Below are 55482 nucleotides of genomic sequence, written 5' to 3'. Positions count from 1 at the left end.
GGGAGGACGATGCTACCTGCGTCGTGCCGAGGTCGTCGCTCAGCACCAAACCTGGGAAGTCGATGATCGAATCCAGGATGTGGGTCGCGCCGCCCTTGAGGAGGCGTTCCCGGCTGTGCACGCCGGTCATCAGGCCGGCCACGATCGAGGCGCCGGCTCGACGGCCGGACAGCATGTCGCTCTCCGAGTCGCCTACGACCGCCACGTTGCGCACGTCCTCTACCCCCAGGCGGAGAACGGCGTGCAGCACCATGTCGGGCCAGGGGCGGCCGCGGCCGCCGGCGTCTTCGGGGGAGATGGCCAGGTCGATCTTGTCGTGCCAGCCGAGCACGCCCAGGATGCGGCCCAGTGTGGTGCGGCTGAAGCCGGTGATCAAGGCGAGCTTGATACCGGTGCCGCGCAGCTTGTCGAGGACTTCTATGACTCCGGGCATGGGGACGAGACCTGCCCGCTCCAGTGCGCCCTCGTAGGAACGCTCGAACGTCAGGTTGGCCGCTTGCGCCTGGGCCTCGTTGCCGGGGAAGATCCCGCGGAAGACATCGATCTTGGGACACCCCCGGGACCGGTGCACGTGAACCATGGCACGTGCGTACGCACCGGTCCCGGGCACTATGCCCTGGGTGGCGATCGCCTCGGCGAAGGCGCGCTCGACCATGGCAATGTCACCGACCGTGGTGCCCGCAAGGTCCAGGCACACCAGCTTGATGGGGACGATGTCACTCATCGCCTCGCCGGTCGGTTAGTTCTCGCTGCCGGTCGCCTCGGTCCAGAGATCGAGCTCTGCGCGGTCGGCCTGCACCTTGCGCCAGATCAGCAGCCCCCCAAGGGCGATCAGCGCCAGAACAAGCAGCTTCTTCACGGTGTGACCCCACTTCTTCGACGGCCTCACCTGCCGGGGTGAGACCCAACGGTTGAAAAGCAGCCTAGCAAGGGATGGCTGCGGTCCCTGTGTTGCGCACGACCAGATGTGCGGAATGTGCGAAGAGCAAGTGTTCAAGCCCCACCCACCATACCTGCCCCATCCCACGCGACGTCCTAACGGAAATTACTCAAAGTGACGATGTGTTTCGCGCCCCAGGTTTAGAGCGGACATATGGGTATATATCGGACAAAGGCGAGATTATGACTTGTGGCGGGTGAGCGTGCTGCTCGGGGTTTTCGGTGGCGGTGAAGAAAGCTCTGAGCGAACAAGGCGCCGGAGGTGCGGGTTCATCCGTACCTCGAATATGAGCCGGGATCGCTCCCTTAGGAGATCGTGATGAGCGTCGCCACCAGGCTCGGCGCCTGTGTCCTGGGGCTGGCCGTTGTGTTCGGCGGCGCCTTGGCCGCGGGCCGCGCGGTCGGTCCCACGCCCGCAGAGGTCCCGGCGCACGTCGCGGACCACCCGGCCGTCGCGCTGGCGAAGGAACTGGCGGAAGGCGGCGGCGACGGGAACGGCAACAGGGACGGCGACGAGAGCAGTGTCGGGCATGGCGGCCATCACGGCGGCTCCACGCAGCAGGCCAAGGGCAACACCCCTATGGGACTGCAGGTGTCGCAGAACGGTTACACCCTTAATCCGCTCACCACGGCCGTCACCGGCCAGCCCATGGACTTCAGGTTCACGGTGATCGGGCCCGACTACAAGCCGGTCACTGACTACCAGGTCGAGCACGACAAGAAGATGCACTTCATCGTCGCCTCGCGCGACCTGACGAGCTTCCAGCACGTGCACCCGGAGATGGCCCCCGACGGCACGTGGTCAGTCAAGCTGACGCTCCCCAAGGCGGGCGCGTACCGGGCATTCGCCGACTTCGTTGCCAAGGGCGGGGAGAAGCTGACGCTCGGCGTGGACCTGCAGGCCGCGGGTGACTTCCAGCCCGAGCCGCTCCCGCACGTCAGCCGTACGGCGACGGTCGACGACTACACGGTGAACCTCGCCGGCAACCTGGTCCCCGGCCAGGCCGGCAAGCTCACCCTCACGGTCAACAAGGGCGGCGAGCCGGTCACGGATCTGCAGCCCTACCTCGGTGCGTACGGCCACATGGTCGCACTCCGCGCCGGCGACCTCGCCTACCTGCACGTGCATCCCGAAGACGGCAAGAAAGCCGGACCGGAGATCGTCTTCTACGCCGAGGTGCCGAGCGCCGGCGATTACCGGCTGTTCCTGGACTTCCAGCACGACGACAAGGTCCGTACGGCGAGTTTCACGGTCCCGGCAACCCTGGCCGACGGCCACGTCCCGTCGGCCGACCACGACCACACGCACTGAACGCACCCGCACTGAATGCCTCGCCCGGTTCAGGTGAGCGCCTGGCCGGCGGCCGGCGCCATCCGTGTCAGGTATGCCCATCTGGCGGCCGGCGCCATCGCGGCGCCCGCCGCCATGAATACCGTGCCGAGCAGCAGCCACCCGAGCGTCCCGCCGCCGAGCACCAGCGCGGTGAGCGCCACCGGCCCGCACATCCTGGCCACGGCGACGCCGGTGCCGAAGAAGCCTTGGTACTGGCCCTGCCGGTCATCCGGGGCGAGCCCGAAGCTGATCTCCCACGCCCCGGCGGCGAGCAGCATCTCGCCCACGACCAGCAGCGCCGCCGCCACCAGCAGGAACACCCACCCGTACGTGCTGAGCGCGAACACCACGCAGGCCGCGAGCATCACCAGCCCGGCCTGCCGGACCGACGAGGACGCGTCCCGCAGGCCCTTGACCCGGCGCGCCAGCCGCACCTGGAAGAGCAGCACGCTGCCGGTGTTGATGAGGAGCAGCGCCGCGACCACCCAGGACGGCGCGGAGGTGCGCTCGGCGATCCAGAGCGGCACGACCACGCTCAGCAACGGCATGTAGAAGAGCATCACCGCGTTGATCAGCGTGATCACGGCATAGGGACGGTCCCTGAGCACGGCCAGCTTCGGCCCGGCGGAGGTGGCGAGCGGCACTGGCCGCACGGCAGGAAGCCTGAGCAGCAGTGCCGCGGCCACGAGGAAGCTCACGGCGTCGAGCGCGAACAACGTCAGGTACGCGGACGGAGTGCCGAGCCACAACGCGAGCCCGCCGAGACCGGCCCCGACGGCCAGGCCACCGTTCAGCGTGGCCTGCAGGGCCGCCCGCACCACGGTACGTTCGCCAGGCTCCACCACCCCGGCGAGCAGGGCCTGGCGGGCGGCGGACAGGCCCGTCTGCGCCGTCCCGTACAGGCAGGCCACGAGCACGAACGGCGCGAACGACCGGACGAACATGAACGAGACCACCGCGGCGGCCGTCGCGACCGCCAGCAGCACGGCGATGCCGCGCGCGCCGCGCCGGTCGGCGAGGTGGCCGAGCGGGACGCCGGCGATTGAGCCGACGGCCCAGCCCAGCGTGAGACCGAGGCCGATCTCGGCAGGCGGCAGGCCGACGATCCTGGCGAAGTAGAACGCGGAGGTGACGAGGTAGGCGCCGTCGCCGACGGAGTTCGCGAACTGGGCCTGAGCCAGGATGCGCCGTTCGTTCAGGGCCCGTCCGCTCAGGGCCCGTCCGCTCAGGGCCCGTCCGCTCAGGGCCCGTCCGCTCACGGTCGCTCCCACACGCCTTGCCGAGGGGGCGATCACTTGTACGACTCCGGCGTCATCCGCGCGGCGACGCCCATCCGGTTCCAGGCGTTGATGGTGGCCACGGCCACCACGAGCGCGGCCAGCTCTTGCTGGGTGAAGTGCGCGGCGGCCTGCTCCCAGACCTCGTCCGTGACATCGGCGGTGGACAGCCTGGTGGCCGCCTCGGTGAAGGCGAGCGCGGCCCGTTCCTGGCTGGTGAAGAAGGGCGCCTCGCGCCACACCGCCACCGCGTGCAGGCGGGCGTCGCTCTCCCCTGCCCGCTTGGCGTCCGAGCTGTGCATGTCCACGCAGTAAACGCAGCCGTTGATCTGGCTGGCGCGCAGGCGTACCAGCTCCAGGAGAGGCTTGGCCAGGGTGCTCGCGGCGACGAACCTGTCCAGCCCGGCCATCGCCTTGTACGCCTCACCGGCCAGTGATCCGAGATCCATGCGCTCTGTCATGCACCCATCTTCAAGCGCAACTTGTCCCGAGATAAGCTCCAATCCTCAGCAAACTGATTGGGCCAAGATGGACCTCCACGTCACCCTCCAAGGCCGCGGTGACCTGGCCGCACAGGTCTACCGCCAATTGCTCGACGCCATACTCGACGGCCGGCTGCGCTCAGGCGAACGCCTGCCACCGACGCGGGAGCTGGCCCGCCGGCTGGAGATCTCCAGGAACACGGTCGCGCTCGCCTACGACCGCCTCGTCGCCGACGGGTTCCTAGTGGGCAGGGCGGGCGCGGGCACGTTCGTGTCGGCCGAGCCGGTCCGCGGAAGGGCCGCGCCCAAGGGCGTCGTCCGGCCGCGGGCGATCTGGCGGGAGCTCGGCCCGCCCGCACACACGCCGGACGCCCCGTACGATTTCCGCGTCGGGGCGCCCGACCCCCGCCTGTTCCCCATGGAGACCTGGCGGAGGCTGGTGACCCGCGAGTTGCGGGTCGGCGCCGCCACTTACGGCGACCCGTCCGGATACGAGCCGCTAAGAGACGCTATTTCGCGACATATCGGCATCAGTCGCTCAGTACACGCCGCCGCCGGCGACGTGCTGATCACGAACGGCGCACAGCAGGCGCTGGACCTCATCGGCCGCGTCCTCATCGAGCCAGGCGCCTGCGTGGCCGTCGAAGAGCCCGGCTACCCGCCCGCCCGCCTGCTGTTCCGCTCACTCGGCGCCCGCGTGGCCGGCGTCCCGGTCGACGCCGAGGGCATCGACGTCCAGGCCATCCCGAACGTCGCCCGCATCGTGTACGTCACCCCGTCCCACCAGTTCCCCCTGGGCACGCCCATGTCGATGGCCCGCCGCGCCGCCCTCCTGGCCTGGGCCGAGCGCCGCCGGGCGGTGGTGATCGAGGACGACTACGACAGCGAGTTCCGCTTCGGCGAGCGGCCACTCGAACCCCTCCAGAGCCTCGACCGGGCCGGCCGCGTGATCTACGTGGGCTCGTTCTCCAAGACCCTGCTCCCCATGCTCAGGCTCGGCTTCCTCGTCGCGCCCGCCTCGCTCGCCCCGGCCCTGCGGACGGCGAGGCAGCTGTCCGACTGGCACGGGGAGCTGCCGACCCAGGCGGCCCTGGCCCGCTTCATCGACGAGGGGCTGCTGGCCAGGCACATCAGGAAGGCCACGCGCGAGTATGCCGCCAGACACGCCATGATCGCGGAAATGCTCGAGAAGGACGACCGCCTGCGCCCGGTCCCGTCCACCGCGGGCCTGCACCTGTGCGCCCGCCTCGCGCCGGGCGTGTCCGTACGCCCCGCGCCCGGCCTGGCGTTGGAGCGGCTGGAGTCGTACTGCGGCGAGCCCCCGGCGCAGGCAGGCCTGGTCCTGGGCTACGGCGCGATCGGCAGGGACCGCATCCCCGAAGGGCTGCGCCTGCTGAAGCGGTCCCTACGGATGCCGGCGGCTCCAGAAGCGCCGGTTCCGTTCTCCTGACATGTCCGGGTCGTCGGGCGCCGACGGCTGCTGCACGATCACGACCGTGGTCCGCGCGTGCCGGGCGCAGTACATGCTGGTGGACGGCAGGAAGATCCGGCTGAGCAGCCCGCGCCGCCCCCGGCCGAGCACCAGCAGATCGCCCTCCCGCGCCAGGTCCACGAGGTGGTAGCCGGGATCGCCGACCCGGGCGACCACGGCCGTCCTGAGATCGTCGGGCACCCCGCCCGCCACGTCGTCGAACGCCGCACCGACCACTTCGGCGCAGCGTGCCTCCTCACCCAGCCTGACGGCATGCTGCACGGGCAGGGCCTCGGGGAAGGGATGCACGGGCGCGCGGCTGACGTGCACGGCGATCAGGGCCATCCGGTGCAGCCTGGCCGCCCCGATGGCCCAGGCCAGCGCCCAACGCGAGGCCGGGGACTCGTCCACCCCCACGATCAGCCTCGCACCGCCGGGCAGATCCTGCTCCACGGTGCCTCCTGAAAAGAAGTACGACCATAGTGCCCCTTCCAGCCGGTTACCGCGAGGTGGCACTTTGCGAACCGTGGAGCCCCTCGTACGATGCGGGGGTGGACCGAGGGTGGGTGCAACCCCGTCCCGCCCTCGACCGGCGGTTGGACGGGGCGCTGACGCACAGGCTCACTACGCTCGTGGCCACGACGGGCTACGGGAAATCCATTGCGCTGGCCGGGTGGAGCCAGGCCGTCGGGGCGGTGCTCCACCGGCTCGGCCCTGCCGACCGCGACGTGCCCACGCTGGCCGGAGCCGTGGCCACGGCACTCTCGGAGGCGGTGCCCGGGTTGCCCGCCGACCTCATCACGACGGCGCAGGCGCCGCTCGACCCCAACGCCGACGAGCTGTCCAGGGCCGCGGCGCTGGCGGGCGCGCTCGCCGAGGCACTGTCGAGGCGGCTGCGGCAGGCGCTGGCCCTGGTCTTCGACGGGGTCGAGGCGATCGCGGGCGCGCCGGGGGCCGTACGTTACGTGGAGACGCTGGTCCGGGCCGCGCCCCGGCACCTGCACCTGGTGACCGCGTCGCGGGCGCCGCTGCCGTTCCCGACCGCGCGGCTGCGCCAGGACCACGAGGTGCTCGATCTCGACGCGACCGATCTGGCGCTCACCGCGGAGGAGACCGCCGCCTGGGCCCGTGAACGGCTGGGGGAGCCGGGCGCCGCCGTGGCGGCCACGCTGCACGACGCCTGCGGCGGCTGGCCGGCCGCCGTGCGGGCCGCGCTCGACACGCTGGCCAGGGAAGATCCCGCCACGTGGCCGCGCACCGCCGCCGCCCTGGCAGGAACCTCCGCCACCCTCGAACGTCTGACGCTCGACGCGTTCAATGACCTGCCCGCCGCCATGCGCGAGCTGCTGCGTGCCGCAACCGTTCTGCCCGTGCTCACCGGCGATCTCGCCGCGGCGCTCGGCGCGCCGCCCGGCACGCTCGACTCGCTGACCAGCCGTGGCCTGTTCCTGGAGGCCGACCAGGACGGCCACCGCCTGACCCAGACCAGCGCGCACGTCCTGTCCCGGCATGCCCCGCTGGACCGGCACGAGGCCCACGACGTGGCCACGGTCGCCGCCCGCTGGTACGTCGAGCACGACCAGCCCGAGCTCGCCCTGCGTGCCGCCGTCGCCACCGCGCACCCCGGCCTGGCCGCCTCGCTCCTCGACGCCTACGGCCTGCGCCTGGCCGAACGCGGCGACGTGCCGGCCGCGCTCGACCTGTTACCCGAGCCTGCCCGCCGCTCTCCCCAGATGCTCAAGCTGGCGGGCATCGCCGAGCAGAATCGCGGCCGCTGGAACGAGGCCCGCGACCTGCTCGCCCAGGCCGCCGAAGGCCCGGCGTTCGACGCGTTCGTGGCCAGGCGGCTCGCCTTCATCGACCACCGGCGCGGCGCTTACGACGCGGCGATCGCCATGTACTCCAGGGGCCACGAGCACGGCTTCCCGCCCGCCGACGCCGCCATGTGCGCCGCCTCCGCCGCCTCCGTGCTGTGGATGAAAGGCGATCGGGCAGGCTGCGCCGACCTCGCCGACAAGGCGATGGAGCAGGCCAGTGCGCTGGGTGACCCGGCCGCCCTGGCGATGGCGCACACGGTGCTGGCCATGCTCGCCTCCCTCGACGGCGACCGTCGCGCCAACGACGCCCACTACGTGCGGGCCCTGGAGTATGCCGAGCGCGCAGGCGACGTCGTCCAGCTCATCCGCATCCATGCCAACCGTGCCTCCCGCTATCTGGACGAGGGCGCCTACGCCGAGGCGCTGGCCGAGACGGATCTCGCCGGCCGGCTGGTGGACCTTTTGTCGTTCGCCCCGTTCGCCACGCTCAACGCCTGCAACCGGGCCGAGGCGCTGATCGGGCTCGGCCGCCTGGAGGAGGCCGCCACCGAAGCCGCCACCGCGGTGGCAGGGTGGGAGGCCGTGGGCTCCAAGCTGATCACCTACGGGCTGCTCCACGTGGCCAAGGTCCACGCGCTCCGTGGCGACCGCACGGCGGCGGCCACGACCTACCGGCGGATCATCGCCGAGGCCCCGCCCGGCGACGTGCAGGTGCGGTCCAACGCGCTCAACGAGCTGGCCGAGCTGCTCGCCGCGGACGACCCCGACGAGGCCGTCCGCATCGCCGACCAGGCGCTGGAGCATGCCGAGGGCATCGCGGGAGTCGGCGCGCTGGTCGCGGCGGCCCGCGTGGCACTGGCCGCAGGGCGGCCCGCCCGCGCGAGGGAGCTGCTGGAGGAGATCGAGCCCGTCGCGGTCCGGCGCAGGGACCACGCCGCCCAGGCCGCCATCGCGGAGCTGCGCGCCGTCTTCGCCGGCGATCCCAAGCTCGCCGACGAGGCGGTGCGCAAGTGGACGATGCTCGGCGACCCGATCGGGCAGGCCCGGGCCGAGCTGGTCCGGGCGACGCTGGCCGACCCGGCGACCGGCCGGGACACCGCCATGACGGTACGCGAGCGCATGCACGCCATCGGCTGCCGGGCACTGGACGACCGGATCGACGCGCTCATCGCCCGCGCCGTGCCCGAGCCCGGGGCCAGGGTCGTCGTCGAGACCATGGGAACGTTCCGCGTCCTGCTGAGCGGCGTGCCCGTCGCGCGCACCGCCTGGCAGTCCCGTAAGGCCCGCGACCTGCTGAAGATCCTGGCCGGCCGCCGGGGGAGCGGGATCAGCAGGGAACGCCTGGTGGAGATCCTCTGGCCGGAGCAGGAGGACGAGGCGGTCGGGCTGCGGCGGTTGAACGTCATGGTGTCGACCTTGCGGGCCGTGCTCGACCCCGAGCGGGAACGCCCTCCCGACGACATCGTGGTGTCCGAAGAAGGCGCGCTACGCCTGGATCTGTCGCACGTTGACCTCGATGTCGACAAATTTCTGGACCTGGTGGCCGTGGCCACCAGACTCGACCAGGCCGGCCACACCGCCGAGGCGCTGGCGCGCTGGGCGGCCGCCGAGAGCGCGTACGGCGGCGAGTTCTGCGAGGAGGACCCGTACGCGGACTGGGCGGTCGGGCTGCGCGAGCAGGCCAGGCTCGGATACGTGCAGGCCGCGGCCAGGCTCGCCACCGCCAGGACCGGCGAGCGCCGCTACGACGAGGCCGCGCGTTACTGGCTGCGGCTGCTCGAGCGCGACCGCTACGACGAGCGTGCCCACCTGGGCCTGGTACGGGTGCTCGATCTGGCGGGCCGCCGCGGAGACGCCCGCAGGCGTTACCACCTCTACGCGGAACGGATGCGCGAGCTGGAGGTCGAGCCCGCCCCGTACCCCACCTGAACCAGACCTGAACCGGCCGGAGAGATGGTGCTCCATGTGAGAACGGTCATCGTCCGGCTGGTCGAGCCCGAACAATCAGGCGGCCGGCTCCTTGGGCTGCTCGAAGAGGTCGGGTGCGAGCCGGTGCCGTTCAACGGGCCCGAAGCGCTGCTGGACCTCCTGCGCGAAGCCGCCGGACTCGACGGCGATCCGGCCTGAACCTCCCGCGAATGTCGCTCCCGCACCATGGGCGGCGGAGAGGAGGCGCGATGAGCGAGCAGCTGGGGAGCGGATGGCCGTTCGTCGGGCGAGGGGGGCCACTCGCGACCGTAAGGGAGGCGCTGCGGTCGGGAGTCGGCGTGATGATCGCCGGTGAGGCAGGGGTCGGCAAGAGCAGGCTGGCGGCGCAGGCACTGGCCGGGCAGGCGAACTACACAGTCGTGCGCGCGCTGGGCACCGTGACCGCGTCGATGATCCCGTTCGGCGCGTTCGCGCACGTGCTGACGGGGCCGCCGGAGGGCGGGGAGAACCTGCTGCGCTGGGCCGCCCGCCGCCTGCACGCCGGAGCTCGCATGGGCGAGCTGGTGGTCAGCGTGGACGACGCACACCGGCTCGACCAGGCCTCGGCGGCGCTGGTGCGCTACCTCGCCGAGAACGGTGAGGCGAAATTGCTGGTCACGGTGCGCAGCGGCGAACCGCAGCCGGCCCCCGTCGCCGCGTTGTGGAAGGACGAGCTGATCACCAGGATCGAGCTGCCGCCGCTGACCAGGGAGGAGGTCGGGCAGGTGCTGGCGGGCGCGCTCGGCGGCGAGGTGACCGCGGCGACCGTACGGCATCTGGCCAGGGTCAGCGGGGGCAATGTGCTCTACCTGCGCGAGGTCGTGCACGCGGGCCGCACTTCCGGATGCCTGGCCGAGCGGGACGGACAGTGGCGCTGGCGGGGCGAGCTGTCGGTCACCACGCGGCTGCGCGAGCTGGTGAGCGAGCGCATCGGCCACCTCGACGAGGACGAACGCGAGGTGCTCGAGCTGGTCGCGTTCGGCGAGCCGCTGGGCGCCGGGCTGCTGGCGGAGCTGACCTCGGCCGGGGCGGTCGAGCGGGTCGAGGATCGGGGCCTGGTCGTGACCGAGGGCGAGGGGCGGCGCGAGCTCCTGCGGCTCGCTCACCCCCTCTACGGCGAGGTCGTACGCGTCGGCTGCGGCACCTTACGGGCCCGGCGCCGGCGGCGCATGCTGGCCGAAGCGCTGGAGGCCACGGGGCTGCGACGGCGCGAGGACCAGCTGCGGGCGGCCGTGTGGCGGCTGGACAGCGGCTCGGCCGCCGAGCCGGAGATGCTGATGGCGGCCGCGCGGCTGGCCTGGGCCCGCCAGGACCCCCGGCTGGCGGCGCGGCTGGCCAGAGCGGCGATGGACGCCGGGGCGGGCGTGGCGGCGCTGGCGCTGCTCGGCGAGGTCCTCATGGTGCTCGGCGACACGGACGCGGCGGTGGAGTCGCTGCGGCAGGCGGCTCGGGACGCGGTCACCGAGGGCGATCGCGCCCAGCACGCCGCCAGCCTGGGGATCAACTTGGCGTGGGCGGGCGCGGACGCCGAGGCGTGCCGGGTGCTGGACCGGGCCGCGGAGACGCTGAGCGAGCCGGCCTGGCGGCAGGAGATCTGCACCTACCGCGGTGTGGCCGATTTCCTCGCCGGCCGCCTGACCGGGGCCGCCGGGTGGCTGGCGCGGGCACTCGGGTGCACGCCGGGGACCGTGCGCGGCGCTGCACACGCGGCCTGCCTGGGGGCGTGGGTGGACGCGTACTCGGGGCGCTACGAGCACAGCCTGGCGGTGGCCGAGAGGCTGCGGGCGGGCATGGCCGGCTGGGCGGACGAAGCGCCGCACGCGCTGCCGACGCTCCTGGACGCGCGGTGCGCCGCGCAGGTGTACAGCGGGCGGCTGGAGGCGGCCGCGCGTACGGCCGAGGAGGGCATGGGGCTGCACGCCGGCGAGCTGTCGGTGACCGGGTTCGGTGCCTACCGTGCGCTTGTCAGCAGGCTGAGCGGGGATGCGGCAGGGGCGGCCAGGTGGTGCAGGGACGACGCCGCCCGGCTGCCGACGCGCACGCCCTATCTGGGCAGATGCCTGGGCGAGCTGGCCCACGCGCTGGCGTTGCTCGGGCGGACGGAGCAGGCTCGCGCCACGCTCACGGAGGCGGAGGAGATGGCGGCACGCTGGCCGTTCACCCGGCTGCCCGTGCTGCAGGCCGCGGTCTGGGTGACGGCGGCGGAGGGCGATCTGGAGGAGGCGGTGCGCCTGTCCATCGTGGCCGCCGATCTGGCGGAGCGGCACGAGCAGGCCGGCCCGTTGATGCTCGCGCTGCACGATCTGGTGCGGCTCGGCGCGCCTGGACCGGCCGCGGACCGGCTGTCGGCACTGGCGCAACGCGTGGACGGACCACTGGCCGGCCTCCTCGCCAGGCACGCGCGGGCTGTCGGGGACCCGGGCGAGCTGGGGGTGGTGGCGGCCGAGTTCGAGCGGCTGGGCCTGGTGTTGTACGCGGCCGAGGCCACGGCGCAGCAAGCGGCTGCGTACCGGGACGCCGGCCGCGGCTCGCAGTCCAGGGGCGCGCAGACCAGGGCCTGGGCGCTGGCCGAACGTTGCCCGGGCATCACCACGCCCGCGCTGGTGCAGCTGGCCACGCCAGAGCTGACGCCGCGGCAGCGGGAGATCATCCAGCTCGCCGCCGCCGGACTGACGAACCGGCAGATCGCCGACCGGCTGACGCTGTCCACCCGGACGGCGGCCAACCACCTGCAGGCCGCCTACGACAAGCTCGGCGTCAACGACCGCACCCAGGTCGGGCGCCTGCTCACGGCGCTCAGACCAGCTTGAGCAGGCCGTCGTACAGGGTGTCCCGCTCCTCCGCGGACAGCACCTCGTACGCCGCGCCGGCCCGCAGGTTGGTGTCCGCCTCGATCCCGGCACGCAGCGGCCCGTTCCTCAGCCCGACGATCTCGGCTGCGGACAGGCCCGCTGCCTGCCAGGCGGCGGCGTGCGCGTCCGCGCGGTGGTAGCGGAGCACGGCGAGCCGGTTGAACAGCAGCACCCCTGGCGCCGCCCACTCCGGCTCGTACGGCGGCGCCACCGCCGCCAGCGCGCCGGAGCCGGCGCCGGGCAGCCGCCCCGCCTGGTCGAGCACCCTGCCCACCAGCCCGGCCAGCCCGGGCAGGTCGTGCCCGCCCCAGACCCGCTCGGCCGCGGCGCCGTGCAGCTCATAGAGCCGATGGATGAACTCCAGCCCTTCCGCCGTCAGCCGGAGGACGCCGTCGTTCTCCACCAGCGTGCCCTTGCGCACCTGCTCCTGGACGTCTGCCCCGCCGTATCGGTAGATGCTGCCGAGCTGGCCTCTTGTCACCGGTCGCAGGGGGAACACGAATCGCAGGTCGGACAGCAACCCGGGCGTCACGCCGGAGGTCTCGGCCAGCTCAGTGACCGCCTTGAGCGCCGAGGCATGCACATTGACATGGGCCGCGTCGATGATGGGCGCGATCGCCGCCGCATATTCAACCAGGTCTGGAAATTTCGGCATCGGGCGTCATTATGCCGCCGGGCTGGCGCGCCGTCCGGCAACTCCAGGATCATCATGTCCATGGCGATCATTCGATGGCTGGCCATCGGGCTTCTGTGCGGAGCGATCGTGATTCCCCTCGGGTGGTCACCACGCGGCGACGGCTTCGAGCACGCACGTCTGACGGCCGTCATGGGGCTGGTCATGGGCCAGCTCGTGACGGTCCCGACTGGGCTGCTGGCCGGCATCGTGCTCTCCGTCGTCGAGCGGCGGACGCGCCCTCCCGGCTACGTCCTCGGCGGGATCACGATGGTGTTCGGGGCCGTCGTCATGACGCAGGGCTGGGCCACATCCGAAATGGGCAGATGAGCGGCCGTCCGGGATCGGCGACCCCGATGGTGAGGCAGTTCTAGGGATGCTGGCCGCCCTCTCCGGAGCCTTCACGGTCCTCATCGCCTTGGCGATCTTCGTCGTCCGATGGGTCCCGGAATTGTCGCAGTCGCCGCCCGTCCGCAGCCGGAACGCTCCCTCGCGGCCGTGACGGCCCAGGAGGGGGACTACTCGACCGTGCGGAGGATCTGTTCGATCGACGCCGCGCGGGCGCGCAACTCGGCCAGGTCGGAGGCGGTGCGTTGCTGGGCGTCTAACGTGCCCTCGGCGAGCTGCTCGAACCGGCGCACGAGCTGGCGCAGATCCTCGGCCTGGTCGGCCTGGAGCTTGAGCTTGCGCGTCTCGAACGTGCCCACGATGAGGAGCGCGATCAGGAAGGCGACCAGGACCAGCACGCCGAGGTAGAAGATCGCCTCTGGCCAGGAATCCAGCATCAGGAGTGCTCCTCGGCTCCGGGACCCTTCTCCGGGGTCAACGTCTTCGCCGCCTCGGCCAGCGCCGAGGCGGTCAGGTGCAAACTGAAGTCCGTGACTTCGTAGAACTTCATGGCCTTGCCGTCATCCGACAGCTCCAGGTTGCCGACGATCAGTCCGGCGGCCTCGAGCTTGCGCAGGTGCATGTGGAGGAGCGGGCGGCTCACTCCGATCTCGCGCGCCAGGTGGCTGACGTAGTCACGGCCGTCGGACAGCCTGGCGACGATGCGCAGCCGCAGCGGGTTGGCCAGCGCGGCCAGCATCTCGACCAGGTCGTCGCCCGTCGGCCCGGCCGTGGTCATAGGGTCCCATCACCTGTAAGAATTTCTTTACACATGGCACGGTAGCAGTCGTCGTTCGCGGCGGCAATGGTCAGGTCGCGCGGCCGGCCACGGCCTCCGGCTCCGTCGCGGGCCGGACCGCGGCGTCCCCCGGTGCCCTGGCGCCCACGGTCAATCCGAGCGCCAGGCAGACCAGCGGGATCGCCGGAATCACGTACCGCACGTCGTAGGCCGCCAGGAACGGCGGCGCCGCGACGAGCGCGAGCGCGGCCAGCGCCGGCAGCAGGGCGTCCCACCGCCGTCGCGTCACGGCCAGCGCCAGCGAGGCCACCAAACCCACCATCAGCAGCGGGTAAGGCACATACCCGAACCGCTGGTAGGCACGCAGCCATCCGGCGAACGGCTCGACGACCCGCGTGGCGGCCAGTCCCGCCTCGTACGACTCCGCGACGCCCCGCACCGACGCGCTGATCGGCCGCTCGGCCGCAGGGAACTTGTACGGCGTCTTCTCGTCCGCGGCCGTACGCTCCCAGCGCAGCAACTCGGTGAGGTCCGTCGCGACCGTGCCCACATAGGCGCCGGGCTGGGCGAGGATGGCCTGCCTGGCGAACTCTCCGGCCAGCTGGTTACGGTTGGCCGTCCCCGGCACCTTGAGCAGCGGGGAGAAGCTCTCCCACAACCAGTGCGGCGGATAGGGACGCTGCTCGACGGGCATTCGGGGGCAGAGCACGGCCAGCCGCTCCGGCGGCTTGATCACGTCGCAGTCGGCGAAGCTCATGGTCCTGGACCACAGGAAGTTGCCGTCCGCCTCGGTGAGGGCGAACTTGCCCTTCTCCGCCTTCGTCCAGGTGGCGTACGCGCCCAGCGGGATCACCCCGGCCACGACCAGCGCCAACAGCGGGCGCCAGCCGTACCGCCTGATCAGCAGGTAGGCCGCCGTGAGCAGCAGCAGCGGCAGACCGATCGTCCGCGTGATGCCGGCCAGACCGAGCAGTAACCCGCCCACGGCGGCCGTGGCCGGCGTGACGCGCCACACGATGAGGGTGATGGCGGTGGTGACCAGCACGATGAAGATCGCGTCGGCCATGATCATGTGTTCGAGGAGGACGAGGAACTCGTCGTACAGCAGCGGGGTCACCAGCAGCGTGGCGCCCCAGCCGGGCAGGCCGCGCCGCCTGAGCAGCGCGTAGACGCCGACCGCGAGCGCCAGCCCCAGAAGGTGCTGCAGGACCGTCACCAGCGTCAGGCTGTGCGCGGGACGCAGCAGCGCCAGCAGCAGGGAGTATCCGGACGGCCTGGTCGTTCCCGGCGTCAGCTCCTCGCGCAGGAAGGCGAAGGAGTCGCCGTAGAACAGCAGCGCGGGCGGGAATCCGAGCACGGCGAGCACCCGTAGCCCGATGGCGGGCAGCATAGCGATGACCAGTGCGCGGTGACCCAAGGCGGTTCTGCTTCCTCGTGTGCCGGGTTTCTCACCATAGTCCCGACCGGTGGTGCTCCGGCCATCGGAAGGGGTTGTCTGCGGCCATTTCCGAATGACATTCTGGAATTGTCCCGGTCATCCAGGCGCCACGTCCCGCTCCCGGAGGCTGCATGACCCGCCCCGTCCTCGACAAAGAGGCCCTTCGCCGCAAATACCGCGAGGAGCGCGACAAGCGGCTCCGCCCGGACGGCAACGACCAGTACCTGCGCCTCACCGGCCGCCTCGCGCACTACCTCGACGACCCCTACACGCCGAGGACCGAGCGTGAGCCGAAGACCGACCACGTGACGGTCGCGTTCGTCGGCGGCGGGTTCGCCGGCCTGGTCACCGGCGCGCGGCTGAAGGAGTCCGGCGTCGACGACGTGCGCGTCATCGACAAGGCCGGCGACTTCGGCGGCACCTGGTACTGGAACCGCTACCCGGGAGCGCAGTGCGACACGGCGTCGTACGTGTACATGCCGCTCCTGGAGGAGACCGGCCACATGCCGACCGAGAAGTACGCGCACGCGCCCGAGATCCTCGAGCACTGCCGCCGCATCGGCAAGCACTACGGCCTGTACGACCACGCGTTGTTCCACACCGAGGTCGTGGACCTGGAATGGCTCGGCGACCGCTGGCTCGTGCGCACGAACCGGGGCGACGCGTTCACCGCCCAGTTCGTGGCGATGGGCATCGGCCCCCTCCACGTGCCGAAACTGCCCGGCATCCCGGGCATCGACGACTTCCGACGGCATGCGTTCCACACCAGCCGCTGGGACTACGACTACACCGGCGGCGACGCCTCGGGCGCGCCCATGGACCGGCTGGCGGACAAGCGCGTGGCCGTCATCGGCACCGGCGCGACGGCCGTGCAGTGCGTCCCCCACCTGGCGCGGGCGTGCAAGGAGCTGTACGTGATCCAGCGCACCCCGTCGTCCGTGGACGTCCGCGGGAACCGCCCGACCAACCCCGACTGGTTCGCCGGCATCGCCACGCCCGGCTGGCAGCAGCGCTGGCTGGAGAACTTCACGGCCATGCAGACCGGCGCGGCGGCCGAGGAGGACCTGGTGATGGATGGCTGGACCGACATCGCCCGCCGGGTCCGAGCCAAGATCAGCCAACTGGACGAGCTGACCCCTGAGACGATGCGGGCCGCCTTCGAGGACTCCGACTTCGAGAAGATGGAGGAGATCCGCGCCCGCGTCGACGCTGTCGTTGCGGACCCGGAGACCGCGCGAAACCTCAAGGCGTGGTACCGCCAGCTCTGCAAACGCCCCTGCTTCCACGACGAATACCTGCAGGCTTTCAACCTCCCCGGCACGCATCTCGTCGACACCGACGGCAAGGGCGTCGAGCGGATCACCGAGACCGGCGTCGTCGCCGCGGGAAGGGAGTACGAGGTCGACTGCGTCATCTACGCCTCCGGCTTCGAGGTCGGCACGGACTACACCCGCCGGGCCGGGTACGACCTGACCGGCCGCGACGGGGCCAGGCTGTCGCAACGCTGGGCCGAGGGCATGCGCACCATGCACGGCATCCACGTGCACGGCTTCCCGAACGCCTTCCTGGTGCAGCACACGCAGGGCGCGAACCTGCTCTCCAACATCCCGCACAACCTCACCGAGGCCGCCCGGACGATCGCGCTGATCGTCAAACACGCCCTCGACCACGGCTTCTCGGAGGTCGAGGTGACCAAGGAGGCCGAGGACGCGTGGATCGAGCTGCTGCTGTCGGGGCCGGGCTCGTTGCTCGGCGGGCCGGACTGCACGCCCGGCTACTACAACAACGAGGGCCAGGATCTCGGGCTGCGTGGCTGGCTCAACGTCGGTTACCCGCTGGGCGCGACGGCGTACTTCGCCTACATCGATCAGTGGCGGTCTTCTCACGCGTTTGACGGACTCGAATTCCGCTAGAAAAGTAGGGTTCGTTGGCATGAACGAGCAGTGGCAGGAGATCGGCGACCGGGTCTATGTCCGGCGTCACCGGTCGTTCGACATGAACACGGGTCTGATCGTCGGTGATGACGGGCACTGCCTGGTGCTGGACACGCGTACCTCGCACCGGGAGGCGGCGGACCTGATCGAGGCCGTCAGGCGGATCACCCCGGGCCCGTGGACGGTCGTCAACAGCCACTCCCACTTCGACCACTACTTCGGCAACGCGCTGTTCCGGCCCGCCGAGATCTGGGGTCACGCCAGGTGCGCCGAGGAGATCGAGCGGTACGGCGAGCAACAACGCGCCAACGTGATCGCGCAGCTGCCCGACCGGCGGGAGGAGCTGGAGGAGATCACGATCGTGCCGCCTGACCAGACGTTCACGGCCGCGGCCAGCCTGGACATCGGCGGGCGCATCGTGCATTTGCGGCACTTCGGGCTTGGGCACAGCAGCAACGACGTCGTGCTGCACGTTCCCGACGCCGGGGTCGTGTTCGCGGGGGACCTGGTCGAGGAGGGCGCGCCGCCGGCGTTCAGCGACTCGTACCCGCTGGACTGGCCGGCCACCGTCGCCGCGATGCTGGACGAGATGCCGGAGCCGGTGATCGTGCCGGGGCACGGCGCGGTGGTGGACCGGGCGTATGCGCAAGCCCAGCAGAGTGAGCTGGCGCTCGTGGCGGAGCTGGCCAAGCGGGCGCACGTGGAGGGGCTGCGCGACCTGATCAAGCACTTCCCCTATCCCGAGGACGTGGTCAGGCAGGCCATCGACCGCGCCTTCCTGCAGCTCGACGCCTGACCTGCCCGAACGCGCATTCACGCTGACCGCCGTGCGCACGCCCGAGGGCTGGCGCTTCGCCTCCTTCCAGAACTCCCGGGTGGGCACGCCGGCAACCGGTATGGCGATCGTTCCGCTCAGCTGGGTCACAAGGGCAAACCAGCTGATCTAGTGACGTGCTCGTGAACGACGGCACCCCAGTCCGACAGTCCCACGAGCCTCGCCCTGACCCGCTGGGCGTCGGGGTGGTCGAGCTCCTCGAAGATCTGCAACGCGTCGCCCCAGATGAGCCGGGCGGTGTCACCCTCGCCCAGCTTCTGGTGGCTGTCACCCAGCCGGGTGAGCGTTCCCGCCACGCTGCACAGGTCGCCGGCGTGCCGGAACAGCTCCAGGCTCTGCCGGTAGCAGTCGATGGCTTGCTCGTGCTGCTGGAGATGATGATGGATGTGGCCCAGGCTGTCCCATGTCGCCGCTTGGCCGTGGAGGTCACCCGTGAGGTACTGCAGGTCGAGCGCCTGCCGGCAGTAGGCGAGGGCCTTGGGATGCTCGCCGAGCAACGTATAGTGCCAGCCGACCGCGTTGAGCGCCCTCGCCTGCCCGGCCTGATGGTTGGTCCGCTGGTAGAGGTCAAGCGCCTGCTCGGCGTGGCTGAGCGCCTCCTGGTAATGTCCCTGCCGTTCGAGCACTCCCGACATGTTCCCGTGCGTGTGCGCGGCGCCGGTGAGGTCGCCCAGGTCGCCGTAGAGCCGGAGCGCGGACTGGAAATGCCCGAGGGCGTCGTCATAGCGGCTCAGCTTGGTGAGGGCCCACCCGAGGTTCCGGTAGGCGTGCGCCTGTCCGATCTCGTCGCCGGTACGACGGGCAGCCTCCAGGCCTAACTCCTGGAGTCCGGCCTGTTCACGCCATCGACCCTGCCGGTCTAGAAAATCATTCAACAGCCATGCAAGCTGCCATAAATGCGTGTCGAACCCTGACTGCGCAGCAAGGGAGACGGCCGCCATCAGGACCGGATGTTCGGCCTTGAACCATTCCCATGCCTGCGCGTGGTCGGTCAGCGCCGACAGGACGACCCCGGGCTGGGGCGGCGCAAGGAGCAGAGGGTTCTGATGGACGTTGAGCAGCCGGGCCGAGTGGTGTGCGGTGTGCACGTAGTGGTCGAGCAGCCGGTGGAGAGCGGCCTGCCGTTCGGACTCGACCTCGTGGGCGGTCGCGAGCTCGGCGGCGTAGGCCCGCAGCAGGTCATGGAAGGCGTAGCGGCCGTGAGCGTGCTGGGTGAGCAGGTGCGTGCGGGTCAGCTCGGCCAGCAAGGGACGCGCCTGGGCCAGGGACATGCCGACGAGGCTGGCGGCGGCCGGCGCGGTGATCTCGGGGCCGGGGTGGGAACCGAGCAGCCGGAACAGCCGGGCGGTGTCGGTGGTGAGCGCGTGGTAGGACCACGAGAACACGGTGCGGATCTGGGTCATCGGTTCGCCGCCATCGAAAACGTCCAGGTAGGCGTCGTCCAGTTCGGCGACCAGAGCGGACAGCGAGACGTCGGGGTTGCTCGCCGCCCGGGACGCCACGATCGCGATGGCCAGGGGAAGTCTCGCGCAACGCCTGATGATCTCCTCCGCCGCGTCGGCCTCGTCGACCACCCGGTTCGCGCCCAGACGCTTGGCCATCAGCTTGCGGGCGTCCGAGACGGGCAGCAGCTTGAGGAACAGCGGGTGGGCGCCTTCCATCGCCACGAGCCCGGACAGCTGGCTACGGCTGGTCACCAGAACCAGGCAGCCCGGCGAACCCGGCAGGAGTGGACGAACCTGCTCGGAGTCGCGGGCGTTGTCGAGCACGATCAGGACCCGGCGTCCAGTGAGCATGCTCCGGTAGAGGCCGGTCTGGGCGGCCAGGCCGGCCGGCACCCGTTCGGGTGGCACGCCCAGCGCCTCCAGGAGGCTTCGCATCGCGTCGGCAGGGCTCATCGGCGATCCGGTCGGGTCGAAACCTCGGAGATTGACGTACAGCTGGCCACCCGGGAAACGTTTACTGACTTGGTGTGCCCAGTGCACGGCCAAGGCCGTCTTCCCCACTCCGGCCGCTCCCGACAACACGGTGACAACGACCGCGGTGGGCTGCTCGTCGGCGGCGGCCAGGATCGCGTCGAGCCGCTCCAGCTCGGGGTCGCGTCCGACGAATCCGTAGACGTCCAGAGGCAGTAGGGCAGGCGACATCGAAGCGGGCTCGGGCGAGGCGTTCAGAACCTGCCGGTGAACCTCGCGGAGGTATTCGCCCGGCTCGATGCCCAGCTCCTCGATCAGCACGCGCCGGACTTCCTGGTAGACCCGCAGGGCCTCGGCCCGCTGGCCGGAAGCGTTCAGCGCCAGCATGAGCTGGCCGTGGAACCGTTCACGCAACGGGTGGCTGGCGACGAGAAAGCGCAGCTCGCCGACGAGCGAGGCGTGCCGGTTCAGCGCGAGCTCCGCGTCGACGCATTCCTCCATCATCTGGCACCAGGTGTCCTCCCATACCCGGACGTAGTGCGCCCGCAGTACCTCGGAGTCGATGCCGGTCATGGGTTCGCCTCGCCACAGGGCGAGCGCGTCCCGGAGTAACGCGGACTGCCCTTGCTGGTTCATGCCCGCGGCAGCCTGGGCGGCTCGCGCGCGCAGACGCTGGACCTGTGCCGTGTCCACGTCGCACATGTCCACGTTCAGCAAGTAACCACCCGGCTGGGTGAGGAGGACCTGCGAAGTCGCGAGGAGCTTGCGCAGGCGCATGACATGGCTGTGCACGGTTTCCCGTGCCGTCAAGGGTGGACCGCCGTCCCATAAGCAGTCCACGAGGTGCTCGACGGGGACGACCTCGCCGAGGCGGAACGCGAGCGCCGCGAGGATGATGCGTTGTTTGGCGGAGGTGACCGGTATCAGCATGTCCCGGTCGTCGCGGATCTCCAGTGGGCCAAGCAGCTTGATCTTCATCGACTGCTCACCTTTCCGGCGCCATCGAGTTGCCAGCCGGATGCCAGAAGCGCCTGGCATAATGCCGCTTTTTTGGCTGATCAATCACACAATGATCAGCCAAACCGGGCGCGTCAACCGGGCCGGTCAATCAGTGAAGTGAATTCCTGACAGCCGGTGCCATCGAGCTGCCATCCCCCTGCCAGGCGGGGTCGCGACGATCTCGGAGGAACACCGAGAAGCGCCTGTGAGGAGACAAACTTGCGCAGGTTCACGTTAGGCGCCGCGGTCGCGGCGGTACTGCTTCCCCTGCTCGCCGCACCGGCAGCCGCTGCCGAGACCGTCGAGGAAGCGCCGACGGTACCGGTCCAGCAGATCGGCCCCGGCCTCTACTTCCCCGAATCCAACACCTACGAGCTCCACGAAGTGGACGTGGCGGCGGGCGCGATCGGCCGGCGTCACGACGTGGCCGTTGTGGACGGCGGCCTGGCCAAGCCGCAGACCGCCCCCGCCTCACGCCCCGAGCTGGGCGTCTTCGGACCCGGCTGGCAGGCCAACTTCCTCGGCGGCACGATTGCCCGGAAGCTGGAGATGCAGAACGGCGCCATCGTCGTTACCGAGCTGGCAGGCGGGGCATCCAACCGCTACGCGCTGACCAGCAGCGTCTCCTTCCCCTCGGGCGGCGGCGTGCAGAAGTACGAGGCCTCCGACGGCTCCAAGATCACGGAGACGACCAAGTGGGACGCGACGGCCGGAGAGCTGCGCACCACGATCGTGGAGACCCTCGCGACGGACCTGGGTACGGAGGCCGGCGACGACACCTTCGTCAACGCCAGTGGCGTGCCGTACAGCGCGGCTGCGCTGAGCCTCACCTACACCTGGACCAAGCTGGGCACGCTCCAGGGCGACAACTGGCGGGTCGCCGGTCTCGGGACCAGCGCGTTCGGCACCACCGCGATGACCTACGACTCCGCGGGACGGATCAGCACCATCAAGGAGCCGGCCGCAGGCGAGAAGCCGGAAGAGACGGTGACGCTCCACTACGCGGCCACCACCACGGCCACCGCCGGCTCGTTCGGCGACTACGCCGGCCAGATCAAGGAGATCACGCTCGTCTCCGGCTCCGAGGCGCCGAAGACCGTGGCCGGCTTCGACTACGACCTGTCGGGCTGGCTGCGCTCCACGAGCGACCCCAGCAGCGGCACTCCCGAAGAGACCTACGCCTACGACGGGTCCGGCCGCCTGTCCGAGATCGACTCGCTCGACCTGGGCGCCTGGGATCTGTCCTTCCCGGCGAACAGCGCTTCTCCCGCCGTGACCTCCACCGAGCCCGAGCGCCCCACCGCTACCGACGCGCTGTCAGGGCCGACAGGAGAAATCGACCCCAACACCGGACCGGACCCCGCCGACTTCACCAACCCCGACGTCGACGGGGCGCTGGCCTCCCCCAGCTACTGCTCCACCGCCGCGAACTGGCTGTGGTACACGCGGAAGTACTGCGCGAGCAAGGTCGCGCACTACGGCTGGCACAACCCGTACTTCAAGAACACCCCCACCGGCTTCCGCGTCGTCGGCATCAACCACGACCACTGCACGAACGCGCCGGACCAGCCCCGCTGGAATGTGTTCTGGAAGTTCGACTTCCGCGTGGCCTGCGACATGCACGACTACGGCTACGGCCTGATCGGGAACACCTACAAGGGCTACAGGTGGTACCTCGACCGGAACAAGAAGTCCTCGGTGGACAACCTGTTCTTCACCACGCTCGCCAGCAAGACCTGCCCCAAGTACTCGATCGTCATGCGGCCGGGCTGCCTTCGGTGGGCCGCCATTTACCGCCTCGGCGTGCTCGCCGGCAACCCCAAGAACGGCGCGAACGCGACCTGATAGCAGCAAAGTGACCCATGACCGGATGGCGGGTGACCGCCATCCGGTCCCTTTCCACGGAGGTCCCGGATGAGCTGGATCGGCACGAGAGTCCGCAGACGCAGAAACGGCAGGAGAGCGGCACTGGCCGCCGGTTCCTATCTCGCCGTCGTGGTGGTCACGGCGGGAGTCGCGGAGTACGTCTCCGTGACGTCCGGCGCTCCCATCGGGGCGAGCGTGGTGCTGATGGTCATCACCTTGCCCACCTCGCTGCTGGCCATCCTTCCGCGGCTTTTCGGCATCGGGGAGAACGTTCTGGAAGGCGATGGCCTTCTCATCGCGCTGGTGGGGTGCGGCGTCTTCCAGGCCTGGCTGTTGTGGCTGCTGCTCCGCGGCCCACGCATTCGATAACGCCTCAGATTTCGATAGATAAGGCGAAATATGCCATGAAAAGGTCTCTGGCCATCGTCCTGGCGTTAACCGTCACGTCGCTCATGGGTGCCCAGGCGGCAACGGCGACCCCGACCCCGCAACCAACTGGCATAGCCACGACAGCCGTAGAGTCCCCCACCATCGATCCCGTACTACGCAAGAAGACGACCGATAACCGCAAGGTCCGCGTCAACGTGCTCACCAAGTCCCGGGACCAGCTTCCCGCCGCGGCCGCCACCGGCACGGCCCTGGAGACCTTCTCTCGCCTTCCCGTGGTCACCATGCGGGTCGACGCGGCCGGCCTGGACCGCCTGGCCGCGCAGGACGGCGTGGTGAGCGTCACCGAGGACGTCCCCGTCCCGCCGGTTCTCGCCCAGAGCATCCCCCTGATCGGCGCCGACAAGACCACGGCCGCGGGCCTGACCGGCGCCGGCAGCGCGGTAGCCGTCCTGGACACTGGGGTGGCACGCAGTCACCCCTTCCTCGCCGGCCGAGTGGTCGCCGAGGCCTGCTTCTCTCCCTCCGACGTCGAATACGGTGCTTCCAGCCTCTGCCCCAGCGGTGCGGACGAGCAGGAGGGCACCGGAGCGGCCGACTCCGATCAGGGGCCGTGCGCGGCCGCCGACCTCGACTGCGACCACGGGACCCACGTGGCCGGCATCGCCGTCGGCAACGGCGCGAACGTCAGCGGCGCCCCGCCGGCCGGCGTGGCCCCCGGCGCCAACCTGGTCGCGATCCAGGTGTTCAGCAAGTTCGACTCCGAGGACTTCTGCGGTGCGGGCGCCGCGCCGTGCGTGCTGAGCTTCACCAGTGCTCAGCTCCTCGCCCTGGAGAAGGTCCTGGAGCTCAAGGAGTCCGGCACCCCGGTGGTGGCCGCCAACCTGAGCCTGGGCGGTGGCCGGTGGACCGCGGCCTGCGAGACGGACGTGCGCAAGGAAATCATCGACGTCCTGCTGGCGGCGGGCGTAGCCACGGTGATCGCAGCCGGGAACAACGGGTATGGCGACGCGGTCACCGCGCCCGCCTGCGTCTCCTCGGCCGTCACGGTGGGCAGCACCACCGATGACGACGCCGTCTCCACCTTCAGCAACCGAGGCCCCCTGCTGGACGTGCTGGCTCCCGGTACCGGGATTCTCTCCTCGATTCCCGGCGCCAAGTGGGGAACGATGAGCGGCACCTCGATGGCCGCTCCGCACGTGACCGGTGCGCTGGCCGTACTCCGCCAGAAGTTCCCCGGCACCGGCATCGGCGAGCTGATCTCCCGGATGACGAGCACGGGCAAGTCGATCGCTTACACGGGCGCCAGCACTCCTCGGCTCCAGTTGGACGCGGCCGCCCTCGCCCAGCCGACCCCCACCCCGACCCCGACCCCGACGCCGACCCCGACCCCGACGCCGACCCCGACGCCCACGCCGACCGAGCCGGAGAATGGCCAATGGCCGGTGTACTTCGCCAACTGGAACGACTACACGATTCCAGAGCCCGGCCATGTGGAATCGCCGATCGAGGTGAGCGGCCTGCTCGGCAACGCGCCCGCGTACGTGCACGTCTACGTCTACATTCAGCACACCTGGGTGGGCGATCTGAAGATCGACCTGATCAGCCCGGACGGCACGGTCCACGCGTTGCAGGGGCCCTCCCCTAGCGACGCCGACGTCATCGACGAGACCTACCGGGTGGACGCCAGTACTGTGGAGACGCCGAACGGGACCTGGAAGCTACGCGTCGAGGACGCCTATACCGGTGACACCGGAATCATCGACGGCTGGACGCTGGACTTTCCCTTCTACGAGAACTGGGACGACTACGACATCCCCGACCGCGGCGTCATCGAGTCTCCCATCTCGGTCATCGGGTGGCTCCCGGGGAACGCCCATAACAAGGTGACGGTCTACGCGGACATCCATCACAGCTGGGTGGGCGATCTGAAGATCGACCTGATCAGCCCGAACGGCACGGTGTACCCGCTGCGCGCGACGAACTCCAAGGACAGCGGCGACGTCATCCACGAGCTCTATCCGGTGGACGCGAGTTCGTCACCGGCGAACGGGACGTGGAAGCTACGGGTCGAGGACGTCACCGCAGGCGACACGGGCTATATGGACGGGTGGTGGCTCAAGTTCTGATTCCACGGTAGCGCGCGACTGCCGGGCGGCGCTGTCGCGTTCGCGGAGTACGCCCTGCCGATCAAGCCAGCCTGATTCTCCCCTTCACCACCTTGATCTTCTTACGGGCGAGCGGCTTTGTGGCGGGGCCGTTCACCACCGCCCCGGTCGAGGCGCTGAATTTGCTGCCGTGGCACGGGCAGTTGATCGTGCCACGGCTCACGCTCGCCACCGCGCAGCCTTGGTGGGTGCACTTGGCGCTGAAGCACCGGTAGACGCCCTTCTTCGGCTGGGTGATCACGTACTTTCCCTTGATGATCCGGCCGCCGCCGAGCGGGATGCTCTTGGTTGTGGCGAGCACGGGACCTGCCGCCGCCTCGGCCCTGCCGGGCCACAGGAAAACGACTCCGGCGCCCGCGGCGCCACCTCGGACGATCAATGCACGGCGTGTGAGCATGGTTGCCTCCTTCAACCATTCTCACGTCCAGCGAGCACTCGTGGTTCACATGTGACACAAGGGAAATCTGGCGATGAATCCGCCGCCCGCGTACACAAGAGAGCCCTGGTGCAGAGCCGCGATGTCCCGCGCGATCGGCAGCCCGAGCCCGGCGCCGCCGGCGTCCCTGGCCCGTGCCTCGTCCAGCCTGGTGAAGCGGTCGAACACGGCCTCGCGCTGCTCGAACGGGATCCCGGGCCCGTCGTCGAGCACCTCGAGCACGGCCTCGTCCGCCTCGGCGTGCACGCGTACGCACACCGTCGAGGCGGCGTGACGTACCGCGTTGTCGGTCAGGTTCGTCACCAGGCGGTCGAGATGCGCCCGGGAGCCCTTCATCACCACGTCGGGCTCGATGTCCAGCTCCACCCGCACCTCGGGCCGCCGCCGTACCCGCAGCGACTCCTCGGCCGCCACTTGCCCGAGGTCCAGCTCCGCGCTGCGCAGCGGCTCGCCCGCGTCCAGCTTGGCCAGCATGAGCAGGTCGGCGGCCAGGGACTGCAGCCGCTCGATGTCGGCCAGCGCCTCCTTGGTCAGCTCGCTGGGCTCGGCCAGCTCCAGCCGGGCGCGCAAGGTGGCGATGGGGCTGCGCAGCTCGTGCGCCGCGTCGGCGACGAACCGCTTGTGCGTCTCCACGGCCGTCTCCAGGCGGTCGAGCGTGCCGTTCACGGTGATGGCCAGCGCCGCGATCTCGTCTTTGGAACTCGGTACGGGGACACGCTGGTGCAAGTCACGCGCGGTGATGTCGGCGACCTTGGCCCTGATCGCGGCCACGGGAGCCAGCGTGCGGCCCACGGAGAACCAGGTCATGGCGGCCACCACGAGCAGCACCGCGGGCATGCCGGGCAACAGCGCGCCGTACAGCGTGCGCAGGGCGTCCGAGGCGCCGGCCAGCGAGGCCCTCGACCACAACATGGCGGGGCCGGTCTGGGTCGTCACCTTCATCCCGGCGACGGCGTACTCGCCGGGCTCGGCCCATTGGTTGATGGCTTCGGCCTTGCCGGCGGTCAGCACGACATCGGGGTCGGCGACCGCGGCCGCCGTGCCGTCCTGCAGCCGCACCACCCCTGCCTTGCTCTTCTCCGCGGGAACGGTGACCGGGGTGCCGGGCGCTATCTCGATCGTCTCGACGAGCGGTGCCGCAGCCTCAGCCTTCCTGGCCGCCTCGGCTCCCGCGCTGCTCTCCAGGCTGCCGCGCAACAAGATCACCAGTAGCAGCGCCACGACCCCCAGGGTGAGCGCCACGACCAGCGTCGCCGCCGCGGTCGCCCGCAGCCGCACGGACGAGAGCCCCACGGCCATCCGCCGCCACCCGATCACACCGCCTCCAACCGGTAACCAGCCCCGCGGACCGTCATGAGCGTCGTCCGGCCGAACGGCACGTCGATCTTCCTGCGCAGGGCGCTGATGTAGACCTCGACGATGTTCGGGTCGCCGTCGTAGGAGAAGTCCCAGGCCTGGGCCAGCAGCTCGCTCTTGGAGACCACCTCGCCGGGCCGCCGCGCGAGCGCGTGCAGCACCGCGAACTCCTTCGGCGTCAGCCCGATCTCCACGTCGGCCCTGCGGCACCGCAACCCGGCCGGGTCGATCACGAGGTCTCCCACGGTGATCGACACCGGCCGCTCGCGCCCGCCCCGCCGCACCAGCGCGCGCAGCCGGGCCAGCAACACCACGTACGAGAACGGCTTGGCCAGGTAGTCATCGGCCCCGTTGTCGAGCGCCTCGGCCTCGTCGTAGACGCCGTCCTTGGCCGTGAGCATCATGATCGGCGTCCAGTCGCCCGCCTCGCGCAGCCGGGAGCAGACGGCGTATCCGTTCATCCTGGGCACCATCACGTCCAGGACGATCACGTCGTACGCGTTCTCGGTGGCCATCCACAGCCCGTCGCGCCCGTCGTGGGCCACGTCCACGGCGAAGCCCTCGCCCGCCAGCCCACCCTTGATCAGGTCGGCCAGTCGCTCCTCGTCCTCCACCAGTAAGACTCGCACGCCGTCCAGGATCTCTCAGGTGACCTAAAGCCAACCTGAAGATCATTTATGGCCTCTTCAGGATCGTTTCAGGTACGGCGGGTCAGTCTCGGGGGTGTTCGACCGATCCCAGTGAGGAGAACTCATGTTCAAGCGACGTCTCGCGGTGCTCGGCGCGGTCTGCGCGCTCGCGCTGACCGGTCTGGCCGGGTCCGCCCTGGCCGACGAGCCGCCTTCCGCGGCGGGGGCCAAGGTGACGTGCACGACCAGTGACGGCAAGACCATCGAGCTGCCCGGGGTCGAGCCGGGCAAGCCGATGGGCGTCCTGGTCACGTCCGAAGGGGAGGTGAAGCAGGTCGATCCGGGCGAGATGGTGAAGGTGCATGCCGTTCCCGCGGAGAAGCTGCCCGAAGGAGCCGAGCCGCCCGTCATGGTGCAGAAGGTCGAGGCCGGTGCGGTGCCCACCGAACTCGCCTATGGCGATGCGGTGCCCGCCGTTCCCGCCAAGCCTGCCGAGGCCCTGCCCGTGCCCCCGGAGGCCGGGAAGGCTCCCGAGGGCGGCCCTGGCAAGGCGGTCACCATCGTCTGCGAGAAGCCCGAGTAGTCACCCGGCGAACGACGGGTGCGGCCCCAGCGCCCAGTACTCGAACAGGCCGTGGCCGACGAGCCCGTCGTACTCGAAGCGCCCGACGGCGTCCACCAGGCCCCACATCTTGGCGGCGTCGTCGGGCAGCCGGTACGTCACGCCCTGCACCACGGGCCCGGGACCCTGGTACATGCCGTGCCGCCAGTCCGGCTCCAGCCCGTAGCCGGTGCCCACCATGAGGTGCACCGGAAGGAGCGGGGTGCAGTGCACGTCGAACGGCTTGCCCCCCGGTGGGGAGAAGGTGATCACGGCCTCGACGACGTCCCGGGTACCGGGGGCGTAGACGGGGCGGTAGTCAGGCCGGCCGAGATACTCCTCCTCCCGCCCGTCCGGCCACACGCGCACGGCCTCCTCCAGGAGCCGGCGGCCCCGCTCGTCCTCCTGCACGATGCAGAGGATGGCGTGGTCGTCGAACTGCATGGGCGCGTAGAGCCAGTAGAAGGTGCCGGGGTTCTTGGCCTGGATGCCGGGCGGCTCGGGCTCGCCGACCGGCCTGATGCCCCAGGACCGGTCCCTGGTGCCCTGCCAGCGGTCGGGGGTGACCGGGATGTCCTCCCCGCCGATCCTGATATGTCCGGACCAGCGGCCGGTTTGCGCCAGGCGCACCGAGTCGAACATGACACGCTCCTGCCACCGCAGGAAGTGCCGGGGTTCGAGGGTCGCCGGGATCGTGCCTTCCCAGAGCAGGTCGAAGGACAGGCCATGCTCGTTCGGCTCCAGGACCACCCTGAGCCGCTTGAGCCCTTCGACGACCTCGACGCGGAAGGGGCCGATCCCGGTGTCCATCCGGTCGGTGCCGAGCTCGCGCGAGGCCCGGACGACGCGGTGCAGGTCCCGGTGCCGTACGCAGGCGAAGGCGTCGGTGACGCCCAGGTTGGGGTACTGGCCGAGGCCGACGATCAGCATGAACTCGCCGGTGCCCGCGTGGCAGTTGAAGTAGTAGCGGTCGTAGAAATTGCGGTCGGACGTGGCCACGTGCCGCATGACCTGGGCCGCCTGATGGACGGGGTAGTCGTCGAGGGGTGACAGCGCCATGCCCGGTTTGTAGCAAGCGCTTGGTAACACGTCAACGGCAGAAAGAGAAGCGCGCCCTCGCACAAGGTCGAGGGCGCGCTTTCCCGGCGAGATCAGGGCATCTTGCGGGATGCCTCGTCCGCCTTGTTCGACACGTTGGCCGCGATCCGGTCCGCGGACTCGGCGGTCCGTTCCGCCTTCTCGTTGACCCATCGTGAGGCATCGGAGGCGGATTCCTTCATGTGCTCGGTCCACTGCTGGGCATTGCGGCGGTAGGCCATGTAGCCCATCGCCCCTAGCGCAATCCCGGTCATGAGAACGAGCATCGGCCACCGCCGCGACCGCGTGGGCGTCGGGTCGATCTTCCTTGCCGCCGTGGTCAGCATGTGGCTGACCCTGGGGGCGAATTCGTCTTCGAACCCGTGCGCCGCGGACTCCAGCCGCGGCGCCGCCCAGTAGCGGGCGTCTTCGAAGCGATGGGCGGCGGCCGTCCTGGCCTGGTCCGCCATCGGTGCCATGCGGTGGCCGGTTCGCACGGCCTGGGCCCGCATTCGGCCCATCCACGTGGCCGGTACATCTATGACCACGCGGCGTCTTCTCAGTGTGAGGGACACGACAACCTCCCCTGTCGTTGGAGCCCCGAGCCTGACCTTCCCTGGGCAAGGCGGCTCAATCATGGCCGTCCATGGGAGGATGGCTCAGAAGGCCGTACGGCCATAGTCCACAAAACACCACAAAACCAACCCGGTGCATAGAGGGGGGCAGCTGTCTCGTGGCTGAGAAGCTGATCGCAAACCTGCAGACCAATCGCGGCAATATCAAGGTAGAACTCTTTCCCACCAAGGCCCCGAAAACGGTGCGCAACTTCGTGGAGCTGGCCGAAGGCACCCGCGAATGGACGCACCCGGGCACCGGTGAGAAGAGCACCGCCCGCTACTACGACGGCACCATCTTCCACCGGGTCATCCCCGGCTTCATGATCCAGGGCGGTGACCCGCTGGGCCAGGGCGTCGGGGGGCCCGGCTACGAGTTCGACGACGAGATCCACCCGGACCTGTGGTTCAACCGGCCATACCTGCTGGCCATGGCCAACGCGGGCATCCGCTTCGGCAAGGGCACCAACGGCTCGCAGTTCTTCATCACCGTGGTGCCGACGCCGCACCTCAACGGCAAGCACACCATCTTCGGCGAGGTGATCGAGGGGCAGGAGGTGGTCGACGCCATCGCCAAGACCCGCACCGACAGTCGGGACCGCCCGGTGGAGGACGTGGTCGTGGAGTCGGTCACCATCGAGCGCGTCCAGTCCTGACGGGACACTGAAGGGGACGGGCCCTCCGCTGGAGGGCCACGCGCCCACCACGGCGCCGCCGCGCTCCTCGGGCGCCGTCCACGTGAAACACGCTCACGGCGGCGCCCACGCGCCTACAGCGGCCGGCTCACCGCGATCGCGCCGCAGACGTCCCACACCAGCGGCTCTGCCGTGTTGAGGGTGGCGTGTCGAGGAGCGGGGTTGCCGCGGGAACGAGCAGAACAGCAGCGCGAAGTCGCGGCACACGCCGACGAGGCGGTCGTCGAGCTTGCGGGGCTGCGTCAAGGGAGCATCGTCGCGCTCGATGGGCCGGATCGGGCGGCACGCGGCAGGCCTGTGCACGCCTTAGGCTTTTGGTCATGACCAGCCAGCCGCCCAGCCCGCCCCCACAGCCCGAGCAGCCGGCTGAGGCCGTGCCCACGTGCTACCGGCACCCCGACAAGGAAACCTGGGTCCGCTGCCAGCGCTGCGAGCGTCCCATCTGCCCCGACTGCATGCGCGACGCGGCGGTGGGCTTCCAGTGCCCGGAATGTGTGGCCGAGGGCAACCGCGGGATCCGCCAGGCCAAGTCCACCTTCGGCGGCAGCGTCGTGCGCACGCCGTTCGTGACGTACGCCATCCTGGTCATCAACATCCTGGTCTTCGGCGCCCAATACCTCACGGGCGACGAGGTCACGGCGGAGCTGGCCATGTGGCCCGCCGGCGTGGCCGCGCTCGACCAGTATTACCGGCTGATCACCGCCGCGTTCGTGCACGGCGGCGTCTTCCACATCCTGTTCAACTGCTGGGCGCTCTACGTCGTGGGCCCATACCTGGAGCGCGCCTTCGGCCACGTGCGTTACGTGGCGCTCTATGTGATCAGCGCACTCGGTGGCTCCGTGCTCGGCCTCTGGATCGACCCGCTCAACCAGCCCACGGTCGGCGCGTCCGGGGCCATCTTCGGCCTGTTCGGCGCCGTGTTCGTGGTCGGGCGCAAGCTCAACATGGACGTGCGCGGCATCGCCGTGCTCATCGTGATCAACCTCGCGATCACGTTCATCGTGCCCGGCATCAGCTGGACCGGCCACATCGGCGGCCTGATCACCGGCTCGCTGCTGGCAGGAGCGATTGCCTACGCCCCCAAGAACAACAGGACCCTGTGGCAGGTCCTGGCGATCGCGGGAGCGCTGGCATTGCTGGCCGTGCTTGTGATGGTGCGGGCGTCGGCCATCCTGGCCGCCGCCTGATCCCCCACAGGGTGTGGAAAAAGCTGTGGAAAGAACTACCTCCAGCGTGTGGAAAGAACCACACCGAAGATGATGAAAACAAACCCGATCAGCAGGTTCCAGTTCTGGAGGTCGCCGATGAAGGGTGTCTGCGGCGCGACGTAATACACCGCTATCCAGAGGATGCCGATGATCCACGCGACGACCATCGTGGGCGCCAGCCAGCGGGGGCTGACCTTGACCTGCTGAGACCTCTGCGGCGGGGTGTAGACCGCCTTCTTGCGAGCCTTGGACTTGGGCACTGGGTAACTCCTGCTGAGGGCCTGGGGCATCCGGATCGTCCGCAGGCTCTCCGATTAGCCTAATTGAAGTGGGGTCCAGAATAGTCGCCAAGCGCATGTCGTGGCGATCCCTGGCCGCCGCGGATGCTCGAAGAGCCTGATCGAAGACGGACTGGCAGGCTGGTTCTGCTGCTCCAGTGTGCTGGTCGCAGTGGCGGTCGCCGTAGTCTGGAGTGTCATCCTTCCGCAACTGGAGTCCTTGGTGACGCTCGACGAGGTGACCATAAGGAAATGAGCCGCGTGCTGGTCGTGGACAACCACGACAGCTTCGTCCACACGATCGTCCAGTATCTGCGTGCGCTGGGCGCGGACTGTGACGTGCGGCCGCGCGACCACGTACGCGTGGGCGACGCCGACGGCTTCGACGGCGTGCTCATCAGCCCTGGACCCGGCACGCCCGAGGCGGCCGGCGTCAGCGTCCCCTTGGTCCGCCACGCGGCCGCGCGCGAGCAGCCGCTGCTCGGCGTCTGCCTGGGCCACCAGGCCATCGCCATCGCCTTCGGCGGCACGGTGTCCCGCGCGCCCGAGCTCTTCCACGGCCAGACCAGCGACATCCTCCACGACGGCAAGGGCGTGTTCGAGACGCTGCCCTCGCCGGTGCGGATGACCCGCTATCACTCGCTCGCCGTGCTGCCCGAGACCGTGCCTGAGGTGCTCGACGTGACCGCGCGGACCGCGGACGGCGTCATCATGGGCCTGCGCCACCGCCGGGCGCCCCTTGAGGGCATCCAGTTCCACCCCGAGTCGATCTTGTCGGAACACGGCCACACCTTGCTCGAGAATTGGCTGCGCGGAACCGTGTAACAAACGCCGCGCGTACGGCGACTAACTAGTGAGCGTCCCCGCCGTTGCCCCCGAGCGGCGGGGGCGTTTTTTTCGTCTCACGAGCAAACGGAGGGCCGCCCGTCCACGAGGGGACGGGCGGCCCTTTCCGCCTGGACGAGGAGACCTCAGCCGCCGAGGGGGTCGTCGTCGATCGGGTTGTCAGACGGCGGGTCCTCAGGGAAGTCCGTCTGGTCGTCGGTGGGCTGTTCGGTGGGGAACGGGTCGGTGGGCTGCTCCGTCGGCTGCTGGTCGGGACCCGTGGACACCACGATCGTCACCGTCGTGTTCGCCGGCAGCTTGGTGCCCTCGCCCGGGTTTTGCTGGACGACCGTGCCCTCGGGCTGGTCACTCGGCTGCGGGACGACCTTGGCCTTGAAGCCGGCCGCCTTCAGCTGCGCGGTGGCGTCCTCCACGGTGAGCCCGACGAGGCTGGGGACCTCGCCCAGCTCCTTGGGGACCCACAGAGTGACCGTGCCACCCTCTTCGATCGACTCGCCCGACTTGGGCTTGGTGGCGACGACCGTGCCCTGCGGCTTGGAGGAGACCCTGGTCTGGACCGTGGCCTGCAGGCCGGCCTTCTCCAGGGCCGCGGTGGCCTCCGCCTGCGACATGCCGATGAGGCCGTCAGGCACCTTGACCTTCTTCGGGCCCGTGGACACATAGAGCTTGACGGTCGAGTCCTTCGGTGCCTTGGTGCCCTCGGGGGGATCCGTCTTGATGACGGTGTCCTTGTCGATCTCGGAGCTGGGCTCCTTCACCACCTCGACCTTGAACCCCAGGCTGGTGAGCTGGCTCTCGGCGTATTTCTGATCCTGCGAGACGAGGGACGGGATCGCGACCGTCGTCTGCGCCGGCGTGTTGCCGGTGCCGAAGATCAGGTAGCCGGCCGTGACGAAGCCGCCGATGATCAGCAGGGGGATGATGATCCACAACGCGGTCTTGACGCCGTTGCCGCCACCGCCGGAGGCCCTGCGCCGCCCGCCACGGCCGCCGCCGCCCTCACCATCGCCGTAGTCGTACGGCGGGACGGCGCTGGTGCGCTGCGTGGCCGGGCCGGTGGCGGCCTGCGTGGCCGTCATCATGCGCGTGCCCTGGCCGTAGTTGCTCGTCATCGCCATCGTCTGGGCGTCGGTCGGCATGCCGGACATCGCCCGCTGGATGTCGGTCCGCATGTCGGCCGCGCTCTGGTAACGCTGGGCCGGGTCCTTGGCCATGGCCTTGAGCACGATCGCGTCGGCCCACGGCGGGATGTCGCGGTCGATCTGCGACGGCGGGATCGGCTCCTCGCGGACGTGCTGGTAGGCGATCGCAACCGGTGAGTCGCCGGTGAACGGCGGCTGCCCGGTCAGCAGCTCATAAAGCAGGCAGCCCGTGGAGTAAATGTCGCTGCGCGCGTCCACCCGTTCGCCCCGCGCCTGCTCGGGCGACAGGTATTGCGCGGTGCCGATCACCTGCGCCGTCTGCGTCATCGTGGCCGCGGAGTCGGCCATCGCGCGCGCGATGCCGAAGTCCATCACCTTGACGTCGCCCGCCCGCGTGATCATCACGTTGGCCGGCTTGATGTCGCGGTGCACGATGCCGCCGCGGTGGCTGTAGTCCAGTGCCCGCAGGATGCCGTCGACCAGCTCGACCGCCCGTTCGGGCATCAGTCGCCGGTCCTGGCGCAGCAGGTCGCGCAGCGTCCTGCCGTCGACGTATTCCATCACGATGTAGGGCACCGGGGCGCCGTCGGTGACGTCCTCGCCGGTGTCGTAGACCGCGACGACGGCCGGGTGGTTCAGTGAGGCCGCCGACTGCGCCTCACGGCGGAACCTGGCCTGGAAGGTGTGGTCACGCGCCAGATCGGAGCGGAGGGTCTTGATCGCGACTATGCGGTCCAGCCGGATGTCTCGGGCGCGATAGACCTCGGCCATGCCGCCGCGCCCGACGACACCGTCGAGCTCGTAACGACCTCCGAGTAGCCGAGGCTGAGTCATTTCCTGCACTGTCCCTTACCGTTCATCTTGGGTGCCGGCCTGCTCGGGGGGCCGCCGGTGTCCATCATCGACCCCCTGGCGCGTCACGTCTCCTCCTTGGGCGGGTTCGTCTCACCCGGGTCTGGCGAAGCGGTCGGTGTCGAAGTCGTCGGTGTCCTGGTGGGCGTTGGAGTGGGGGTGGGCGTCGGGGTCCGGGTCGTCGGTGTCGGTTTCGGTGTCGGCTTCTTCGTAGGAGTTGCCGACTTGCTTACCGTAGCCGACCGTGAGGGTATAGGCCTCGGCGACTTGACCGGAACCACCGCAGGGCGTCGGGTACGTGTTTTGGTCTTGCTCGGGCGTGGCAGCTCAGGCGTCGACACCGTCGACTCTGTGGGATCCGCCACGTCGGGCGGCGTCTCCACGGGCGACCGGCCGGCGAGGGAGAAGGCGCTGAGCCCCACGGCGGCCACGCACCCGGCGGTGGCCACGGCGGCCAGCGTCCTCGCGCCCTTGCGCCGCTTGCCCTGCCCGCCCGGCCGCTGCTCCTCCATGGCCGTCGCCGGGGTGAGATCGTCGGTGTCCCGCTCGTCCTCGGGCGACGGCTCGCGCACCTCGAAGCCGGACGGGTCGGTGAACATGCTCAGGTCGGCGCCCTGTTCGCCGCCGACCAGCGACTCGCGCAGCACGTAGGCCCGGTCGGCAACCTCCAGCGCCGTGGCCGGGCGCTGCGCCGGGTCCTTGGCCAGCAGCGCCAGGACCAGCTCGCGCACCGGCGCGGGCACGTCCACGCCGAGCGGCGGCGGCGGCTCGTTGAGGTGCATCAGCGCGATCGCCACCTGGGTGTCCCCGCGGAACGGCGTGCGGCCCGACAGGCTCTCGTACGCCACGATGCCCAGCGAGTAGAGGTCGGTCGCGGGCGTGAGCGGCAAGCCCTGTGCCTGCTCAGGGCTGACGTATTGGGCGGTGCCCAGCACGGTGCCGGTCTGCGTCACCGGCGCCGCCTCCAGGGCCCGCGCGATGCCGAAGTCCGTCACCTTGATGACGCCCTCGGGAGTGACCAGGAGGTTGCCGGGCTTGATGTCGCGGTGGATGATCCCGGCAGAATGCGCCGCGTGCAGTGCCTTGGCGGTCTGGTGCACCACGTCCAGTGCCACTTCGGCCCCGAGGGCGCCGTTGCGGGCCAGGATGGCCGACAGCGGCTCCCCGTGGACCAGCTCCATCACCAGGTAGGCGAGATCGCTCTGCTCGCCGTAGTCGAAGACCTGCGCGATCCCGGGGTCGGCCAGGGCCGCCGTGAGCCTGGCCTCGTTGCGGAAGCGCTCACGGAAGGTGGGGTCGGCATAGATGTGGCTGTGCAGGATCTTGACCGCCACCTCGCGCCCGAGGAGCTCGTCACGGGCGCGCCACACCTCGCCCATACCGCCCGTGGCGATGCGGGAGACCAGGAGGTAGCGGTTACGGAGCCGCATGGTCCAGCAGGTTACCGTCACTCACTTGTTCAGCACCGCCTCCAGCACGGCTTTTGCGATCGGCGCGGCCGTGTGGCCGCCTGTCGCCTCCGCGCCGACGTTCGCGGCGCCGGACTCGACGATCACCGCCAGCGCCACCTTCGGGTCCTCCGCGGGCGCGAAGGAGATGAACCAGGCGTGCGGCGGCTGGCCGTCGGCCGTCTCCGCGGTGCCCGTCTTACCCGCTACTTGGACGCCCGGCACCTGCGCCAGGTTGGCCGTGCCGTTGTTGACGACGCTCACCATCATCTGGCGCAGCTTGCCCGCCGTCTCGGTGCTGACCGCCTCCGACAGTTCCTCGGGCTTGGCCTCGTCGACCGTGTCCCCCTTGGCGTCGGTGATCTTGTTGACGAGGTACGGCTTCATCACCGCGCCCTCGTTGGCGATGCCGGCGGCGATCATGGCCATCTGCAGCGGCGTCATCCGGTTGCTGCGCTGCCCGATCGAGGCCATCGCCACGGCCGCCTGATCCTCCTTGGGGCCGAAATCGCTGTCGGCCACCGACATCGGCACGGCGATCTGCTCACCCATGCCGAACCTCTCCGTCTGCTCGTTCATTTTGTCGTAGCCCAGCTCCATGCCCATCTTGCCGAAGGGCGTGTTGCAAGACTTCTCCAGCGCGAACATCAGCGTGACCGAGCCGGAGCCGCAGGCCGCGCCGCCGTAGTTGGGCAGACTGATGGTGGTGTTGGGCAGCGGCAGCCGCTGTGGGGCGTCCACGGTGGTGTCCGGGCCGCGCGAGGAGTCGTCCTCCAGATACGCCGCCATCGTCACCACCTTGAACGTCGACCCCGGCGGGTACGTCTGGCCGATGGTGCGGTTGAGCAGCGGCTGGCTCTTCTCCTTGGCCAGCTCGTCGTAGCGCGTGAAGACCTTGCCCTTGTCGGTGCCAGACAGCTCGGTGGGGTCGTAGGTCGGCAGCGAGACCATCGCCAGGATCGCGCCGGTCTTCGGGTCGAGCGCGATCACGGCGCCGCGCTTGCCGCTGCTGCGCAGCGCGTCGTAGGCCGCCTTCTGCGCCTTGGGGTTGATCGTGACCTCGACGTTGGCGCCCTTGGTCGGCTCGCCGGTGAACAGGTCGATGCTCCGCCGCAGCAGCAGGTCCGCGCTGGAGCCGTCGAGCAGGTCGTTCTCGGACCTCTCGATCGCGCTCTCGCTCTCGGGGGAGAAGAAGCCGGTGACGTGCGCGTAGAGCTTCGCGTCCGGGTATTCCCTGGCGAACTTGAACCGCTTGCTGTCGGTCTCGACGGACTGGGCGATCACCTTGCCGCCCGCGACGATGCGTCCCCGCTCGACGGCGTAACGCGCGTAGTAATTGCGGGTGTTGCGGGAGTCGCCGCTCAGCTCTTCCGCGCGGACCGCCTGCAGGATGTTCACATTGATCATCAGGAGCGCGAACATGACCAGGCAGGCCACGGCCGCGCGCTTCAGGGTCTTGTTCATCGCTGGAACACCTGCGTCAGTCCTTCGTTCTGGATCGCCTGAGGCGGGGGCTTTCGCGCCGAATCCGACATTCTTACCAAAAGCGCGATAAGGATCCAGTTAGCCAGCAACGCCGAGCCGCCCTGGGACATGAACGGGGTGACCAGGCCGGTCAGGGGGATGAGGTTCGTCACGCCGCCGACGATGATGAACACCTGCCAGGCCAGGATGAACGACAGGCCGCCCGCCAGCAGCTTCGAGAACGGCTCGCGGGCCGCCAGCGAGGTGCGCAGACCCCGCTCGACCAGCAGCGCGTAGAGCATGATCAGCGCCATCAGGCCGGTCAGGCCCAGCTCTTCGCCGATCGCGGCGAAGATGAAGTCGGAGAACGACAGCGGGATCAGGTCGGGATTGCCCTGCCCGAGCCCGGTGCCCAGGATGCCGCCGGCGCCGAGCCCGAAGAGGCTCTGCATGATCTGATAGCTGCCGCCGATCTCCCGGTTGTAGAACTCGTCGGAGCTCGGGTTGAGCCAGATCTGGAAGCGGTCGCCGACGTGGTCGAAGGCCATGCCCGCCAGAAAGGCGCCGCCCGCGAAGAGCAGCACGCCGATCAGCACCCACGACGTGCGCTGGGTGGCGATGTAGAGCATCGCGATGAACGTGCCGAACAGCAGCAGCGACGTGCCCAGGTCCTTCTCGAAGACCAGGACGAGCAGGCTGAGCGCCCAGGTGACGAGGACGGGGCCGAGGTCCCTGGCCCGCGGGAGGTCGATGAAGAGCAGCCGCCGCCCGGCCAGCGCCAGCACGTCGCGTTTGGCCACGAGGTAACCGGCGAAGAAGACCACCAGCGCCAGCTTGGCGAACTCGCCGGGCTGGATGGAGAAACCGCCGATGCGGATCCAGATCTTGGCGCCCTGCACCTCGCTGAGTGAGGCGGGCAAGATCGCAGGGATGGCGAGGAGGACCAGGCCGACGGCGCCGGCGGTGTAGGTGAGGCGCTGGAGCATCCGATGATCGCGGATCACGAGCAGTGTGGCCGTGAACATGACGACGCCGACGGCCGTCCACATGATCTGGTTGGCGGCGGACGCACCGGGCATGTTCGCGGACTCGAGCCGGTAGATCATCACCAGGCCGAGACCGTTGATCACGGTCACCAGCGGCAGGATCAGCGGATCCGCCCACGGGGCGAACTTGGCCAGCACGATGTAGGCGACCGCCATCAGGCCGCCCAGACCCAGGCCGTACGTCAGCATGCCCGCCGGGATCTGGCCGTCGATCGCCAGGCCGACGTTGGCGTAGGCGCCCATGACGATGCCCACCGCGAGCGCCAGCATGACCAGCTGGGCCACGCGGCGCTTGGCCGGCATCGGGACGGGGGCTTCGGCGACTTCGCTCATTTACTGCTGTTTCGTCTTGGTCGCGGTGGCGGATGGCGTGGGCGACGCACTCGTGGTCGCCGTCGTCTCGCTCGGCTGATCTCCGGAGAACTTCAACGCGTTGATTTTCGCCACGCCTTCGTCGACGGACAGGACGGGGATGCCGCTCCTGACCAGCGCTTGGTCAGCCTCGGACAGCTGGGAGAGCTGCCGTCCCGTGGGCTTGGAGACGCTGAAGAGCTGGAATCCGACCACCTCCTTCTGGATCCCCTTGAACACGACCACCTCGCCGTCCCTAGCACCGACGAAGAACTGGTCCTGGGTCCACTGGTATCCAAAATAGCCACCGGCGCCGACGGCGGCGATGGCTATGCAGAGCACGGTGACCAGCACGGGCCACACACGACGACGCTTGCCCGACCGCCGGGACGCCTGCGCGACCGGCTCGTCGAAGTCGTCGTCGGCGATCGCCGGCTGGGGTGCGGTCACCGCACTAGGTCGCCCCGGCGAGGTGTCCTGCGGATTCCCGCGCAGCCGGTTCATGCCCGCGGCGCCCACAACGGCCACCTCGGCAGGCACCTGCTGCCCATCGGTGATCTCCAGGACGTCGGCCAGGACGCACGTGATGTTGTCCGGCCCGCCTCCCCTGTTCGCCAGGTCGATGAGCTGGCGGACGACCTCTTCCGGATCGTCGATGTTGGTGAGCGTCGCGTGCAGCGTCTCCGCGCTCACCACACCGGACAGCCCGTCCGAGCACAGCAGGTAACGGTCACCTACCTGCGCCTCCCGGAGAGTGAGATCGGGATCGACCTCGCCGCTGCCGTCGAGAGCGCGCAGCAGGATCGAGCGCTGCGGATGCGTGGCGGCCTCTTCCGGCGTGATGCGCCCGTCGTCGACGAGCTGCTGCACCAGCGTGTGGTCATGGGTGATCTGGTAGAGCTCCCCGCGCCTGAGCAGGTAGGCGCGCGAGTCGCCGACGTGCACGAGGGCGACCTGGGTGCCGTGCCACAACATGGCCGTGAGAGTCGTGCCCATGCCTTTGAGGCTGGGATCCCGCCCCACCATTTCGTGCAGCTTGCGGTTGGCGTCGCGTACCGCTGCCTCGATGGCGTTGAGCAGGTCACCCCCCTGTTGGGCCTCTTCGAGAGAGGCCATGGCGGCGATGGCGACTGAGCTGGCCACCTCGCCGTGTGCGTGCCCGCCCATGCCGTCGGCGACGGCAAGCAGGCGGCCGCTAGCGTACGCCGAGTCCTCGTTTCCTTCGCGGAGGAGGCCGACGTCCGAGCGGGCGGCGTAGCGGAGTGCGATGGTCATTTGCGCAATTCAATGACTGTTTTGCCGACGCGGATCGGAACACCGAGCGGCACCGGGGTCGGGCGGGTGACTTTCGAGCGGTCGAGATAGGTCCCGTTGGTCGACCCGAGGTCTTCCACGATCCACTGACCGTCCTGAGGAAAGAGCCGGGCATGCCGGCTGGAAGCGTAGTCGTCAGTGACTACCAGCGTGGCGTCGTTCGCCCGGCCAATGGTGATGGGCGTCTCCGTGAGAGTGATGGTGGTGCCTTGCAGCGGGCCACCGGTGACGATGAGCTGGCGTGGCTCGCCCTTCTTGCTTTTGGGCTTCGCCACCGCCTTGGCGGGTTTGGCGGACTTGCGTGGACCCGCGGGAGCCGTGCGTGAACCGAACAAGTCAGTCCGGATCACGCCGACTGCGGCAATGACAAAGAACCACAGCACCGCCAGGAAGGCGAGCCGGATCAGCAGCAGCGTGAGCTCGGACATGGACCGTTTGTCTACCTCTAATCGCGCCGGAACACCAGAGTCGTGCGCCCCAGGGTCACTCGCGTGCCGTTCTGGAGCTCGATCCTGCGTACCGGCTGGCCGTTGACGAAAGTGCCGTTCGTCGATCCCAAGTCGACGAGAACCACATTCTGGCCCTCGACGCGCAACTCCGCGTGATGCCGCGAAACGCCGGGATCGACTAGACGAAGATCGCAGTCGGTGCCCCTGCCGAGCAAGGTCACCGGAGTGGTGAGCTCGTAGGAGCGGTCTCCCTGCGGATCGTCCTGGGTGGAGACGAGCAGCCTGGGCCGCCCGTTGAACGCGTGCGGCCGGGATGGAGGCAGGTCGCTCGCCGGCTGGCGAATCTCGTCCTGCTCCACCGTCGCGCCGCGGATGACGCCGGACCTGATGCGGAACAAACCCACAGCCAGGTCGGCGGCGGTCTCGAAGCGAACCCGGACCGGTCCCACGAAAGAGTAGCCCTGCTCCTTGGCGTACTCCCTGGCGAGGTTGGCCAGCTCGTGACTGATGCTGTCGGCGTAGACCTCTAGCCGCTCGCTGTCGGTCGTGGACAGCTCAACCACGAAATCGTTGGGCACGAGCGTGCGACCTTGAGCGACGATCGCCGCACGCTCATCCATCTCCCGCTGAACCGCGCTGGCGACCTCGACCGGCTGAAGGTCAGATTTGAACGCCCGCGCAAAGGCCCCCTCAACCAAGCCTTCGAGCCTTCGCTCGAAGCGCTGAAGGACTCCCACCGGGTACCTCCCTTCCTCCGTGCATATGATCGCGTTCCCCAGACGCGTACAGCGCCCGGTTTCCGCTAGTCCCACGTCGCGGCGTTCCCCGGCGCCCGTCGGCTGTCGCGCCCAGCTCCTCCGCTCCCGTGTCTTATGCGATCGTATCCGGGTTCAGTACCAGTGGCTGTTCCGTGCTACTGTTTCTCCGCACCCAAAAAAGGGCGGGTGGCGGAACGGCAGACGCGCACGGTTCAGGTCCGTGTGTCCGAAAGGACGTGAGGGTTCAAATCCCTCCTCGCCCACTCGGTGACTGGGGACTCTTGGTCGGAAGCATTTGCTTCCTCCCTCGGGTCCCCTCGTCGTGTTTACCGGGGGATAACCCCCGGACCCCCAGCGTCTTCTGGGGGGCATGGCCCCCCAGACCCCCCGTCCCTGGGGGCTGTTGCCCCCAGACCCCCGTCTGCTCGGGCTGTTGCCCCAGACCTTCGTCCTCTTTGCCCCCAGAACCCCTTTGTTTGCTGTGGTTGTTCGTCGTTGGGTGCGGTCCCACCCTGACGAAGTCGTCGGCGGATCGCAAGGGTTGTGGGGGCTCTTTTTCTGGGGGTGGGGCGCCCTTGGAGCGTGCTTCAGGGTGGTTGCAAGGTGCTTTCGGGGCGCTTGCTGATGTGTTTTACGTCACAGCCTGGTGTCCAGCAGCTCGCCCAGTAGGTCGGTGAGGCTCACCATTCCGATGACTGATCCTGATTGGTTCGTTACCAGGGCCAGGTGGGATCTTGCCTCTTGTAGGGCTGTTACCGCTTCTGGGACCTGGGTTACGCATGGCAGGTGGGGGAGGGTGTGTGTTAGGTCGCCTGCTTTGTCTCTTGGGTTTAGGAGGGCGTCTCTTGCGTGGAGGGCGCCTTCTACTGAGGTGGGGGTGCCTACCAGGAGTCTCAGGTGGCCGCTTTCTGTTGCGGCTGATCTGATCTGGGCTGCTGTTGCTGTTGGCGGGACCATGACCGCCTGGGTTATGGGGACCATGAGGCGTTCTATGCCTTCTGCCTGGAGGCGGAGGGCTCTGGTCAGGAGGTCGTGTTCGTCTCTGTCCAGGAGGCCCATGCGGCCTGACTCGCCTACCAGCATGGCCAGTTGTCGCGGTGTGCGCGTTGTGGCGAGTTCGTTTCTTGGTTGTACGCCGAAGAGGCGGAGGATGGCGTTGGTCAGGGCGTTCAGGGTCGTGAGCAGGGGGCGCATCACGTGGGTGAAGGCGCGGAACGGCAGGGTCAGGAGGAGTGCCGCGCGTTCCGGGTGTGTTAGGGCCCAGGATTTGGGGGCCATTTCGCCGATCACCATGTGGAGGAACGTCACCAGCGCCAGGGCGAGGGTGAGGGATATGGGGAGGCGGAGGGACTCCGGGATTCCCACGGCGGCGAAGACCGGCTCCAGCGCGTGTTCCAGCGCCGGTTCCGAGACCTGGCCCAGGCCCAGGGTGCACAGGGTGATGCCCAGCTGGGCGCCGGCCAGCATGAGAGACAGTTGCCTTCCGCCGGATACGGCGGATTTGGCGGCGAATCTCACCACGCGGTTGCCGCCTGTGGCCATCTCCTCGAGGCGGTGGCGTCTGGCGGAGACGAAGGCGAATTCGGCCGCGACGAACAGCGCGTTGAAGGCCAGGAGGGCGAGGCTGATGAGGAGCATCGTCATCGGGTCGCCTCCGCGGGCGCGTGCTTTGCGGGGACCAGGCGGACCCATTCGGGGACGCGGCGGTTCAGGGACATGACCGTCACGTGCGCCACGTGGTTGTTGTCGGTCTCTGCGAACGGGTCGTCGGTGGGGTGGGTGATGGGGACCGTCAGCTCGTCACCGGGGTCTGGCAGGCGGCCCAGCTGGGCCAGGATCAGGCCGGCGAGGGTGTCGTAGTCGTCGCTCTCCGGGAGTGAGATGCCAGTGGCGCGTTCTACCTCGTCCAGCCTCAGCCAGCCGGGCACTTCCCACATGCCTGGCTCGCGCTCCACGGCGCCCAGCGGCTCGGGGTCGTTCTCGTCCAGCAGCTCGCCGACCAGTTCCTCGGCCAGGTCCTCGATGGTGATCACACCGGCCAGGCCGCCGTACTCGTCGATGACCAGGGCGATGTCGTCCCTGGCCGTGCGCAGTTTGTCCAGTACGGCCGGCAGGGGGAGGGAATCTGGGACCAGCAGAGCGGGGCGGGTGATGGTTTTGATGTCGCCTTCGTTCATGTGTGATGCGAGGAGCTCGCGGACGCCTGTCACTCCGAGCACGTCGCCGTCGGCGCCGAGCACCGGGTAGCGGGAGTGGCCGCGCCGGCGCATGACCTCGAGCAGGTCGGAGATCGGCTGCGTGTCGCGGAGCACGACGACTCGAGGGCGGGGGACCATGATCTCTTCCGCTGTGCGGTCGCCGAACTCCAGGGCTCGTTCGAGGAGCTCTGACAGTGTCGGAGGGAGCTCTCCGGCTTTGGTCGACTCCTCGATGATGCGGGACAGCTCCTCCGGGGTCGCGCCGTGCTCCACCTCCTCCACGGGCTCGACGCCGACGCGCCTGAGCAGGCCCGTGGCGGCCGAGTCGAACAGGCGCACCAACGGGCCGACCACGGCCAGGTAGGCCAGCGTGGCGCTCGCCAGGGACTTGGCCACCGGCTCCGGGCGGGCGATGCCCAGGTTCTTCGGCGCCAGCTCGCCCAGGACCATCTGCACCACCGTGGCCACGAACACGCCGGCGGCCACGGAGATACCGGAGATCATGGTGGTGGACAGTCCGGTGTTCTCGAGCCAGGGGCGGACGATCACGGAGATCGCCGGTTCGGCCAGGAAGCCGACCAGCAGGGCCGTTACCGTGATGCCCAGCTGGGCGCCGGAGAGCATGAAGGACAGCCGCGAGGTCACCTGGAGTGCCTTCTCGGCGGACTTGTCGCCCGCGGCGGCCTGCTCACGGAGAATGCCGCGGTCCGCGGCGACGTACGCGAACTCCTGAGCGACGAAGAAACCCGTTGCCGCGGTCAGGAGGAACAGGGCCAAGAGCCCGAAATAGGCGCTCACCGCAGTGAACTTTCAGAAGAACCCGTGCCAGAGCACGGGCAAAGACTCCACGGGTCCGGAGCGGACACGATCATCCCTTCGATAGAGGTCGTCACCAACATAACGACACAAGTGGCGACTATGTTTCCACGGTCACTGTGCGTGACGCCTTCTGGCGGATCCGCTGGTTCTCGGTAGTTTTCCCTAGACAAAGGTTGGGCGAGGCTCTGCACTTGCCGGGGGTTCGACGTACCGTCTATGACAAGCGAAGGGAAGAAGGCGAAGTGACTGAGGACGACCGGACGAGGGCCATGCGCTCGCCAGGCGACGGCCGCCCGCTGCCTCCGAGGCCCGCTGACGGCCTGCGCTCCGGCGGTGCGCCCGCCTACCAGGTGCCGTCCGGCGGGGCGGGAGCGCCCACGCACAAGCTCCCTGTCGCTTCCCAGAATCCTGAGGCGCCGGCTCCGCCCAAGGCCGGCTCGCGGGTCTATGGGAGGGCGCGGTCGGGCAGCAGTCCGGTCAAGCCGCTGCGGTCCAGGCGGGACGGAGCTGGGCCGTCGGAGATGGCCCCCAGAGGGCCCCGCAAGCGGCCGTCGGGTAAGACGGTTCTGAAGATCGTTGCCGGGCTGCTGGTGGTGTTGCTGGTGGCGGCCGTGGGCATGTTCTTCTGGATCGACTCCCGGTTGGCCGGGATCGACGCGGTGCTCGACGACTACGAGGGCCGTCCGGCCGACACCCCGGGCACCAACTGGCTGCTGGTGGGCTCCGACAGCCGCAAGGGTCTGTCGGCGGCCGAGCGTAAGAAGCTCCGCACCGGGCGTGCCGTGGGGCAGCGTACGGACTCGATGATGTTGCTGCACATTCCGGAAGGCAGCGACAAGCCGACGCTGGTCAGCCTGCCCCGCGACTCGGCGGTCACCATCCCGGGCAAAGGGCGCGACAAGCTCAACTCCGCCTACTCGCTAGGTGGGCCGAAGCTGCTGGCCCGCACGGTGGAGACGGTCACGGGGATCCATGTCGACCACTACATGGAGATCGGGTTCGCCGGATTCGTGGACATCGTCGACGCCATCGGCGGCGTCGAGATCAACGTCCGGGCCGACGTGGACGACCCCAAAGCGGGGCTGAAACTGAAGAAGGGCACGCAGGTGCTCACTGGCGCCCAGGCCCTCGGGTACGTCCGCACCCGGAAGGGCGGCGCGCTGCCCGACTTCGAGCGGACCAAGCGGCAGCGGCAGTTCCTCGGCGCGGTCGTGAAGAAGGCGGCCAGCCCGGGAGTGCTGATCAACCCGTTCACCTCGATCCCGCTGGCCATGAGCGCCACGGACGCGGTCCAGGTCGACGGCGGCACCGGGGCGTTCGACATGCTCTCGCTCGGGCTGGCCATGGGTGACAGCCCGGTGACGACTGTGGTGCCGTTCGGTGGGGAGGAGCCCGTCCCGAGCGGGGGCACGGCGGTCAAGTGGGACCGGACGAAGGCCCTGGCGCTCTTCGACGCGCTGAAGAACGACAAGCCGGTCCCGAAGACCGTTGTCGACGCCGGCTGATTCCCGGGCCGGGGCTAGCCCGAGGAGCCGGCTGTGGCGGTTGTGGCGGCGGTGATCGCCGCCATGGCCGCCGCGTTGATGGAGGCGATGGTCTTGGCGACCGCGTCGCCCGCCCAGGCGCCCTCCGCGATCTCCTTGATGCGTGCCTTGCTCGCTCCCGGGAACGCCTTGCGATCCAGCTTGGCCGCGTGCATGATCGCGATCAGGACGGCGGTGCGGGCGTCGGGGTCCGCGCCCGCGAGCACGGCGGAGACCCGTTCACGGACGTTCGCCTCCACTCCCGGCTGCGCCTCCAGCCAGCGGGTGGTCGGAAACAGGCCCAGGACCTTGCCCCGTTCCTCGGTCAGCACGCCTGCCGAGGCCAGCTTGGTGAGCAGGCGCGTGCGTAGCTTGGCCGAGTGCAGGCGCTGCACCCACCACTGCGGTGTGCGGTCCTTGCGTTCGGCGGCGATGCGGGTGAGCGTGGCGTCCAGTTCGTCGTCGCCGACCGGGGCCGGGTCCTTGAGCGTGAGCTTCTTGTTCGACAGCGCCACGCGGTCCGCCACAGCGAGCTCGGCCAGAATGGCACCGGCCAGCGCCGGGTCGAGCTGCGTGGAGTTGATGAGCGGCTTGCCGTCTTCTTTGTAAGCCAACAGGAGGAGTTCCTCGGCGATCGTCACCGTCATGGTTCGACACTAATCTCCCAGCCATGACTATGTCGGAGACATTGCATGCCGTCGGTCGTCCGCTGCTCCAGGCGCAGCTGGAGCATCCCACCGTGGCCGGGATCGCACGGGGCGACCTGGCCGAGCCGGTGTTCAGGTCGTGGCTGGAGCAGGACTACCTGTTCCTGCTCGACTACGTGCGGGTGTTCTCCCGGCTGGCCTGGCAGGCGCCCGACGCGCATCTGGGCGATCTGGTGGATCTGGCGCACACGACGTACCACGACGAGCTGAGCTTGCATCGGTCGTTGTCGGCGGAGTTCGGGGCCGATCTGGACGGGGCGGTGAAGGGGCCGGCATGTGCGGCGTATACGGCGTTCCTGCTGGATTCGGCGGCGTCGTACGGGGAGGGGCTGGCGGCGCTCTATGCGTGCATGTGGGGGTATTCGAGCCTCGGGCGGATCCTGGCGGAGAATCCGCCTGCCGAGCCGCGGTACCGGGCGTGGGTGGACACGTACGCGGATCCGGGGTTCGCGGTGTTGACGGTGCGGATCGCGCAGATGATCGATGAGGCCGACCCCGATCCGGCGCGGGCGGAGGCGCTGTTCAGGGAAGGGATGGCACACGAGCTGGCCTTCTGGGACGTCCCGTAGTTTCCACAGGCTGTGGACGGCCGGGTGTGCGCCGTACCCTGGTGGCATGCCGGAACTTCCCGAAGTGGAGTCTCTGGCCCACTTCCTGCGCGACCGGGCGGTGGGCCGCACCATCCTGGGTGTCGACGTGGTCGCCATCCAGGCGCTCAAGACGTTCGATCCGCCGGTCACCGCGCTCGGCGGGCTGACCGTGACCGGCGTGGCCAGGCACGGCAAGTTCCTCGACCTCGACTGCGACGGGCTGCATCTGGTCATCCACCTCGCCCGCGCGGGGTGGCTGCGCTGGCGCGAGGATCTGTCCGGGGCGAAGCCGGTCCGTCCTGGGAAGGGGCCGCTCGCGGTGCGGCTGCGGCTGGCGCCCGATGACGAGGGCTTGGCACCCGGGTTCGAGCTCACCGAGGCGGGGACACAGAAGCGCCTTGCCGTCTATGTCACGAAAAATCCGGACGATGTCCCCGGCGTCGCCGCCCTCGGCCCCGACCCCCTGGACGAGTCCTTCACCGTGGATGCGCTCAAGCAGATCGTGGGCGGCAGCCGCACCCAGATCAAAGGGCTGCTGCGCGATCAGAAGGTCATCGCGGGCATCGGGAACGCCTACTCCGACGAGGTGCTGCACGCGGCCAAGATGTCCCCTTTCAAGATCGCGGCGTCCTTGACGGACGCTCAGATCGCCGATCTGCACGAGGCCATCGTGACCACGCTGAGGGAGGCGGTGGAGCGGGCGCACGGGCTGGCGGCCAAGGACCTCAAGGCGGAGAAGAAGTCCGGGCTTCGGGTGCACAACCGGGCGGGGCAGCCGTGTGACGTGTGCGGTGACACGATCCGCGAGGTGTCGTTCGCCGACTCCGCGCTCCAGTACTGCCCCACCTGCCAGACCGGCGGCAAGCCGCTCGCCGACCGGAGGCTTTCCCGTCTTCTTAAATAACCCCCTTTTCTTTTACGGTCGCCCAGCGTCACCGCACGCGCCGACGTTCCTTACCGTCTGTCATGGCCGGTCGTGAAGGCTCACGGGTTGCTCGCCGTGACGGAGCGCATGCTTGGCCGGGTTCCGTGGTTCGGGGCTGGGCCGCCGTTGCGTCGATGGCGGTGTCGCTCGGCCGAGGGTGAGTCAGGCCTTGACCGGGACGCGGTCCCTTGTCCGTGCGCGGGTGCGGAGGCCGATGGTGGCGATGATGGCGGCCAGCAGGGTTGCGGTCACCGGGGCGAGGAGGGCTGTGCGGAGGGCGGTCAAGGATGCTTGGGGGGTGGGGTCGGTGCCGAGGGCGGCTACGTTGATCGCTGTCACCGCCGACAGGCCCAGGGCCGCGCCGAACTGGAACGAGGAGTTGATGAGGCCGCCGGCCAGGCCCTGCTCGTGCTCGGCGATGCCGTCCGTGGCCACAATCGTGAGCGGGCCGTACACGAAGGCGAACATCAGGCCGATGAGCAGCATCGACGGCAGCATGGCCGCGTACGTCCAGTCCAGACCGACGCCGAGGAACAACGCGTACGCCAGCAGGCCCGACAGCAGGCCGCCCAGCACGACCTTGGCGTTGCCGTACCGGTTGACCAGCCACGGAGTGAGTGTGGGGGCCAGCACCACGTCGGCGGCGGCCGCCAGCAGGGCCAGGCCCGTCTGGATGGTGGACCAGCCGCGCAACTCCTGCAGGTAGAGCGTGACCAGGAACTGGAAGCCGAAGAACGAGGCCGTGAGCAGGGCGGCCATCAAATTGGCCCGCACCAGGGGGCCTGACCTGAGGATGCCGAGTCGCACCAGCGGGCCGGCGGAGCGGCGCTCGACGGCGGCGAACGCCGCGAGCAGGGCCAGGCCGCCGGCGAAGGCCGCGACGGTCAGTGGCCAGCCGTCGGCCGGCTGCTCCAGGCGTACGACGCCGTAGACCAGCAGCATCATCGCGCCCGTGATGGTGACGGCGCCCGCCAGATCGAATCCCGTGGCCGGAGGGCGTTCGGCGGCGGGCTCCTTGATCAGGGGGATGGCGACGGCCAGGATCGCCGCCGACATCAGCACCGGTGCGAAGAAGACCCAGCGCCAGCCGAAGGCTGTGAGCAGGCCGCCGATCACCAGGCCGAGCGCGAAGCCGCCCGCGGCCGTCCCCGCATAGATGAGCAGCGCCCGATTGCGCAGCCGGCCCTCGGGGAAGGTCGTGGTGATCAGGGAGAGGCCGGCCGGGGTCATGAAGGCGGCGGCCACGCCCGTGACGAAGCGGGCGATCAGCAGGACCCAGCCTTCGTCCGCGAAGCCCCCGAGGCCGGAGAACACCAGGAACACCCCGAGCCAGAGCAGGAACATGCGGCGGCGGCCCAGCAGGTCGGCCGCGCGGCCGCCGAGCAGCATGAAGCCGCCGTAGCCGAGCACGTACGCGCTCACGACCCCGCTCAGCATGCCCGTGGACAACCCAAGGTCGGCCCGGATGGACGGGAGGGCGACGTTCAGCATGGCCACGTCGATGCCCTCGAGGAAGATGGCGCCGCACAAGACGGCGAGGACGCCCCAAGAACGGGCAGGCATGACAAACCCCCGGTTACGAATAGGCAGTCGGTTCTCTCTTGTAACCGTCCACATCTTGGGCCAGCATGAAATGTCATGGAAGACGGCACTTTCAGATCACTCAGTTACTGCGACAGCACCGTGGACGACGACTACGACGTGCGGCAGTGGGACACGCGGGAGGACTGCGAGGTCCGCCAGATACTCGACCGCATCGCGGACAAGTGGTCGCTGCTGGTCATCGCGTTGCTCGACTGCCAGAGCCTGCGTTTCTCCCAGCTGCGCCGCGAGATCGACGGCGTCAGCCAGCGCATGCTCAGCGTGACCCTGCGCCACCTCGAGCGTGACGGGCTGGTCTCCCGTACGGTGCACCCGGTGGTGCCGCCCAGGGTGGACTATGCGCTGACGCCGCTCGGGCGGACCCTGCACCAGACGATCAAATCCCTGGTCACGTGGACTGAGGAGCATCAGGCGGAGATCGCGTCGGCGCGTGCGGAGTACGACGCGAGGCAAGAGATGATGGAGGCATGACCGTTCCTGAGATCGAGGCCAGTGCCCTTCCCGATGACGCCTACCTGCTTGACGTGCGTGAGCAGGAGGAGTGGGTGGCCGGGCACGCCCCTGACGCCGCGCACATCCCCATGACCCAGATCCAGCAGCGGGTCGACGAGGTGCCGGCAGACCGGACGGTCTACGTCGTCTGCCGGGTGGGCGGGCGGTCGCTGCAGGTCGCGGCCTGGCTCAACCAGCTCGGGCGGGACGCGGTCAACGTCGGCGGCGGCATGCAGTCGTGGGAGGCCGCGCGTCGCCCGATGGTGAGCGAGACCGGACAGCAACCTTTCGTGGCCTAACGCGCAGTTCGCCCTTTATGGCATCATGAGGGCGCCAACTTCAGATTGTCGCGGGAGCTCGGGGTGCCGGGCTGAGAGGGCAGCTATCCATCCGCTGCCGACCGCCTGAACCTGTCCGGGTAATGCCGGCGTAGGGAGTGTGCGATGACGCATGTCGCCGACGAAGTTCCGCTGACCCTCCAGGGAGCGCCCCCCAAAACGCTCGGCGTCCTCGACCAAGGCGCACTCTGGGCGAACCTCGGCGTCAGTCTCCTGGGCTTCTCGGGCGCCCTCTACCTGCTCGACCCCCTCGGCAACGCACCGCTCAGCCTGATCGCCGCGCTCACCGCCACCGTGGTCGGCAGCCTGATCGGCACGTCCATGGTGGGCCTGGCCGCCATCCCCGGCACCCAGACGGGGCAACCCTCGATGGTGCTGCTCCGCGGGCTCTTCGGGGCCAAGGCGTCCTACGTGCCCACGGTGCTGAACATCGTCCAGATGCTCGGCTGGGGCGCGTTCGAGCTCTGGGTGATCGCCAAGGCCGCCAGCGCGATCTTCAGTGGCGTCCCGTACCAGGTGTGGGTGATCGCGGCCGGGGTGCTGACCACGGCGCTCACGATCTGGCCGCTCGGGGCGGTCCGCCTGATCAGGCGGTACGTCACCATCGGCGTGATCGTGTCCATGATCTGGTTCACCTGGTACCTCGTTTCCGAGGCGCCGGCGCACACAGGCGGCGGCTGGACAGCCTTCCCGGCGGCCGTGGACTACGTGATCGCGCTCTCGGTGTCCTGGGTGCCGATGGCCGCCGACTTCGCCAGGCACTCCAGGTCCAGCAAGGCCGCGTTCACCGGCGTGGTGGGCGGCTACACGCTGGCCCAGGTCGCCTGCCTGGGGCTGGGCGTGTACGCGGTGGCCATCGCGGGCGCGGACGCGGTGCTCGCGGACGGCACGGCGGTGTTCGGACCGTTCGTGGCCGCGCCGCTGGGCGCGTTGTTCTTCGCGATCCTGGTGCTGCGTGAGACCGACCAGTCGTTCGCCAATGTCTACTCCACCACCGTGTCGCTGCAGAACCTGATGCCGCGCGTGGACCGCAGGGTGTTCTCCACCGGCATCGGCGTGCTCACCATCGCGATCGCGCTGGTCGTGGACGTCACCTCGTACGGCGCCTTCCTCGGCGTGATCGGCGCGGTGTTCGTGCCGATGTTCGCGGTGCTCGCCGTCGACTACTTCGTGCTGGGTGGCGCCGACCGCTGGAACACCGACGAGAACGCGCCCTCGCGCTGGACGATGCTGGTGCCGTGGGCGCTCGGTTTCGTCGCCTACTGGCTGACGACCTCGACTCCCACCGTGCCGGCATGGGACGGCTTCTGGGCGTCGGCCCGTGAGGTGATCGGCTTCACCCGGCAGTCCTGGATGAACGGCGCGCTCGGCGGGGCCTTGGTGGCCGCGCTCGTGACGCTGCTCACCGGCCTGCTGCTGCGGCGCGCTGCTCGACGTTGAGCAGGTGCTGCTTGGCGGCCGGGCCGCCCGCGTAATCGCCGAGGGCGCCGTCCTCGCGCACCACCCGGTGACACGGCACGATCACGCAGACGGGGTTGGAGGCCAGCGCGTTGCCGATCGCCCGCAACGCGCGCGGCCGGCCGATGCTCGCGCCGATCTCCTCCAGCGTCGTGGTCGTGCCGTACGGGACCGCCATGGTCTTCTGCAGCACCGTGCGCGCGAAGGACGTGGCCAGCGCCAGGTCCACGGGCGTGGCGAAGGCACGCAGGCGGCCGGAGAAGTAGGCGTCCAGCTCCCTGCGCACCGGGTCGAGCCGGCGCGGGTCCGGGCCGATGAACCTGCCCACATGCTTGGTGACCAGTTCGAAGACGGCGTTTTCCGGCTCGAAGGAACACGCGGCGATGCCTTTGCCGGTCACCGCCAGCACCATCCGGCCCAGCGCGCCGTCGTAGGTGCCGAAGGCGATGTCCGGCGGCGTCTCGCCCCGATAGGTGGTGGAGGTCACACGTAGCAGGGCATCCAGATCGCCGCTCGTCATGCCTCCACCCTTCCCCGCGACTGAGAAATCGCCGTGACCGCAGCGTATCGGACGGATCGCCCGACGCACCCACCTCGCCACGGGCACTATGGAGGTGTGGGGGACCAATGGGCCGGTAGTGACGATGAGATCGCTCGCGCGGTGCTCGCCAGCTCGCCCAACGCCGTCGTGGCGCTCGACAGGGACCAGAGCGTGCTGGTCTGGAACGAGGCCGCCGAGCGGCTCTTCGGGTGGACGGCCGAGGAGATGCTCGGGCGCAGGGCGCCGATCGTGCCCGCGGAGCTGACCGCCGAGCTCAACGCCGTGCTCGAACGCGTGCGCACCGGGGGCCAGGTGTCCCTCCGCACCAAACGCCTGCACAGCGACGGCAGCGTGCTGGACCTGCGGGTCGACATCAGCGCGTTGCGACTGGGCAGCGCCGTGGCCGGTTACGTGTGCGTGCACCACCTGGCCAGGACGGACGAGGTCGCCAAGAACCGGATGGCGCGCCGGGCCAGGCTCGTGCGCAAGCTGACCGACGTGGTCGGCGACATCAACTCCGAGCTGGAGCTGCCGGCCGTGCTGGACCGGATCTCTGCCAGCCTCACCGAGCTGACCGGGGCGGACGCGGGCGGGTTCGTACTGATCGAGGGGGAGCGGCTGCGGCTGGTCAGCACGTACCAGCTGCCGGAGTCGATCAGGGGGACCAGCTCCGACCTGCGGACGAGCCTGGTGGACCGGCTCTTAAGAACCGGCAAGACCGTCCTGCTGCAGTCGAACGAGCTCGACGACCTGGTGTGGGCGCAGCTGAACGGGCTGCACACGATCGCACTGGGCCTGGCCGCCGTCGGCGGGCGGCCGTACGGCGCGCTCTACGCGCTGTTCGCCCGGCGCACGCCGGGGCATCTCGAACTGGAGCTGCTGGAGCTCCTGGCCGGGCACGCCGGCATCGCCGTCGGCAACGCGGTCGCCTACCAGGAGGCGGTCCGGCAGCGGGCGCACGAGCAGGCCGTGTTCGATGCCAGCGCCGACGGGATCGCCGTGTTGGACCAGGCCGGGCGCGTGGTGCGGTGGAACCCGGCCGCCGCCGAGATCACCGCGTTCCCCGCCGACGCCGTCATCGGCGGGCCGCCGCCGTTCCCGCTGCCCGAGGCTGGGGAGAAGCTCACGTTCCAGATGGAGAGCGGTCGCTGGCTGGACGTGGTGAGCGCGCGGGTCGAGGAGACCGGCGAGGTCGTCGTCGACTTCCGCGACGTGACCACGGCCAAGGAGCTCGAGGAGGCCAAAGACCTGTTCCTGGCCACGACCAGCCACGAGCTGCGCACGCCGATCACGATCGTGCGGGGGTTCGCGAGCACGCTGGACTCGCGCTGGGACAAGATGAGCGACCCCGAGCGCCGCTCGGCCGTGCACACGATCGCCGAGCGGGCCAGGTCCCTGGGGCAGCTCATGGACCACCTGCTGCTCGGCGCCCGGGCGGGCGCGGACGAGCTGAAGGTGCGGATCGAGACGTTCGACCTGGCCGAGCGCATCCACGCGGCCACGCTGGGCCTGCCGGCGTTGTCGGACAAGCACCGGGTGGAGGTCGTGCTCCCCGACAAGCTGCCGGACGTGCTCGGCGACGCGCTGGCCACGGACATCGTCCTGGGGCAGTTGCTGGAGAACGCGTTCAAGTACTCGCCGAAGGGCGGGCTGATCAGCGTCGAGGCCTGGCAGGAGGACCACAACGTCGTCGTGGTGGTCGACGACGAGGGCGTCGGCATCGCCCCGCCGGATCGCGAGCGGATCTTCGAGAGGTTCGTCCAGGTGGACAGCGGCGACCGGAGAAGGTTTGGTGGAGTGGGGCTGGGTCTCTACATCGTCCGCAGCCTCGCCCGAGCACAGGGAGGCGACGTGAGCGCTCATCCGCGACCCGGAGGTGGCACCAGGATGCGGCTCGTCCTACGGTGCCCGTCCCCTATCGGATCCGACACACCGATGCGGTAACGAGGTGGTCACGGTTCCGCTGACCTATCGTCCAATGTGTACAAGCTGTGATCGAGATGCGGTTTCTGGGATCGAGTAACGGGGCATTTCGGTCGTACCGGGGAGTGTTCCCGCGGGGGGCACAGGGAACGGGGAGGTGGGTGTGTCAAGCGTGGTGCTACTGCCGTACGCGCCGTCCAGCGTTGCCGTCGCCCGCCAGCGTCTGAGCACTGACCTGCAGGAAAGCGGGGTCTTTTCCACGGCGATCGACGATGCCGTGCTCGTGGTGAGCGAGTTGCTGAGCAACGCGCTGCGGCACGC

At 69.4% G+C, this 55482-nt stretch carries 51 protein-coding genes, 1 tRNA gene and 1 riboswitch (2 of these 53 cut by a window edge); of the genes, 24 read left to right on the top strand and 28 right to left on the bottom strand.

Annotation, left to right across the window (positions count from 1 at the left end; genetic code table 11):
- Together ACTWQA_RS37540 and ACTWQA_RS37535 are read right to left on the bottom strand one after the other, a co-directional pair.
- Positions 1-724: the 5' portion of an HAD-IA family hydrolase gene (locus tag ACTWQA_RS37540; RefSeq protein ID WP_305917696.1), read on the bottom strand. 5 nt of this gene lie to the left of the window's left edge; 724 of the gene's 729 nt are visible here — the first part of the coding sequence; the start codon lies at positions 722-724; its stop codon lies off the left edge, out of view.
- A gap of 15 nt (positions 725-739) precedes the next feature.
- Positions 740-859: a DLW-39 family protein gene (locus ACTWQA_RS37535; RefSeq protein WP_020542320.1), complete on the bottom strand. Its 120-nt coding sequence runs from the start codon at positions 857-859 to the stop codon at positions 740-742.
- Between the two features lie 399 nt (positions 860-1258).
- On the opposite strand from ACTWQA_RS37535, the gene ACTWQA_RS37530 reads away from it, so the two are divergent.
- Positions 1259-2251, top strand: coding sequence for a hypothetical protein (locus tag ACTWQA_RS37530; protein WP_443163695.1), 993 nt, complete (start codon positions 1259-1261; stop codon positions 2249-2251).
- Between the two features lie 29 nt (positions 2252-2280).
- On the opposite strand, the gene ACTWQA_RS37525 is transcribed toward ACTWQA_RS37530, so the two are convergent.
- Both ACTWQA_RS37525 and ACTWQA_RS37520 read right to left on the bottom strand, forming a co-directional pair.
- Positions 2281-3531, bottom strand: coding sequence for an MFS transporter (locus ACTWQA_RS37525; protein WP_443163694.1), 1251 nt, complete (start codon positions 3529-3531; stop codon positions 2281-2283).
- A gap of 32 nt (positions 3532-3563) precedes the next feature.
- Positions 3564-4010, bottom strand: a complete 447-nt coding sequence (locus ACTWQA_RS37520) for a carboxymuconolactone decarboxylase family protein (RefSeq protein ID WP_443163693.1) — start codon at positions 4008-4010, stop codon at positions 3564-3566.
- A gap of 67 nt (positions 4011-4077) precedes the next feature.
- On the opposite strand from ACTWQA_RS37520, the gene pdxR reads away from it, so the two are divergent.
- Entirely contained in the window at positions 4078-5481 is a 1404-nt protein-coding gene (gene pdxR / locus ACTWQA_RS37515) for a MocR-like pyridoxine biosynthesis transcription factor PdxR (RefSeq protein WP_443163692.1), read from the top strand.
- Here pdxR and ACTWQA_RS37510 read toward each other — a convergent pair.
- The gene (locus ACTWQA_RS37510) at positions 5437-5955 is read right to left on the bottom strand and encodes a universal stress protein (RefSeq protein ID WP_443163691.1); all 519 of its coding nucleotides are present in this window, start codon (positions 5953-5955) and stop codon (positions 5437-5439) included. The two genes, pdxR and ACTWQA_RS37510, sit on opposite strands and share 45 nt — an antisense overlap.
- 98 nt (positions 5956-6053) lie before the next feature.
- Between ACTWQA_RS37510 and ACTWQA_RS37505 the strand changes: the two genes are divergently transcribed.
- The 3 genes from ACTWQA_RS37505 to ACTWQA_RS37495 are packed head-to-tail and all read left to right on the top strand — an operon-like array spanning position 6054 to position 12097.
- Entirely contained in the window at positions 6054-9248 is a 3195-nt protein-coding gene (locus ACTWQA_RS37505) for a BTAD domain-containing putative transcriptional regulator (RefSeq protein ID WP_443163690.1), read from the top strand.
- A 36-nt stretch (positions 9249-9284) separates the two neighbouring features.
- On the top strand, positions 9285-9446 hold the full coding sequence (locus tag ACTWQA_RS37500; RefSeq protein WP_305917703.1) for a hypothetical protein: 162 nt from the start codon (positions 9285-9287) through the stop codon (positions 9444-9446).
- Positions 9447-9496: 50 nt separating this feature from the next.
- A complete protein-coding gene (locus tag ACTWQA_RS37495) occupies positions 9497-12097 on the top strand; it encodes a LuxR C-terminal-related transcriptional regulator (protein ID WP_443163689.1) in 2601 nt (866 codons plus the stop codon).
- Here ACTWQA_RS37495 and ACTWQA_RS37490 read toward each other — a convergent pair.
- Complete coding sequence (locus tag ACTWQA_RS37490; RefSeq protein ID WP_443163688.1) at positions 12084-12794, bottom strand: hypothetical protein; 711 nt, start codon at positions 12792-12794, stop codon at positions 12084-12086. The two genes, ACTWQA_RS37495 and ACTWQA_RS37490, sit on opposite strands and share 14 nt — an antisense overlap.
- Positions 12795-12854: 60 nt before the next feature.
- Between ACTWQA_RS37490 and ACTWQA_RS37485 the strand changes: the two genes are divergently transcribed.
- Positions 12855-13142: a hypothetical protein gene (locus tag ACTWQA_RS37485; protein ID WP_443163687.1), complete on the top strand. Its 288-nt coding sequence runs from the start codon at positions 12855-12857 to the stop codon at positions 13140-13142.
- Between the two features lie 188 nt (positions 13143-13330).
- Here ACTWQA_RS37485 and ACTWQA_RS37480 read toward each other — a convergent pair whose 3' ends face one another.
- The 3 genes from ACTWQA_RS37480 to ACTWQA_RS37470 form a co-directional block, all read right to left on the bottom strand.
- Positions 13331-13597, bottom strand: coding sequence for a hypothetical protein (locus tag ACTWQA_RS37480; protein WP_305917706.1), 267 nt, complete (start codon positions 13595-13597; stop codon positions 13331-13333).
- Positions 13597-13938: an ArsR/SmtB family transcription factor gene (locus ACTWQA_RS37475; RefSeq protein WP_443163686.1), complete on the bottom strand. Its 342-nt coding sequence runs from the start codon at positions 13936-13938 to the stop codon at positions 13597-13599. The genes ACTWQA_RS37480 and ACTWQA_RS37475 overlap by 1 nt, the downstream gene beginning before the upstream one ends.
- Positions 13939-14008: 70 nt before the next feature.
- The gene (locus ACTWQA_RS37470) at positions 14009-15355 is read right to left on the bottom strand and encodes a hypothetical protein (protein ID WP_443163685.1); all 1347 of its coding nucleotides are present in this window, start codon (positions 15353-15355) and stop codon (positions 14009-14011) included.
- Positions 15356-15507: 152 nt separating this feature from the next.
- Between ACTWQA_RS37470 and ACTWQA_RS37465 the strand changes: the two genes are divergently transcribed.
- Both ACTWQA_RS37465 and ACTWQA_RS37460 read left to right on the top strand, forming a co-directional pair.
- Positions 15508-17289 carry a flavin-containing monooxygenase gene (locus tag ACTWQA_RS37465; RefSeq protein ID WP_443163684.1) on the top strand — a complete coding sequence of 594 codons (1782 nt, stop codon included), beginning with the start codon at positions 15508-15510 and terminating at the stop codon, positions 17287-17289.
- A 19-nt stretch (positions 17290-17308) separates the two neighbouring features.
- Positions 17309-18106: an MBL fold metallo-hydrolase gene (locus ACTWQA_RS37460; protein WP_443163683.1), complete on the top strand. Its 798-nt coding sequence runs from the start codon at positions 17309-17311 to the stop codon at positions 18104-18106.
- Between the two features lie 125 nt (positions 18107-18231).
- Here the strand turns inward: ACTWQA_RS37460 and ACTWQA_RS37455 are convergent, their stop codons facing one another.
- Positions 18232-21039, bottom strand: a complete 2808-nt coding sequence (locus ACTWQA_RS37455) for a BTAD domain-containing putative transcriptional regulator (RefSeq protein ID WP_443163682.1) — start codon at positions 21037-21039, stop codon at positions 18232-18234.
- A 240-nt stretch (positions 21040-21279) separates the two neighbouring features.
- On the opposite strand from ACTWQA_RS37455, the gene ACTWQA_RS37450 reads away from it, so the two are divergent.
- From ACTWQA_RS37450 to ACTWQA_RS37440, 3 genes are all read left to right on the top strand, one after another.
- Complete coding sequence (locus tag ACTWQA_RS37450) at positions 21280-22905, top strand: phospholipase A2 (RefSeq protein WP_443163681.1); 1626 nt, start codon at positions 21280-21282, stop codon at positions 22903-22905.
- A 69-nt stretch (positions 22906-22974) separates the two neighbouring features.
- Complete coding sequence (locus ACTWQA_RS37445) at positions 22975-23295, top strand: SCO4225 family membrane protein (protein ID WP_443163680.1); 321 nt, start codon at positions 22975-22977, stop codon at positions 23293-23295.
- A 35-nt stretch (positions 23296-23330) separates the two neighbouring features.
- Positions 23331-25442: a S8 family serine peptidase gene (locus tag ACTWQA_RS37440; protein ID WP_443163679.1), complete on the top strand. Its 2112-nt coding sequence runs from the start codon at positions 23331-23333 to the stop codon at positions 25440-25442.
- A gap of 61 nt (positions 25443-25503) precedes the next feature.
- Here ACTWQA_RS37440 and ACTWQA_RS37435 read toward each other — a convergent pair whose 3' ends face one another.
- Genes ACTWQA_RS37435 through ACTWQA_RS37425 form a run of 3 tightly spaced genes read right to left on the bottom strand, consistent with a single transcriptional unit; the run spans position 25504 to position 27902 of the window.
- Positions 25504-25878: a ubiquinol-cytochrome c reductase iron-sulfur subunit gene (locus ACTWQA_RS37435; protein ID WP_443163678.1), complete on the bottom strand. Its 375-nt coding sequence runs from the start codon at positions 25876-25878 to the stop codon at positions 25504-25506.
- Positions 25879-25923: 45 nt separating this feature from the next.
- Positions 25924-27234, bottom strand: coding sequence for a sensor histidine kinase (locus ACTWQA_RS37430; RefSeq protein WP_443163677.1), 1311 nt, complete (start codon positions 27232-27234; stop codon positions 25924-25926).
- Positions 27231-27902: a response regulator transcription factor gene (locus ACTWQA_RS37425; RefSeq protein ID WP_443163676.1), complete on the bottom strand. Its 672-nt coding sequence runs from the start codon at positions 27900-27902 to the stop codon at positions 27231-27233. The genes ACTWQA_RS37430 and ACTWQA_RS37425 overlap by 4 nt, the downstream gene beginning before the upstream one ends.
- Positions 27903-28026: 124 nt before the next feature.
- Here ACTWQA_RS37425 and ACTWQA_RS37420 point away from each other — a divergent pair, with 124 nt between their 5' ends.
- On the top strand, positions 28027-28485 hold the full coding sequence (locus ACTWQA_RS37420; RefSeq protein ID WP_443163675.1) for a hypothetical protein: 459 nt from the start codon (positions 28027-28029) through the stop codon (positions 28483-28485).
- Here the strand turns inward: ACTWQA_RS37420 and ACTWQA_RS37415 are convergent, their stop codons facing one another.
- Both ACTWQA_RS37415 and ACTWQA_RS37410 read right to left on the bottom strand, forming a co-directional pair.
- A complete protein-coding gene (locus tag ACTWQA_RS37415; RefSeq protein ID WP_443163674.1) occupies positions 28486-29562 on the bottom strand; it encodes a hypothetical protein in 1077 nt (358 codons plus the stop codon).
- A 92-nt stretch (positions 29563-29654) separates the two neighbouring features.
- Positions 29655-30059, bottom strand: coding sequence for a hypothetical protein (locus tag ACTWQA_RS37410; RefSeq protein WP_443163673.1), 405 nt, complete (start codon positions 30057-30059; stop codon positions 29655-29657).
- A 254-nt stretch (positions 30060-30313) separates the two neighbouring features.
- Between ACTWQA_RS37410 and ACTWQA_RS37405 the strand changes: the two genes are divergently transcribed.
- Together ACTWQA_RS37405 and ACTWQA_RS37400 are read left to right on the top strand one after the other, a co-directional pair.
- The gene (locus ACTWQA_RS37405; RefSeq protein ID WP_443163672.1) at positions 30314-30850 is read left to right on the top strand and encodes a peptidylprolyl isomerase; all 537 of its coding nucleotides are present in this window, start codon (positions 30314-30316) and stop codon (positions 30848-30850) included.
- Between the two features lie 359 nt (positions 30851-31209).
- Complete coding sequence (locus ACTWQA_RS37400; RefSeq protein WP_443163671.1) at positions 31210-32076, top strand: rhomboid family intramembrane serine protease; 867 nt, start codon at positions 31210-31212, stop codon at positions 32074-32076.
- A 35-nt stretch (positions 32077-32111) separates the two neighbouring features.
- On the opposite strand, the gene ACTWQA_RS37395 is transcribed toward ACTWQA_RS37400, so the two are convergent.
- Positions 32112-32357, bottom strand: coding sequence for a cell division protein CrgA (locus ACTWQA_RS37395; protein WP_127938089.1), 246 nt, complete (start codon positions 32355-32357; stop codon positions 32112-32114).
- A gap of 270 nt (positions 32358-32627) precedes the next feature.
- Here ACTWQA_RS37395 and ACTWQA_RS37390 point away from each other — a divergent pair, with 270 nt between their 5' ends.
- Entirely contained in the window at positions 32628-33200 is a 573-nt protein-coding gene (locus ACTWQA_RS37390) for an anthranilate synthase component II (protein ID WP_443163670.1), read from the top strand.
- Positions 33201-33346: 146 nt separating this feature from the next.
- Here the strand turns inward: ACTWQA_RS37390 and pknB are convergent, their stop codons facing one another.
- The 7 genes from pknB to ACTWQA_RS37355 form a co-directional block, all read right to left on the bottom strand.
- Complete coding sequence (gene pknB / locus ACTWQA_RS37385; protein ID WP_443163669.1) at positions 33347-35197, bottom strand: Stk1 family PASTA domain-containing Ser/Thr kinase; 1851 nt, start codon at positions 35195-35197, stop codon at positions 33347-33349.
- Positions 35198-35280: 83 nt separating this feature from the next.
- The gene (locus ACTWQA_RS37380; protein WP_305917722.1) at positions 35281-36645 is read right to left on the bottom strand and encodes a protein kinase domain-containing protein; all 1365 of its coding nucleotides are present in this window, start codon (positions 36643-36645) and stop codon (positions 35281-35283) included.
- 21 nt (positions 36646-36666) lie between these two features.
- Positions 36667-38127, bottom strand: coding sequence for a peptidoglycan D,D-transpeptidase FtsI family protein (locus tag ACTWQA_RS37375; RefSeq protein ID WP_443163668.1), 1461 nt, complete (start codon positions 38125-38127; stop codon positions 36667-36669).
- Positions 38124-39506, bottom strand: a complete 1383-nt coding sequence (locus ACTWQA_RS37370) for an FtsW/RodA/SpoVE family cell cycle protein (protein ID WP_443163667.1) — start codon at positions 39504-39506, stop codon at positions 38124-38126. The genes ACTWQA_RS37375 and ACTWQA_RS37370 overlap by 4 nt, the downstream gene beginning before the upstream one ends.
- Positions 39507-40799 carry a Stp1/IreP family PP2C-type Ser/Thr phosphatase gene (locus ACTWQA_RS37365; RefSeq protein WP_305917725.1) on the bottom strand — a complete coding sequence of 431 codons (1293 nt, stop codon included), beginning with the start codon at positions 40797-40799 and terminating at the stop codon, positions 39507-39509.
- Entirely contained in the window at positions 40796-41266 is a 471-nt protein-coding gene (locus ACTWQA_RS37360) for an FHA domain-containing protein FhaB/FipA (protein ID WP_305917726.1), read from the bottom strand. The genes ACTWQA_RS37365 and ACTWQA_RS37360 overlap by 4 nt, the downstream gene beginning before the upstream one ends.
- A gap of 17 nt (positions 41267-41283) precedes the next feature.
- Positions 41284-42024: an FhaA domain-containing protein gene (locus tag ACTWQA_RS37355; protein ID WP_127938101.1), complete on the bottom strand. Its 741-nt coding sequence runs from the start codon at positions 42022-42024 to the stop codon at positions 41284-41286.
- A gap of 201 nt (positions 42025-42225) precedes the next feature.
- Between ACTWQA_RS37355 and ACTWQA_RS37350 the strand changes: the two genes are divergently transcribed.
- A tRNA-Leu gene (locus ACTWQA_RS37350) sits at positions 42226-42308 on the top strand.
- Positions 42309-42681: 373 nt separating this feature from the next.
- Here ACTWQA_RS37350 and ACTWQA_RS37345 read toward each other — a convergent pair.
- Positions 42682-43689, bottom strand: coding sequence for a hemolysin family protein (locus ACTWQA_RS37345; RefSeq protein WP_443163666.1), 1008 nt, complete (start codon positions 43687-43689; stop codon positions 42682-42684).
- Positions 43686-45041, bottom strand: coding sequence for a hemolysin family protein (locus ACTWQA_RS37340; RefSeq protein WP_443163665.1), 1356 nt, complete (start codon positions 45039-45041; stop codon positions 43686-43688). The genes ACTWQA_RS37345 and ACTWQA_RS37340 overlap by 4 nt, the downstream gene beginning before the upstream one ends.
- Before the next feature lie 263 nt (positions 45042-45304).
- On the opposite strand from ACTWQA_RS37340, the gene ACTWQA_RS37335 reads away from it, so the two are divergent.
- Positions 45305-46567: an LCP family glycopolymer transferase gene (locus ACTWQA_RS37335; protein WP_443163664.1), complete on the top strand. Its 1263-nt coding sequence runs from the start codon at positions 45305-45307 to the stop codon at positions 46565-46567.
- Positions 46568-46581: 14 nt separating this feature from the next.
- On the opposite strand, the gene ACTWQA_RS37330 is transcribed toward ACTWQA_RS37335, so the two are convergent.
- Complete coding sequence (locus ACTWQA_RS37330) at positions 46582-47232, bottom strand: GOLPH3/VPS74 family protein (protein WP_443163663.1); 651 nt, start codon at positions 47230-47232, stop codon at positions 46582-46584.
- A 23-nt stretch (positions 47233-47255) separates the two neighbouring features.
- Between ACTWQA_RS37330 and ACTWQA_RS37325 the strand changes: the two genes are divergently transcribed.
- Positions 47256-47861, top strand: coding sequence for a TenA family protein (locus tag ACTWQA_RS37325; RefSeq protein WP_443163662.1), 606 nt, complete (start codon positions 47256-47258; stop codon positions 47859-47861).
- A 46-nt stretch (positions 47862-47907) separates the two neighbouring features.
- A complete protein-coding gene (locus tag ACTWQA_RS37320) occupies positions 47908-48786 on the top strand; it encodes an Fpg/Nei family DNA glycosylase (RefSeq protein WP_443163661.1) in 879 nt (292 codons plus the stop codon).
- A 183-nt stretch (positions 48787-48969) separates the two neighbouring features.
- Here ACTWQA_RS37320 and ACTWQA_RS37315 read toward each other — a convergent pair whose 3' ends face one another.
- Entirely contained in the window at positions 48970-50370 is a 1401-nt protein-coding gene (locus ACTWQA_RS37315; protein ID WP_443163660.1) for an MFS transporter, read from the bottom strand.
- Between the two features lie 75 nt (positions 50371-50445).
- Here ACTWQA_RS37315 and ACTWQA_RS37310 point away from each other — a divergent pair, with 75 nt between their 5' ends.
- The 3 genes from ACTWQA_RS37310 (at position 50446) to ACTWQA_RS37300 (ending at position 52679) form a co-directional block, all read left to right on the top strand.
- Positions 50446-50880: a winged helix-turn-helix transcriptional regulator gene (locus tag ACTWQA_RS37310; RefSeq protein ID WP_443163659.1), complete on the top strand. Its 435-nt coding sequence runs from the start codon at positions 50446-50448 to the stop codon at positions 50878-50880.
- Positions 50877-51200 (top strand): rhodanese-like domain-containing protein, encoded by a 324-nt coding sequence (locus ACTWQA_RS37305; RefSeq protein ID WP_305914048.1) that lies wholly within the window; start codon positions 50877-50879, stop codon positions 51198-51200. The genes ACTWQA_RS37310 and ACTWQA_RS37305 overlap by 4 nt, the downstream gene beginning before the upstream one ends.
- 40 nt (positions 51201-51240) lie before the next feature.
- Positions 51241-51354: riboswitch (TPP riboswitch) on the top strand.
- Complete coding sequence (locus ACTWQA_RS37300; RefSeq protein WP_443163658.1) at positions 51345-52679, top strand: purine-cytosine permease family protein; 1335 nt, start codon at positions 51345-51347, stop codon at positions 52677-52679. Its footprint overlaps the riboswitch before it by 10 nt.
- On the opposite strand, the gene ACTWQA_RS37295 is transcribed toward ACTWQA_RS37300, so the two are convergent.
- Positions 52642-53217 carry a methylated-DNA--[protein]-cysteine S-methyltransferase gene (locus tag ACTWQA_RS37295; RefSeq protein WP_305914050.1) on the bottom strand — a complete coding sequence of 192 codons (576 nt, stop codon included), beginning with the start codon at positions 53215-53217 and terminating at the stop codon, positions 52642-52644. The two genes, ACTWQA_RS37300 and ACTWQA_RS37295, sit on opposite strands and share 38 nt — an antisense overlap.
- A gap of 96 nt (positions 53218-53313) precedes the next feature.
- Between ACTWQA_RS37295 and ACTWQA_RS37290 the strand changes: the two genes are divergently transcribed.
- A complete protein-coding gene (locus ACTWQA_RS37290) occupies positions 53314-55182 on the top strand; it encodes an ATP-binding protein (protein ID WP_443163657.1) in 1869 nt (622 codons plus the stop codon).
- A 142-nt stretch (positions 55183-55324) separates the two neighbouring features.
- On the top strand, positions 55325-55482 hold the beginning of the coding sequence (locus ACTWQA_RS37285; protein ID WP_305914052.1) for an ATP-binding protein. The gene runs 274 nt beyond the window's last position; 158 of the gene's 432 nt are visible here — the first part of the coding sequence; the start codon lies at positions 55325-55327; its stop codon lies beyond the right edge, outside the window.

The organism is Nonomuraea sp. 10N515B (genome assembly GCF_052245915.1).
Classification (GTDB): Bacteria; Actinomycetota; Actinomycetes; order Streptosporangiales; family Streptosporangiaceae; genus Nonomuraea.
Note: the sequence above shows the minus strand (reverse complement) of the source record. Positions and strands in the feature narration are given on the sequence as shown.

What these genes read in the sequence shown, in the direction of transcription:
- ACTWQA_RS37530 (WP_443163695.1), top strand. Translation starts at nt 1,259, where the DNA reads ATGAGCGTCGCCACCAGGCTCGGCGCCTGTGTCCTGGGGCTGGCCGTT.
- ACTWQA_RS37520 (WP_443163693.1), bottom strand. Translation starts at nt 4,010, where the DNA reads ATGACAGAGCGCATGGATCTCGGATCACTGGCCGGTGAGGCGTACAAG.
- pdxR (WP_443163692.1), top strand. Translation starts at nt 4,078, where the DNA reads ATGGACCTCCACGTCACCCTCCAAGGCCGCGGTGACCTGGCCGCACAG.
- ACTWQA_RS37495 (WP_443163689.1), top strand. Translation starts at nt 9,497, where the DNA reads ATGAGCGAGCAGCTGGGGAGCGGATGGCCGTTCGTCGGGCGAGGGGGG.
- ACTWQA_RS37490 (WP_443163688.1), bottom strand. Translation starts at nt 12,794, where the DNA reads ATGCCGAAATTTCCAGACCTGGTTGAATATGCGGCGGCGATCGCGCCC.
- ACTWQA_RS37485 (WP_443163687.1), top strand. Translation starts at nt 12,855, where the DNA reads ATGGCGATCATTCGATGGCTGGCCATCGGGCTTCTGTGCGGAGCGATC.
- ACTWQA_RS37480 (WP_305917706.1), bottom strand. Translation starts at nt 13,597, where the DNA reads ATGCTGGATTCCTGGCCAGAGGCGATCTTCTACCTCGGCGTGCTGGTC.
- ACTWQA_RS37475 (WP_443163686.1), bottom strand. Translation starts at nt 13,938, where the DNA reads ATGACCACGGCCGGGCCGACGGGCGACGACCTGGTCGAGATGCTGGCC.
- ACTWQA_RS37465 (WP_443163684.1), top strand. Translation starts at nt 15,508, where the DNA reads ATGACCCGCCCCGTCCTCGACAAAGAGGCCCTTCGCCGCAAATACCGC.
- ACTWQA_RS37460 (WP_443163683.1), top strand. Translation starts at nt 17,309, where the DNA reads ATGAACGAGCAGTGGCAGGAGATCGGCGACCGGGTCTATGTCCGGCGT.
- ACTWQA_RS37455 (WP_443163682.1), bottom strand. Translation starts at nt 21,039, where the DNA reads ATGAAGATCAAGCTGCTTGGCCCACTGGAGATCCGCGACGACCGGGAC.
- ACTWQA_RS37445 (WP_443163680.1), top strand. Translation starts at nt 22,975, where the DNA reads ATGAGCTGGATCGGCACGAGAGTCCGCAGACGCAGAAACGGCAGGAGA.
- ACTWQA_RS37440 (WP_443163679.1), top strand. Translation starts at nt 23,331, where the DNA reads ATGAAAAGGTCTCTGGCCATCGTCCTGGCGTTAACCGTCACGTCGCTC.
- ACTWQA_RS37435 (WP_443163678.1), bottom strand. Translation starts at nt 25,878, where the DNA reads ATGCTCACACGCCGTGCATTGATCGTCCGAGGTGGCGCCGCGGGCGCC.
- ACTWQA_RS37420 (WP_443163675.1), top strand. Translation starts at nt 28,027, where the DNA reads ATGTTCAAGCGACGTCTCGCGGTGCTCGGCGCGGTCTGCGCGCTCGCG.
- ACTWQA_RS37415 (WP_443163674.1), bottom strand. Translation starts at nt 29,562, where the DNA reads ATGGCGCTGTCACCCCTCGACGACTACCCCGTCCATCAGGCGGCCCAG.
- ACTWQA_RS37410 (WP_443163673.1), bottom strand. Translation starts at nt 30,059, where the DNA reads ATGGCACCGATGGCGGACCAGGCCAGGACGGCCGCCGCCCATCGCTTC.
- ACTWQA_RS37400 (WP_443163671.1), top strand. Translation starts at nt 31,210, where the DNA reads ATGACCAGCCAGCCGCCCAGCCCGCCCCCACAGCCCGAGCAGCCGGCT.
- ACTWQA_RS37390 (WP_443163670.1), top strand. Translation starts at nt 32,628, where the DNA reads ATGAGCCGCGTGCTGGTCGTGGACAACCACGACAGCTTCGTCCACACG.
- pknB (WP_443163669.1), bottom strand. Translation starts at nt 35,197, where the DNA reads ATGACTCAGCCTCGGCTACTCGGAGGTCGTTACGAGCTCGACGGTGTC.
- ACTWQA_RS37380 (WP_305917722.1), bottom strand. Translation starts at nt 36,645, where the DNA reads ATGCGGCTCCGTAACCGCTACCTCCTGGTCTCCCGCATCGCCACGGGC.
- ACTWQA_RS37375 (WP_443163668.1), bottom strand. Translation starts at nt 38,127, where the DNA reads ATGAACAAGACCCTGAAGCGCGCGGCCGTGGCCTGCCTGGTCATGTTC.
- ACTWQA_RS37370 (WP_443163667.1), bottom strand. Translation starts at nt 39,506, where the DNA reads ATGAGCGAAGTCGCCGAAGCCCCCGTCCCGATGCCGGCCAAGCGCCGC.
- ACTWQA_RS37365 (WP_305917725.1), bottom strand. Translation starts at nt 40,799, where the DNA reads ATGACCATCGCACTCCGCTACGCCGCCCGCTCGGACGTCGGCCTCCTC.
- ACTWQA_RS37360 (WP_305917726.1), bottom strand. Translation starts at nt 41,266, where the DNA reads ATGTCCGAGCTCACGCTGCTGCTGATCCGGCTCGCCTTCCTGGCGGTG.
- ACTWQA_RS37345 (WP_443163666.1), bottom strand. Translation starts at nt 43,689, where the DNA reads ATGACGATGCTCCTCATCAGCCTCGCCCTCCTGGCCTTCAACGCGCTG.
- ACTWQA_RS37330 (WP_443163663.1), bottom strand. Translation starts at nt 47,232, where the DNA reads ATGACGGTGACGATCGCCGAGGAACTCCTCCTGTTGGCTTACAAAGAA.
- ACTWQA_RS37325 (WP_443163662.1), top strand. Translation starts at nt 47,256, where the DNA reads ATGACTATGTCGGAGACATTGCATGCCGTCGGTCGTCCGCTGCTCCAG.
- ACTWQA_RS37320 (WP_443163661.1), top strand. Translation starts at nt 47,908, where the DNA reads ATGCCGGAACTTCCCGAAGTGGAGTCTCTGGCCCACTTCCTGCGCGAC.
- ACTWQA_RS37315 (WP_443163660.1), bottom strand. Translation starts at nt 50,370, where the DNA reads ATGCCTGCCCGTTCTTGGGGCGTCCTCGCCGTCTTGTGCGGCGCCATC.
- ACTWQA_RS37310 (WP_443163659.1), top strand. Translation starts at nt 50,446, where the DNA reads ATGGAAGACGGCACTTTCAGATCACTCAGTTACTGCGACAGCACCGTG.
- ACTWQA_RS37305 (WP_305914048.1), top strand. Translation starts at nt 50,877, where the DNA reads ATGACCGTTCCTGAGATCGAGGCCAGTGCCCTTCCCGATGACGCCTAC.
- ACTWQA_RS37300 (WP_443163658.1), top strand. Translation starts at nt 51,345, where the DNA reads ATGACGCATGTCGCCGACGAAGTTCCGCTGACCCTCCAGGGAGCGCCC.
- ACTWQA_RS37295 (WP_305914050.1), bottom strand. Translation starts at nt 53,217, where the DNA reads ATGACGAGCGGCGATCTGGATGCCCTGCTACGTGTGACCTCCACCACC.